This is a genomic window from Streptomyces sp. JLBJ103, assembly GCF_058215575.1.
Genome location: NZ_CM177089.1, coordinates 1,083,480 through 1,138,708, shown reverse-complemented (window position 1 = coordinate 1,138,708; position 55,229 = coordinate 1,083,480). Strand labels below are relative to the sequence as shown.

Annotated in this window: 52 protein-coding genes, 1 tRNA gene and 3 pseudogenes (2 of these 56 cut by a window edge); 22 read left to right on the top strand and 34 right to left on the bottom strand. The window is 69.9% G+C overall.

Annotated elements, in window-relative coordinates:
• The 4 genes and pseudogenes from AC4BEG_RS04695 to AC4BEG_RS04680 all read right to left on the bottom strand — a co-directional run.
• Positions 1–1,214, bottom strand: the 5' portion of a protein-coding gene (locus tag AC4BEG_RS04695) for a glycoside hydrolase family 2 TIM barrel-domain containing protein (protein WP_490704648.1). It extends 1,750 nt beyond the left edge of the window; only the first 1,214 of its 2,964 coding nucleotides appear in the window; its start codon is at positions 1,212–1,214; its stop codon lies off the left edge, out of view.
• 61 nt (positions 1,215–1,275) lie between these two features.
• Entirely contained in the window at positions 1,276–2,862 is a 1,587-nt protein-coding gene (locus AC4BEG_RS04690; RefSeq protein WP_490704647.1) for a glycoside hydrolase, read from the bottom strand.
• Between the two features lie 16 nt (positions 2,863–2,878).
• A complete protein-coding gene (locus tag AC4BEG_RS04685; RefSeq protein WP_490704646.1) occupies positions 2,879–4,141 on the bottom strand; it encodes an ROK family protein in 1,263 nt (420 codons plus the stop codon).
• 214 nt (positions 4,142–4,355) lie between these two features.
• Positions 4,356–4,775, bottom strand: a pseudogene (locus AC4BEG_RS04680) (penicillin-binding transpeptidase domain-containing protein); the annotation flags it as partial.
• On the opposite strand from AC4BEG_RS04680, the pseudogene AC4BEG_RS04675 reads away from it, so the two are divergent.
• Together AC4BEG_RS04675 and AC4BEG_RS04670 are read left to right on the top strand one after the other, a co-directional pair.
• Positions 4,768–5,083: pseudogene (locus AC4BEG_RS04675) on the top strand (pirin family protein); the annotation flags it as partial. The pseudogenes AC4BEG_RS04680 and AC4BEG_RS04675 sit on opposite strands and share 8 nt — an antisense overlap.
• 642 nt (positions 5,084–5,725) lie before the next feature.
• Positions 5,726–6,889 (top strand): hypothetical protein, encoded by a 1,164-nt coding sequence (locus AC4BEG_RS04670; protein WP_490704645.1) that lies wholly within the window; start codon positions 5,726–5,728, stop codon positions 6,887–6,889.
• Between the two features lie 2,181 nt (positions 6,890–9,070).
• Here the strand turns inward: AC4BEG_RS04670 and AC4BEG_RS04665 are convergent.
• From AC4BEG_RS04665 to AC4BEG_RS04655, 3 genes are all read right to left on the bottom strand, one after another.
• Positions 9,071–9,667 (bottom strand): hypothetical protein, encoded by a 597-nt coding sequence (locus AC4BEG_RS04665; RefSeq protein WP_490704644.1) that lies wholly within the window; start codon positions 9,665–9,667, stop codon positions 9,071–9,073.
• 47 nt (positions 9,668–9,714) lie between these two features.
• Positions 9,715–10,401 (bottom strand): hypothetical protein, encoded by a 687-nt coding sequence (locus tag AC4BEG_RS04660; RefSeq protein ID WP_490704643.1) that lies wholly within the window; start codon positions 10,399–10,401, stop codon positions 9,715–9,717.
• Between the two features lie 153 nt (positions 10,402–10,554).
• Entirely contained in the window at positions 10,555–11,307 is a 753-nt protein-coding gene (locus tag AC4BEG_RS04655; RefSeq protein WP_490704642.1) for a DUF2589 domain-containing protein, read from the bottom strand.
• A 674-nt stretch (positions 11,308–11,981) separates the two neighbouring features.
• Between AC4BEG_RS04655 and AC4BEG_RS04650 the strand changes: the two genes are divergently transcribed.
• Positions 11,982–12,209, top strand: a complete 228-nt coding sequence (locus AC4BEG_RS04650) for a hypothetical protein (RefSeq protein ID WP_490704641.1) — start codon at positions 11,982–11,984, stop codon at positions 12,207–12,209.
• A 523-nt stretch (positions 12,210–12,732) separates the two neighbouring features.
• Here AC4BEG_RS04650 and AC4BEG_RS04645 read toward each other — a convergent pair.
• The 3 genes from AC4BEG_RS04645 to AC4BEG_RS04635 form a co-directional block, all read right to left on the bottom strand.
• Positions 12,733–12,960 (bottom strand): hypothetical protein, encoded by a 228-nt coding sequence (locus tag AC4BEG_RS04645; RefSeq protein ID WP_490704640.1) that lies wholly within the window; start codon positions 12,958–12,960, stop codon positions 12,733–12,735.
• Between the two features lie 441 nt (positions 12,961–13,401).
• Positions 13,402–14,250, bottom strand: a complete 849-nt coding sequence (locus AC4BEG_RS04640; protein WP_490704639.1) for an NTF2-like N-terminal transpeptidase domain-containing protein — start codon at positions 14,248–14,250, stop codon at positions 13,402–13,404.
• A 581-nt stretch (positions 14,251–14,831) separates the two neighbouring features.
• Entirely contained in the window at positions 14,832–14,978 is a 147-nt protein-coding gene (locus AC4BEG_RS04635) for a hypothetical protein (protein WP_490704638.1), read from the bottom strand.
• Between the two features lie 247 nt (positions 14,979–15,225).
• Between AC4BEG_RS04635 and AC4BEG_RS04630 the strand changes: the two are divergent.
• Positions 15,226–15,552, top strand: a pseudogene (locus tag AC4BEG_RS04630) (RNA-guided endonuclease TnpB family protein); the annotation flags it as partial.
• 69 nt (positions 15,553–15,621) lie between these two features.
• Here AC4BEG_RS04630 and AC4BEG_RS04625 read toward each other — a convergent pair.
• The 7 genes from AC4BEG_RS04625 to AC4BEG_RS04595 all read right to left on the bottom strand — a co-directional run bounded on the left by AC4BEG_RS04625 (position 15,622) and on the right by AC4BEG_RS04595 (position 22,352).
• Positions 15,622–16,158, bottom strand: a complete 537-nt coding sequence (locus AC4BEG_RS04625; RefSeq protein WP_490704637.1) for a hypothetical protein — start codon at positions 16,156–16,158, stop codon at positions 15,622–15,624.
• A 151-nt stretch (positions 16,159–16,309) separates the two neighbouring features.
• Positions 16,310–17,302 carry a hypothetical protein gene (locus AC4BEG_RS04620; RefSeq protein WP_490704636.1) on the bottom strand — a complete coding sequence of 331 codons (993 nt, stop codon included), beginning with the start codon at positions 17,300–17,302 and terminating at the stop codon, positions 16,310–16,312.
• Positions 17,299–17,928, bottom strand: coding sequence for a hypothetical protein (locus AC4BEG_RS04615; RefSeq protein ID WP_490704635.1), 630 nt, complete (start codon positions 17,926–17,928; stop codon positions 17,299–17,301). The genes AC4BEG_RS04620 and AC4BEG_RS04615 overlap by 4 nt, the downstream gene beginning before the upstream one ends.
• A 183-nt stretch (positions 17,929–18,111) precedes the next feature.
• Positions 18,112–18,759, bottom strand: coding sequence for a LutC/YkgG family protein (locus AC4BEG_RS04610; RefSeq protein ID WP_490704634.1), 648 nt, complete (start codon positions 18,757–18,759; stop codon positions 18,112–18,114).
• Positions 18,756–20,216 carry a lactate utilization protein B gene (locus AC4BEG_RS04605; protein ID WP_490706980.1) on the bottom strand — a complete coding sequence of 487 codons (1,461 nt, stop codon included), beginning with the start codon at positions 20,214–20,216 and terminating at the stop codon, positions 18,756–18,758. Before AC4BEG_RS04605 ends, AC4BEG_RS04610 begins: the two co-directional genes overlap by 4 nt.
• A gap of 177 nt (positions 20,217–20,393) precedes the next feature.
• Positions 20,394–21,146 carry a (Fe-S)-binding protein gene (locus AC4BEG_RS04600; protein WP_490704633.1) on the bottom strand — a complete coding sequence of 251 codons (753 nt, stop codon included), beginning with the start codon at positions 21,144–21,146 and terminating at the stop codon, positions 20,394–20,396.
• 132 nt (positions 21,147–21,278) lie between these two features.
• Positions 21,279–22,352, bottom strand: coding sequence for an NAD(P)-binding domain-containing protein (locus tag AC4BEG_RS04595; protein WP_490704632.1), 1,074 nt, complete (start codon positions 22,350–22,352; stop codon positions 21,279–21,281).
• Between the two features lie 96 nt (positions 22,353–22,448).
• On the opposite strand from AC4BEG_RS04595, the gene AC4BEG_RS04590 reads away from it, so the two are divergent.
• On the top strand, positions 22,449–23,345 hold the full coding sequence (locus AC4BEG_RS04590; RefSeq protein ID WP_490704631.1) for a hypothetical protein: 897 nt from the start codon (positions 22,449–22,451) through the stop codon (positions 23,343–23,345).
• Positions 23,342–23,758 carry a YjbQ family protein gene (locus AC4BEG_RS04585; RefSeq protein WP_490704630.1) on the top strand — a complete coding sequence of 139 codons (417 nt, stop codon included), beginning with the start codon at positions 23,342–23,344 and terminating at the stop codon, positions 23,756–23,758. The genes AC4BEG_RS04590 and AC4BEG_RS04585 overlap by 4 nt, the downstream gene beginning before the upstream one ends.
• A 28-nt stretch (positions 23,759–23,786) precedes the next feature.
• Here AC4BEG_RS04585 and AC4BEG_RS04580 read toward each other — a convergent pair whose 3' ends face one another.
• On the bottom strand, positions 23,787–24,173 hold the full coding sequence (locus tag AC4BEG_RS04580) for a DUF5997 family protein (protein ID WP_201873322.1): 387 nt from the start codon (positions 24,171–24,173) through the stop codon (positions 23,787–23,789).
• 59 nt (positions 24,174–24,232) lie between these two features.
• On the opposite strand from AC4BEG_RS04580, the gene AC4BEG_RS04575 reads away from it, so the two are divergent.
• On the top strand, positions 24,233–25,012 hold the full coding sequence (locus tag AC4BEG_RS04575; RefSeq protein ID WP_490704629.1) for a LysR family substrate-binding domain-containing protein: 780 nt from the start codon (positions 24,233–24,235) through the stop codon (positions 25,010–25,012).
• A gap of 385 nt (positions 25,013–25,397) precedes the next feature.
• On the opposite strand, the gene AC4BEG_RS04570 is transcribed toward AC4BEG_RS04575, so the two are convergent.
• Positions 25,398–26,105, bottom strand: a complete 708-nt coding sequence (locus AC4BEG_RS04570; RefSeq protein ID WP_490704628.1) for a nitroreductase — start codon at positions 26,103–26,105, stop codon at positions 25,398–25,400.
• Positions 26,106–26,207: 102 nt separating this feature from the next.
• On the opposite strand from AC4BEG_RS04570, the gene AC4BEG_RS04565 reads away from it, so the two are divergent.
• Positions 26,208–26,810 carry a TetR/AcrR family transcriptional regulator gene (locus tag AC4BEG_RS04565; protein WP_490704627.1) on the top strand — a complete coding sequence of 201 codons (603 nt, stop codon included), beginning with the start codon at positions 26,208–26,210 and terminating at the stop codon, positions 26,808–26,810.
• Positions 26,811–26,872: 62 nt separating this feature from the next.
• Here the strand turns inward: AC4BEG_RS04565 and AC4BEG_RS04560 are convergent, their stop codons facing one another.
• Positions 26,873–27,586, bottom strand: coding sequence for an Lrp/AsnC family transcriptional regulator (locus AC4BEG_RS04560; protein ID WP_490704626.1), 714 nt, complete (start codon positions 27,584–27,586; stop codon positions 26,873–26,875).
• Positions 27,587–27,730: 144 nt separating this feature from the next.
• On the opposite strand from AC4BEG_RS04560, the gene AC4BEG_RS04555 reads away from it, so the two are divergent.
• A complete protein-coding gene (locus AC4BEG_RS04555; protein ID WP_490704625.1) occupies positions 27,731–28,273 on the top strand; it encodes an amidohydrolase family protein in 543 nt (180 codons plus the stop codon).
• On the opposite strand, the gene AC4BEG_RS04550 is transcribed toward AC4BEG_RS04555, so the two are convergent.
• Positions 28,257–31,058 carry a helix-turn-helix transcriptional regulator gene (locus AC4BEG_RS04550; RefSeq protein ID WP_490704624.1) on the bottom strand — a complete coding sequence of 934 codons (2,802 nt, stop codon included), beginning with the start codon at positions 31,056–31,058 and terminating at the stop codon, positions 28,257–28,259. The two genes, AC4BEG_RS04555 and AC4BEG_RS04550, sit on opposite strands and share 17 nt — an antisense overlap.
• A gap of 322 nt (positions 31,059–31,380) precedes the next feature.
• Here AC4BEG_RS04550 and AC4BEG_RS04545 point away from each other — a divergent pair, with 322 nt between their 5' ends.
• The 6 genes from AC4BEG_RS04545 to AC4BEG_RS04520 all read left to right on the top strand — a co-directional run bounded on the left by AC4BEG_RS04545 (position 31,381) and on the right by AC4BEG_RS04520 (position 34,608).
• Positions 31,381–32,070: a hypothetical protein gene (locus AC4BEG_RS04545; RefSeq protein ID WP_490704623.1), complete on the top strand. Its 690-nt coding sequence runs from the start codon at positions 31,381–31,383 to the stop codon at positions 32,068–32,070.
• A gap of 16 nt (positions 32,071–32,086) precedes the next feature.
• On the top strand, positions 32,087–32,602 hold the full coding sequence (locus tag AC4BEG_RS04540) for a hypothetical protein (protein ID WP_490704622.1): 516 nt from the start codon (positions 32,087–32,089) through the stop codon (positions 32,600–32,602).
• Positions 32,602–33,162 carry a hypothetical protein gene (locus AC4BEG_RS04535; protein WP_490704621.1) on the top strand — a complete coding sequence of 187 codons (561 nt, stop codon included), beginning with the start codon at positions 32,602–32,604 and terminating at the stop codon, positions 33,160–33,162. The genes AC4BEG_RS04540 and AC4BEG_RS04535 overlap by 1 nt, the downstream gene beginning before the upstream one ends.
• Complete coding sequence (locus AC4BEG_RS04530) at positions 33,159–33,335, top strand: hypothetical protein (protein ID WP_490704620.1); 177 nt, start codon at positions 33,159–33,161, stop codon at positions 33,333–33,335. The genes AC4BEG_RS04535 and AC4BEG_RS04530 overlap by 4 nt, the downstream gene beginning before the upstream one ends.
• Positions 33,336–33,443: 108 nt before the next feature.
• Positions 33,444–33,908: a hypothetical protein gene (locus AC4BEG_RS04525; RefSeq protein ID WP_490704619.1), complete on the top strand. Its 465-nt coding sequence runs from the start codon at positions 33,444–33,446 to the stop codon at positions 33,906–33,908.
• Positions 33,909–33,966: 58 nt separating this feature from the next.
• Positions 33,967–34,608 carry a MauE/DoxX family redox-associated membrane protein gene (locus tag AC4BEG_RS04520; protein WP_490704618.1) on the top strand — a complete coding sequence of 214 codons (642 nt, stop codon included), beginning with the start codon at positions 33,967–33,969 and terminating at the stop codon, positions 34,606–34,608.
• Here the strand turns inward: AC4BEG_RS04520 and selD are convergent.
• Complete coding sequence (gene selD / locus AC4BEG_RS04515) at positions 34,516–35,511, bottom strand: selenide, water dikinase SelD (RefSeq protein WP_490704617.1); 996 nt, start codon at positions 35,509–35,511, stop codon at positions 34,516–34,518. The genes AC4BEG_RS04520 and selD overlap by 93 nt on opposite strands.
• A 48-nt stretch (positions 35,512–35,559) precedes the next feature.
• On the opposite strand from selD, the gene AC4BEG_RS04510 reads away from it, so the two are divergent.
• The 3 genes from AC4BEG_RS04510 (at position 35,560) to selB (ending at position 38,721) form a co-directional block, all read left to right on the top strand.
• Positions 35,560–35,654 (top strand) — tRNA-Sec (locus tag AC4BEG_RS04510).
• Between the two features lie 23 nt (positions 35,655–35,677).
• The gene (selA, locus tag AC4BEG_RS04505) at positions 35,678–36,967 is read left to right on the top strand and encodes an L-seryl-tRNA(Sec) selenium transferase (protein WP_490704616.1); all 1,290 of its coding nucleotides are present in this window, start codon (positions 35,678–35,680) and stop codon (positions 36,965–36,967) included.
• Complete coding sequence (gene selB, locus AC4BEG_RS04500; protein WP_490704615.1) at positions 36,964–38,721, top strand: selenocysteine-specific translation elongation factor; 1,758 nt, start codon at positions 36,964–36,966, stop codon at positions 38,719–38,721. Before selA ends, selB begins: the two co-directional genes overlap by 4 nt.
• Here the strand turns inward: selB and thrS are convergent.
• From thrS to AC4BEG_RS04480, 4 genes are all read right to left on the bottom strand, one after another.
• The gene (thrS, locus tag AC4BEG_RS04495) at positions 38,690–40,009 is read right to left on the bottom strand and encodes a threonine--tRNA ligase (RefSeq protein ID WP_490704614.1); all 1,320 of its coding nucleotides are present in this window, start codon (positions 40,007–40,009) and stop codon (positions 38,690–38,692) included. The two genes, selB and thrS, sit on opposite strands and share 32 nt — an antisense overlap.
• A gap of 165 nt (positions 40,010–40,174) precedes the next feature.
• Complete coding sequence (locus tag AC4BEG_RS04490) at positions 40,175–41,122, bottom strand: D-alanyl-D-alanine carboxypeptidase family protein (RefSeq protein WP_490704613.1); 948 nt, start codon at positions 41,120–41,122, stop codon at positions 40,175–40,177.
• A 78-nt stretch (positions 41,123–41,200) separates the two neighbouring features.
• Entirely contained in the window at positions 41,201–41,923 is a 723-nt protein-coding gene (locus tag AC4BEG_RS04485) for an HAD family hydrolase (RefSeq protein WP_490704612.1), read from the bottom strand.
• Positions 41,924–41,948: 25 nt separating this feature from the next.
• Entirely contained in the window at positions 41,949–42,464 is a 516-nt protein-coding gene (locus tag AC4BEG_RS04480; RefSeq protein ID WP_490704611.1) for an Lrp/AsnC family transcriptional regulator, read from the bottom strand.
• An 89-nt stretch (positions 42,465–42,553) separates the two neighbouring features.
• Here AC4BEG_RS04480 and AC4BEG_RS04475 point away from each other — a divergent pair, with 89 nt between their 5' ends.
• The 3 genes from AC4BEG_RS04475 to AC4BEG_RS04465 all read left to right on the top strand — a co-directional run bounded on the left by AC4BEG_RS04475 (position 42,554) and on the right by AC4BEG_RS04465 (position 46,339).
• Positions 42,554–43,393 (top strand): undecaprenyl-diphosphate phosphatase, encoded by an 840-nt coding sequence (locus tag AC4BEG_RS04475; RefSeq protein WP_490704610.1) that lies wholly within the window; start codon positions 42,554–42,556, stop codon positions 43,391–43,393.
• A gap of 260 nt (positions 43,394–43,653) precedes the next feature.
• On the top strand, positions 43,654–45,159 hold the full coding sequence (locus AC4BEG_RS04470) for an FUSC family protein (protein WP_490706979.1): 1,506 nt from the start codon (positions 43,654–43,656) through the stop codon (positions 45,157–45,159).
• Between the two features lie 121 nt (positions 45,160–45,280).
• Complete coding sequence (locus tag AC4BEG_RS04465; protein WP_490704609.1) at positions 45,281–46,339, top strand: lactonase family protein; 1,059 nt, start codon at positions 45,281–45,283, stop codon at positions 46,337–46,339.
• A gap of 69 nt (positions 46,340–46,408) precedes the next feature.
• Here the strand turns inward: AC4BEG_RS04465 and AC4BEG_RS04460 are convergent, their stop codons facing one another.
• The 5 genes from AC4BEG_RS04460 to AC4BEG_RS04440 all read right to left on the bottom strand — a co-directional run bounded on the left by AC4BEG_RS04460 (position 46,409) and on the right by AC4BEG_RS04440 (position 51,440).
• Positions 46,409–47,401: a sirohydrochlorin chelatase family protein gene (locus tag AC4BEG_RS04460; protein ID WP_490704608.1), complete on the bottom strand. Its 993-nt coding sequence runs from the start codon at positions 47,399–47,401 to the stop codon at positions 46,409–46,411.
• Between the two features lie 252 nt (positions 47,402–47,653).
• The gene (locus AC4BEG_RS04455; RefSeq protein WP_490704607.1) at positions 47,654–48,679 is read right to left on the bottom strand and encodes an N-acetylglucosamine kinase; all 1,026 of its coding nucleotides are present in this window, start codon (positions 48,677–48,679) and stop codon (positions 47,654–47,656) included.
• Between the two features lie 4 nt (positions 48,680–48,683).
• Complete coding sequence (locus AC4BEG_RS04450) at positions 48,684–49,502, bottom strand: LURP-one-related family protein (protein ID WP_490704606.1); 819 nt, start codon at positions 49,500–49,502, stop codon at positions 48,684–48,686.
• Positions 49,503–49,541: 39 nt separating this feature from the next.
• Positions 49,542–50,219, bottom strand: a complete 678-nt coding sequence (locus AC4BEG_RS04445; RefSeq protein WP_490704605.1) for a uracil-DNA glycosylase — start codon at positions 50,217–50,219, stop codon at positions 49,542–49,544.
• 126 nt (positions 50,220–50,345) lie between these two features.
• Complete coding sequence (locus tag AC4BEG_RS04440) at positions 50,346–51,440, bottom strand: WD40/YVTN/BNR-like repeat-containing protein (protein WP_490704604.1); 1,095 nt, start codon at positions 51,438–51,440, stop codon at positions 50,346–50,348.
• A gap of 288 nt (positions 51,441–51,728) precedes the next feature.
• On the opposite strand from AC4BEG_RS04440, the gene AC4BEG_RS04435 reads away from it, so the two are divergent.
• Positions 51,729–52,808, top strand: coding sequence for an NADH:flavin oxidoreductase/NADH oxidase (locus tag AC4BEG_RS04435; RefSeq protein WP_490704603.1), 1,080 nt, complete (start codon positions 51,729–51,731; stop codon positions 52,806–52,808).
• Between the two features lie 23 nt (positions 52,809–52,831).
• On the opposite strand, the gene AC4BEG_RS04430 is transcribed toward AC4BEG_RS04435, so the two are convergent.
• The 3 genes in view from AC4BEG_RS04430 to AC4BEG_RS04420 are tightly spaced (at most 26 nt apart) and all read right to left on the bottom strand, a layout consistent with a single transcriptional unit that may run on beyond the window.
• Positions 52,832–53,359, bottom strand: coding sequence for a flavin reductase family protein (locus tag AC4BEG_RS04430; protein ID WP_490704602.1), 528 nt, complete (start codon positions 53,357–53,359; stop codon positions 52,832–52,834).
• Between the two features lie 26 nt (positions 53,360–53,385).
• Entirely contained in the window at positions 53,386–54,375 is a 990-nt protein-coding gene (locus AC4BEG_RS04425; protein WP_490704601.1) for an acyl carrier protein, read from the bottom strand.
• A protein-coding gene (locus tag AC4BEG_RS04420) for a condensation domain-containing protein (protein WP_490704600.1) crosses the window boundary here: on the bottom strand, positions 54,372–55,229 show its 3' portion. It continues 489 nt past the right edge of the window; 858 of the gene's 1,347 nt are visible here — the last part of the coding sequence; its start codon lies off the right edge, out of view — the gene reads right to left on this strand; the stop codon is at positions 54,372–54,374. Before AC4BEG_RS04420 ends, AC4BEG_RS04425 begins: the two co-directional genes overlap by 4 nt.

Here is a 55,229-nt window from a genome sequence, read left to right as displayed (position 1 = left end):
AGCGCCGGGGTCCAGCGGCTGTCGTCCACCGGATTGCCCCGCCAGTCCATCTCGACAAAGCCATGAGTCTCCAGATCGCATTCGTCGATCACCCACAGCCCCAGCTCGTCACAGAGCCCGAAGAAGGCCGGATGGGGTGGATAGTGGCTGGTGCGCACGGCGTTGATGTTGTGCTGCTTCATGAGCGTCAGATCGGCGCGCATGGTCTCCAGGTCCACCGCGCGGCCGGACTCCGGGTGGAACTCATGCCGGTTGACCCCGCGGAACAGCACCCGCCTGCCGTTGACCTTCAGTACCCCCTCCTCGACCACGACGGTGCGGAAGCCGATCCGCAGTGGAACACTCTCGCCCACCGTGGTCAGCCAAGCCTCGTACAGCCGCGGGGTCTCCGCCGTCCACGGCTCCACGGGCACGCTGACGCTCTCCCCGGTGGCCAGGTCCAGGCCCAGTTCGGGCACGGTCACCCGGCCACCGGGATCGGCGTCGATCCGGAGGGTGCCCGCACCGCGTACGTGGTCGTACGAGGCGTGGACGAAGTAGTCCTCGACACAGCCCTCGGGGCGGTGCTCCAGTGTGACCTCGCGGAAGATCCCCGGCAGCCACCACTGATCCTGGTCCTCCAGATAGCTGCCGGAGGACCACTGGTGCACCCGCACCGCCAGCACATTGCCGCGCGGGCGCAACAGCCCCCCGACGGCGAACTCGTGCGGCAGCCGGCTGCCCTTGAACGTGCCCAGCTCCTCCCCGTTGAGCCAGACCCGGGCACAGGACTCGACGCCCTCGAAACGCAGCACCGCGTCGCCGCCGTCCGGCCACCCCGGGGGCAGGTCGAAGCCGCGCAGATGGTCACCTGTGGGGTTCTCGGTGGGCACCCTCGGCGGGTCCACCGGGAACGGATAGAGGTGGTTGGTGTAGATCGGCGCGCCGTGGCCGTGCAGCACCCAGTGCGCGGGCACCGGGACCTCGTCCCACCCCGAGGCGTCGTAGCCGGGGCGGGCGAAGGAGTCGTCCTCGGCGGTGGCGGTCGGCGACAGCCGGAAGGCCCAGGTGCCGTTCAGGCTCAGCCGCGCCGCGTCGGTGTCGGCGGACCAGGCACGGGGCGGCAGCGCTCCGCTGCCGGGCGAGACGTCCTCGTAGTACGGAAGCGGCGGGTGCGGCGGGTGCGGTGGGTGCTGCGTGTGTGACGTATGCGGCGTGTGCTGCGTGGAGCTCATCGTTCTCCTCGGTCAGCCTTCGGTCAGCCTTCGATCAGCCTTCGATCAGCCTTTGGTCGGGTCAGTCGTGGCCACGCTGGTCGAGCACGTAGGTGGTGATGGAACGGCCCGGCAGCGAGGCCGAGACCGTGCCGCCGGACACGGCGGGCCGCTGAGCCCCGGCCCAGTTCTCGGTGGCCGAGGTCCGTACCGCGGAAACGGCGGACAGACGCTGTCCGGCCCCGAGGTCCAGCTTCAGCCCCGCGGTACCGTCGCGGTGGTTGTTGACCACCAGGATCCAGCGGCTCCGCTGCCGGAAGGCGGTGACCTCGACATCGCTCGGCGCGCCGGTCACCTCGTGCAGGACGGCACCGGGGCGTACGAACTTGCTGTACTGCCCGAGCGCGTAATAGCGCTTGGTGGGGTAGAGCTTCTGATTGCCGTTGGCGGCGTACTCCGGGTCGTAGTAGATCAGCCCGTCGTTCCAGCCCTGGTCGTTCTTGGCACCGGCACCGGTCTCCGGATCGGCGCCCATCTTGTTGGACAGCGCCGTCCACCACTGGAACGCCGCGTCATGGGCCACGGTGAAGTCCTTGTGGATGATCCGCGACATCGACAAGGCGTTGTCGATGGTGGGGTCGTACTCCTGGGCCCAGTCCGTACCGCCCTTGCCGAAGCAGCAGATCTCGGTGGACCAGGACGTCTTTCCCAGTGCCTTGGCCGTCCTTGCCACCTCGGCGCGGGCGGTGTCGCTCGGGTTGTTGTACGTGTGATGCGCCAGCTTGGCGACGTAGCGGGCGGTGCCCGGGGTGTTCAGCCACTGCGGGACCTGGGTGACGAAGTCCTCGGTACTGCTGGACTCGTCGGAGGTGATGCCGACGCGGGAGCGGCGCGCGTCCAGCGCGGCGCCGAGTGCCCGGACGATGTCGTCGCGCTGATCGACCCCGACCAGCATGCCTTCCTGGCCGCATTCGGCGAAGCTGTTCGTCGGCTCGTTGAAGGGGCTGATGTAGTCCAGGGCCATGCCCTTCTTCGCGAAGTGGTCCGTCACATCGGCGAGGTAGCGGGCGAATCTCTTCTCGTCGGCGGATTCGAGATACCCGCCGCAGCTCTTCCCATTCGTCTTCCAGCGGGCCGGGGCGCTGTTGACAAAGCCGATCAGATCCTTGACGCCATAGCGGGCGGCGTAGCGGAGGAAGGCACGGCCGCCGGGGTCCCTGGACCAGTCGTAGCCGCCGTCTGCCTTGCCGTCGCCTGCCTTGCCGCCGTCTGCCTTCAGGAAATCGTCGGGGGCGCGCTCGGGCGTGGTCACACCGGTGCCACCACCGCCGATGTTGTAGCGGTAGGCGGACAGGGCGAGCCCGTCGCGGCCGAACAGCATCCGGGCGGCCTCGGCCTTGCCGGAGGGGGAGAAAGCAGCCAGGTCATTGACCCACCAGGCGCCGGAGGCACCGATGTTGTCGATGGTCTGGGCGGGGGCGGAGGAGACGTGGGCGGTGGCTGCGTTCTCCGCGTTGGCGGGGGCGGCGGGGGAGAGGGAAGCGACGAGGGCGAGCGCGGTGGCTCCGCCCGAGAGGAGTGCGCGTTTCCGGGTGCGGCTGTGTGGGGTGCGGCCGTGTGGGGTGCGGCTGTGTGGGGTGCGGGTCGCTGGCGTGCGGGTCGATGGCATGGCAACCCTTCCGTCGTCACGAGGATGTGCTGCGGATCGTTGCTGCGGCAGTGGTGCTGGTGTTTGTGCGGCTCTTGCGCCCGGTCGACGCGAGCCAGCCCTCCAGAGCGAAGGTGGCCGCGCCGAGGCTCACGGGGTTGGTCGGTATCGGGGACAGAACGATCTCGGTGCCCACGAGTGGACGGCGCAGCGCACGCCCCGCCACGGCGGCGCGCACCTCGGTGAGCAGCGGTTCACCGAGTCCGGCCGCCACCCAGCTGCTGAGCACGAGCACTTCGGGGTTGAGCAGATTGACCAGGTCGGACAGGCCCGCGCCGAGATAGCGGGCGGTGTCCTGCACCGTCTTCACGGCCACCGGGTCGCCGTCGGCGAGCGCGCGGCCGAGCGCCTCGACGGTGGCTGTCTGGTCGTCGGGGTGCAGCAGCGGGCTGCCGGGGCTCAGCTCGCGCAGATTCTGCATGATGCCGGGGGCGCCGACGTAGGACTCCACACAGCCGTGGGCGCCGCAGTGGCACAGCCGTCCGTCCAGCACCAGGGTGGTGTGCCCCCATTCGCCCGCGCTGTTGCTCGCCCCGCGGTGCAGGGTGCCGCCGAGGGCGAGCCCGGCCCCCACGCCCGTACCGAGGTTGACCACCACCGCGTGCTCCCGCCCGCGGGCCGCCCCGAACCACAGCTCGGCCACAGTGCAGGCGCGTAGCGGATTGTCCAGGTGGAGGGGGTAGCGGAGATGTCCGGACAGCAGGTCCAGTACGGGGACGTCGTGCCAGTCCCAGTTGGGCGCGAAGACCGACACCCCGCCCTCGCGGTCCACCTGCCCCGGCATGCTGACGCCGACCCCCAGCACCTGGTCGTCGGGGATCGCCGCCGCCTCGACGACCGCCCGTACGGCGGCGGCGATCCGTGCGATCACCTGGCGCGGTTCGCGTTCCCCGGGGCGCTCGGGGCGCAACTCCTCGTCGGCGCGGGCCAGCACGGTGAGCGAGAGGTCGAACACCTCGACATGGATGTACGTTTCCGCGACATCCACCCCGATCAGCGCGCCGCCTCGGGCGTTGACGGCCACCAGTCCGCGCGGCCGTCCGCCGTCGGAGTCCTCGAAGCCGACCTCGGAGATCGCCCCCAGGTGCAGCAGCTCACCGACGAGCGTGGCGACGGTGGCCAGGCTGAGTCCGGTCGCCGAGGCCAGGTGCTGCCGGGACACGGCGGGGGACTCGGCGATGACATGGCGCAGCACTTCATAGCGGTTCACGGTACGGATGTCCCGGGAGGTGCGCTTCACTTCTTGATCGTCTCCGAAGGACGGGAGTTGGCCGGGGGTTGGCCGGGACCGGCCGGGTGGGCGTTGGCCGGTGACGCGTCAGCGTAGGGGCGCGGATCCGGCTTGAACAACCCCTTTGCACAACCCCTGTAGGAAGTCCGGGAGAGGAACCTCGCGGTGACGACCGACCGCGGTCGGTCGTGGCCGGTCGCGATCGGTCGCGGTCGGTCGCGGCTCAGCGAGCGGTGAGGACCTCACGGACGACGGGGCCCGCGGCGTCGCCGCCGTGGCCGCCCTGGGTGACCACGGCGGCCGCGGCCATGTCGTCGCGGTAGGCGGTGAACCAGGCGTTGGTCTTCGGTTGGCCGTCGATCTCGGCCGAGCCGGTCTTGGCACCGATGTCGCCGGTCAGCCCGGACATCGCCCGTGCGGCGGTGCCACTGGTCGCCGTCAGCCGCATCATGCCCTTCAGCTGCTGGACGACGGCCGGGCTCAGCGCTCGGTCGCTGGTGGCGAGCTGCTGGTGGCCCACCGAACGCGGCACCAGCACCGGCTGTTTGAACGCGCCCGTCCGGGCGGTGGCGGCCACGGAGGCCATGGTGAGCGGATTCATCTGCACCGTGCCCTGGCCGATGACGGCCGCGGCCAACCACGCGTTCGTACGGCCCGGCGAGCCGAACCTCATGACGGGCGGGTACGGCATCAGCCACTCGGAGGTCTCCACCCCGCGAACCACCGTCCTGCACGGCGTACAGCTGTGGGTGGCCCTGCCCGAAGCACACCACGACGCCGACCGCGACTTCCAGCACCACGTCCCCGGCCCGGTACGGCTCGACGGTGCCGAAGCGAGGGTTTTCCTGGGCTCTCTCGCCGGGGAGGTCTCCCCGGCGCGAACCTTCCGCTCCTCCTCGGGCCGAACTTGTCCTCGTACCCCCCACCACGGTCACCCTCGCCGTGGAGCCCGGCTGAGCCTCTGAGAGCTCTCGCGTGGCCGGTGATCCACGCGCCATGGTGATCGACCGAGCTGCCGCGACTGGCGCCGCCCGCATCGGGCGTGTCCCCCGCTGCTGACAGCCAAGATCTTCGTGCGGAGCGGGCAGTGCTCGCCGCCGTGGCAGGACGTGGGGTGCGCGGGCTGCCTTCGCCGCCGGGCTCTTCCTGCTTCCGCTTCGCTGCCTGGTGGAGAGACCCTCCTGGCCGGCCCCCCCGGCGGCCGACTCGTGGACGCCGCACGCAACCTGCGGAAGACGTACGGGATCGACGCCGCGGCCGGACAGCCGCATCAGGGCGTACCACCGAGCGTGGACGGTCCCCCTCGGTCGGCAACCGCGGAAAAATAAGGGCAGCTCATCAAAATAGCCGGAGAGTTCGGTCCCGCACGTTGAGACCACCTTTGATACTGATCGCGCATCATGTGCTTGCTGATATTCACTCCTCGTCAGGAAAATTGGCTCACCGTGATGTTGCATGGGCTTGTGGACATAAGCGGCGTGAGTTCTGTTCTCCTGCCGCGCTCAGAGCGGTTCGCCGAGCGAGGGCCTAGGAGTACGCACCGCCACGGCCCTGGCCACCGAAGAGACCAAGTTTTTCGAAGGGATAGGGCCGATGGGTAAGTTTGAGAAAGGGAAAGGGCTGTCCGGCAGCACCTTCAGTGGCCCCCAGCCCGAGCCATCGGAGGCGTGGACCGCGCCACCTGAGGGGGTGCCGGACGACCTCGTGCAGGCCCGTGCCGCCGTGGCGGAGGCGATCCGGAAAGCCCGTATCGAACACCCCGGAAGGTACGACAACCTCCGTGGCGTCGCTATTGGGGCCACGGACTCCGCCCGGCCACTCAGCGGCGATAACGCGTCGCTATGCCTGCTCGTAGCCGACTCGATGTCTGACGAGAAGGTGCGTTCCTGGCTGACGCGGCTTCTCGGCGATGCCCTGAACGGCATTCCGCTCAGCGTCCGGGTCGTGGGCGACCTCCACACCTTCCAGAACGCGCACCAGCAGCGCAGCAGGCCGGCGCCGCTCGGCGTCTCCGTGAGCCGGACCGGCCCCGCCGCGGTGCCCGTGGGCACCTTGGGCATGCTGGGCGTCGGCCGCGGCGGAGAGCGAGCAGAATGGCTGCTCATGGTCAGCTGCAACCACGTTCTGGCCAACTGCAATATGAGCCAGCAATGGGATCCCATTGTGCAGCCGGGAATGGGCGAGGACGGCCCCAGCGGCGACCCCATCGCCTTTCTGGAACAGGCTGTCCGCCTCGATTTCCGCCCGGGCAGCGTCAACTACGTTGATGCGGCCACTGCCCGGTGCCTTCCTGAGGACTGGGTCAGCTCCTGGGTACTGAACACCACGGTGAATCCGCCCAACCTTCTTCAGTTGGGGGACCGGGTGATCCCACCGGCCGCGATGCCAGGGCAGGTGGTCGCAAAGTCCGGCCGCACGACGGGCCTCAGCCGTGGGACGGTCACTGCCATCATGGCTCACGTCGAAGTGACAACGCCTGTGGGTAACGCATGGTTCGACCACCAGATCTTCGTCTCTTCCACCTTCGGCACGCTGTTTGCGGCGCCGGGTGACTCCGGGGCATGCGTGGTAACGGCCGAAGGGCTGTACCCCGTCGGCATGTGCATCTCCGGCAACGTCACTACCGGCGTCTGCGTTGTCACCCCCATGCAGGCGATCCAGGACAGCGTGCTCGATTTCTCCCTCGTTCGGGACTGGAACCCGCCCGTCTCGGACGCCTCCCTCGGCGCTGCGCAGCGGCAGGTACCACCCGCGTAGCCCTGGCGGCGGCATGGGTGATCGGCGAGGTTGGACATGGCCGTCGGGCCCATGGCCAGGTTGTGGACCGGGGGGCGAGGGCAGCCGTGGCGGCACGGCCGGTGACGTGCGCTTCATACGCAGTCATGCGGCGCATCAACGTCTGCCGGGCCTTCGCCGCTGAGGACTGAAGTTCCCTTCACTCGCGAACAATGCTGGCTTCGGAAAGCGAGAATCGAGATGAGTTCGCCGCGCGGCACCCGTCGAGTGAGTGGGGATGAGTGAGACGGCGTGCTGGGATCGACTGGCCGGTGCCCCCGCGCAGAACTGCTCAAGTCGAAGCGGCTGGCCGAGCTTACGCGTTGTTAAGTTGCGATGAGCCGCCACCAGAGTGCGTAGGGTGGTAGGCAGACCGATAGCTGGTGTTCTTCCGCGGTGATTTCGGCGACGGCCGCAGCCGGTGGTGACCCAGAGGCTGTCGGAAGGAGGACCGCTGCGCTTTCCCGTCGTCAGTCTCCGGCGGGTGCCGAGCCAGCGGGCGAGGACGCTGCTCGTGAATACGTCGAGGGGATACCACTCGCCACCGACGTGGACGCGTGGCAGTCTGTACTGCAAATCCACGTCCTTCAATCGCATGACGTGCAGGTCTGACAGGCCATGGCCCGTGCATACAGCAAGGGCGACGATGGCAACCGAACGTTCCCACGTAGCCGGGTTCATTCGCGACGGTGGGTTTTGGGCGAGCAGATGGGCAGTGCGGTGGGCTTCCACGGGTGTGAGACGTTGAGCCGAATTGAGCTTTGGGCGGGGCAGCTTCAATGGCCTTCCACAGAATCTGGAGAAAGTGTTGATGGTTGTGATACGGGCGGCCATTGAATTAGGGGCAGCCATAGCACGGGACCCCTGAGACCCGGTGCGGCGGCGGGTAGCGCCTTGACGGGCAGCGGTCAGCCAGGCTTCGACGTTCCTCTGGTCGAGGAAAGTGTTGGTGTCTAGTTCCCCGATGTCGCACGGGAGAGCGGATCCAAGGTAGTCGAGGTATTCATGAAGGTAAGTTCGACGCTGTGCACGTGTACTGCCGGAGAGCCCTCTGAGGAACACCTCAACTGCGGAGTGTGCGGAGCCTGAAGCAGCGGTCATGGTCCCGAGTATGGAATTCCCAAGACACCTGACTATGGTAAAGTTGCTGCCGTGTCAAAATAACAGCAGCTCGTTGCATTGGGCTGCTGAATAAGGGCCGAGGGAATAACGATCTTCATGACCGCAAATGACTTCCAATGCGGTTGCTGTTATTTCCTCCTGGCGATATCCGATTGCCGTAACGTACTGAAAACATTCTTCTTTGCATACCTGGATCCCAGCCGCGGGCGGACAATGGCTCGGCCGCCGTTTCGCGCCGAATCCGGTACGTGCGGACGAAGGCGCGGCCGAGGTTGGTCCCGACCCGGGTGGAGCAGGCGACGGCCATCACCGAGCCGATGCCGGGTGCTTCGCGGTACGGGTGGAGAGCCGCCGCACGCCCGCGCGGGCCCGACCTTCTGCTCAGCCGGTCTCGTCCACGGCCAGAATGCCACCGAGGATGCCGAGGTGGTCGGCGGCGTGACGCGGATGCCCTTACGGACGACATGGGCGTCCCAGCGGGCCGGAGGTACGGCCTGCTCGGCCCGTTGCGGGCGGTTCTTGCGTTCGACGTTCGGCAGCAGCCCGAGCAGACAGGCGGGCGGTGGCCCGGAACTCGAAACGGCCCGCGATCCAGGCCATGCTCAGGTCGGACCTCGGCTCGGACCTCGCTCACCGCCGGACAGGGGCTGCGCTATGGCCTGCGGCCCCGCACGTTGTTCAGGAGTCCACAACCTCCGGTGATCCCGTGGCGGCCGTACGCTTCCCACCCGGGGGCGCCGCACGATGCGAAAATCGCCTGGAGTATCAGCCTGTGAAATCATTTTGGTGGGTCTCCCACCAATCCTGAAGCCGCATGCTCGCTGCGGCTCTCCGCAGAGCTTCGTTCCCCTCGATGCCACGAGTGGAGAACTCATCTCGAGCCTCTAGGAGCAGCCAATGGCCGAACTGGTCCGGAATTTCTTCCCCATGGGGAGGCGGAAGAGCTCGGGGCGCCGTTTGGCTCCCGGTATCGATGATCTCTTGTCTGGCCCGCTCGTATCGATGGCGTTCCATCCTCGCTCCTTACAGAGCAAAAGCTGATCAGCTGATCGCTGATCTGCTGACGTGTCCTTCGGCCGCCGCCAGGAAGTTCTCCAGCACGTCCCCGAGAAGGGTGATCACATCGTCACGCGGAATGGCGGCATTGAGGTAGGCATACATACCGGCCGTTTCTTTCATCATGCCCATATCTGCCCAAAGGGAGCGCAGGCAATCATCGCGCGGGCGTCCATTACTCGCAGGAATCGGCTTTATACTCGAGGCGAGGGCGAGTAGCTGAGCCATCTTGTCCCTGAGCCCGTCGAGTTGTGTGTCGATGTCCACCACTACGCTCTGGAGAGTTTTCTCGATCCGGCTCACAACTATGGCGGCAGTCGCACGTTGAGCCTGGCGGCTGCTGGTTGACATCGAATCAGTCTCACGTTGACGATAGCCGTCTCTTGCGGCCAGCACTTCACTGCGGCAGGCCGCGACCATGCCGGTAAGCGGATGCCGGAGCCGGAGGAGTGTACGCTCCACCGATGTCATCCACGATAAACTGTCGTCAACGAATCCGGCATCGCGCGCGGCATATCGGTCGATGAGAGCCGGGAGCTCCATCAGATGCTGGTTGAGCATATGGCGGGTCAGGAACAGCATGACCGTTCTCCGTGCTTGGCATGATCGGGGGCCCGCTCGCCAGAGAGTCACTCGGGACCGAGCCGCCGTCTCATGGCTCCGTCTTCAGTCCGTGTGATTTCCCATTCGAGCCCTTCTTCCTTGATGGCCAGGCTCAGTCGTGCGACGACCGCGGGGGAAACGCGTTCCTTGACCTCGGCTGAGACCACGTTCACACGGATACCGGGCGGATGGCCGGGTGCCATTTCGGCTGTCTCGTCAACTCGGCGCCGCACCGTGTCCAGGATCCCTCGCATCCTGTCCGCGTCAAGGTGTTCCGCGAGAGGCGAGGCCTGGAGCATGTCGCGGCTTGTCGTCACCGTCTGACGGCTGACGGCTTCCGTTTGAAGGTGGCCGCCGGGCTTGGTCGTCACGCCGCGCAGGTCGGCACGCAAGCGGCTGAGCAGCCGTTTCCTGACCTCGGCCGGTAGCTCGATGCCCCAGGCGGCAAGTTTCTCGGTGATGGCTGACACTGCCTCATGGGCGATGACTTTCGGTTCCTGGAATTGGATGGGGCTCCCCGCGGCACCTCCTTCGATGATGACCGGTAGGTCGACCCGAAGTTCGGGAAGCCGTACACGCGGTACGCTCAGTCCCTCGAGCAGTGGGTTGGCCCGGTACTGCTCCGCGATAGTAGCCGTCTGAAGGTCTGTCATGTGCCGTGCTTTGGCCACGCTCGACAAGAGCGTGCCGAGCAGTTCCGAGAGTTCTGTCACGTCGTCCCCTACCCTCAACCCGAGGCGCTGTCATGGAATGGCCATGTGTACTGATATCCATGAAGGGGACGGTGTTCCCTGCCACATGGCACGGAACACCGTCACCGCTGGAGAGCGAGATCCAAGCGTGTTTACTCGTCACCGCTCCACGGTCTACTGCTTTGCCGGGACTGCCGGTTGACTTGTTTGGCCGGCAGGAGCTTCTTGGATACTGCGCTCGAGTATGCCCAGGAGTCGCTCGGTGCCGGCGGGAAGTTCATCCTGCACGGCCTTCACCGCGACTGCCATGGAGTAGGAGCGCTCGACCTTGGAGCCCGAAGTTGTCGACTGCTGATGAGCGTAGTTCACCTTCAGCTGGGCAGAGAACGGGCCCCAGCCCACTGAAGCATCGAGCGATGCGTGCAAGTCGTCGGACGAGGCCGTCGTCGACTCTTGGATCGAATTGATCTTGGCATTGAACTCGATGGTTGTCTCCGCGACCCTGATGAACGGAACTGGCAGCATCGTCAGGATCGGGACGGTCAGCTTGTACGGCTGGTGTTCGACGCCTGTGACCACACCGTGCTCATTCTTCCGCTCCACCGGCTTGTCGTACGAGAAGCTCACAAGGGTGGGACTGCCGTCCTGGCCGAACCCCACCGACTTGATGTAGTCGACCGACGACTGCGCCGACTGTGCCTGAGCTTTGACCACTGCCGACAGTGGTCCCCCGATCATCGCTGAGAAATCGAGGCTGGAGAGTTCGTCGCCAACGCTCATCACGATCACTCCTTCATCGCAAAAATTCGGGAACGACGGGACAACCGGTCGATTACTCGGAACAACCACCGAGTAACCTTGCGGCAATTCCCAGTCTGCCCCACCGCCAACTGGACCGAAAGTCGACAGAACAGTGGTGTGCTTCATAACAGCAAATCTTCATCCAGCGCACCCACTTCTGATGTACCCGCGCACGAGTCGGTTTCCGCGATGAGCCCGCATCAGGTACGTGCTGTTATTGGTCATAAATATCTCGTCATTCGGCCCCGTCAGGGCGTTCGTGCTGAGGAGAGCACTCGATGGCCAGGTAATCCCGGCGGAGTTGCTGATGCGGATCGGTCACCGCTTCGCGTGCCGGTCACCGCACCCCTGCGGGTTGCAACCTGCCCGGCCGGGGGCGCGCATGCCTTCTGCACCCTCCAGCGCATATCCCGGTCCCCGAAAGGGCAAGGGCGCGACGTCACGGGCGGCGGGAGTAGCCCCGGCGGTCCCGCCGTGCGGGGGGTGCTGGGCAAACGCTCGAACCAGTCACGGCCGCCGCCGGCTATCGATCCTGCTGACCGCCTTGGTCGCGGCCCCTGCGCCGTCATGCCGCATGCGGCTCTACCTGCTTTCGGACGGCCCGGTCGTTCGCGACGATGGGGTCGCGCGAGCGAGGCAGGGATGGATTTCACACTGGCTGCCGTCGATGGCTCAGATGACTGTTCCCCCTGCCCGGCCACCTTTTCCGCACTGCTGATCAGGCTCTGCGGACCATCGCTTGGTAGGGCGAGGACAGGCGGAAGAGGTCGCGCCGTACCGTGCACGGCAAGGGGAGCGTCATGTCCGCCCCCGCGGGAATCGACATCGCCGAGGAGTTCCACTGGCTGGCCGTCGTCGACGACCGAGGTCGGCCGCTGTTGCACCACCGCGTTGATAACGATCCCAATTGCGAACTGCGCACTGCCGCTTGCGAGGAACTGCTCGATAGTGGTGTGGGCCGCTCGTGCGGGTGTTGGCCATGGGTCGAGACGTGCCACATCAACATCGGCTATGCCGTATCGAAATAACAGCAAGTGCCAGGGGCTCTCTGGCCCTGGGACCATCGATCGTTATCGATTGCTGAGGCGGTCTCTGCGGCCAAGCCGCTTGGCTTGTCGCTTGCTTCTTATGTCCGAACCGTCAGGGGAGTCGGGCCTCGAACCATGGCCGACTCGCCGTCGAGGTTTCCGATTGGACGGATTTTGAGTCCGTCGAGGTGCGCTTCCTCAGCACACAGGGAACGATTGCAGTGAGTCATTCCTGAGTTTGCTGGGGAACGCGCTGAAAGCGTGACAGCGTCGACTCCGGCGACTCGAGCACGCAGGGGTTAACACCTCTCCTCATATGTGGAAGGAGGCACGTAGGGTCGTGAGGCCCGTTAAGGCTAACGGGTCTCACAGTTTGCCCGATTCTCGGGCTGTCTGCGGGGTGCGCAGTTCGGCCGGGCTGAAGCCCAACTGAACTGCGCATCTGCCCTCGAGAGGACGGCCTCATCAATGGGGGTAGGAAGAGAGCCCGAACCCAAGAGGCAGAACCCAGGGACAGTCGGACTCAACCGAACATGACCCGCCTTGCTTGCTCCACAACAGCGTTTTGCTGCTGCTGTGTCCAGCCCAGGGCCTGGAGTTCTCTGCGTGCCTCGCTCAGTAGCTGGTAGCCCCAGTGATCCGGGACTGCGTCGTCGTGCGACTGGATGACGTGCGACCGGCCGGCTTGAGTGCTGCCAGCCAGGGTCAGCAGCACCTTGGCCTGGTTGTACCTGCGAGGTGCGATCGGCATCGTTCACTCCTCTGAGAGGTGCCAGCCACGCGGGAGGTTTTGGCGTGGCATCTTTCACGTCAACGGTACGGCCTGACCAATTCGGTGACATGTAATGCCGAAATAAGAGCGAAACGTGACGCTTCCTGCCGGGCGAGTCTGTTCCGAATATATGCCGGACTTTGGGTGCAGCATCCGGGATTCGGCGCCTGCTCTTATTTTGCCTCGCGTACCACCGGTGACTTCCAGCCCGGCTGCTGGTTCAACCTTCGGCCCCAGCCCTAGTCGAACTCAGAGCCACCCGCCGGCGCTGTGCGAGGTGACCGGTGTCGCACTGGACCCGGATCACGACTGGGTCCTGAACCTTGACCAAATCAAGGCGGCAATGCGGCCGAACTCTCGCGTGATGTCGGTGAATTTACCCCAACAACCCCACCGGCACGGTCATCAGCGCCGCCGAGTTCACCGCTGCAACGCCGCGTTGAACTCGCCCTGGTCGGAGTTGGCCACCGCCAGGATCTCGCCGGTGCTGGGCTTGAGTGCCACCACGGACGCGCCGACCCGGTTGGCCACGGCCTTCTCGGCGCTCTTCTGTACGGTCGCGTCGAGGGTGGTGCGCAGGGTGCCCCGCTTGCCTTTCGTCACCACATGCAGGGTGTCCCCGGCCGACCCGTCGGACCGCACCACCCACACCTCGACCTGCGCCGTACCGCCCACATCGTCCCCGTACCGCGCCCGGAGCGAGGTCAGCAGCGGATCGAGCGAGGGATAGCGCCCCTGCCGCAGCTCCTTGCCCTGCCGGTCCAGCACCTGGATCGGCGGATTCTCCGCCAGGTCCGTGCGGATCGTCTGGCCCTTCGCCAGCTTGGGATGGATGACCGAGGGCGCCCAGTCGACCAGTGGCTTGTTGGTCGTCCGGCCGCGCACCACGGTCAGCCGCGAGTCATAGCTCCAGGTCGAACGGGTCTTGCCGTAATGGATCTCCGCCTTGACCCGGAACGGCACCGTGGTGCCCTTCGCCTCGCCCGGCGTCAGCGTCACCTTCTTCACCCGGGCTTCGTCCCGGAACCCGCCCAGCGCGCCGAGGGCTGACTCCGCGTCGTTAGTGAAGTCGGACGCCAGCATGTCGTTGCCGTCCGCCCACGCATCGAGGAAGTGGTCCGCGGTATCCCGGACCTCGGACGCGGTCACCGGTCCGTCATGCGTCGTCGTAGTGCTGCCGCCGGTCACCCCGTTGTAGAGGTTGTACGCCCCGAACCCGGCTCCGCCCACCAACGCGACCACGGCCGCCCCCACAACGACCTTTCCCACTGCGCGCACCGTTGCCGCCCCCGCCCCCCAGATCTGATGGGCGCCGGCCCCTCCGGCGCCCCTCACTCAGGCAGCCTTCTCCATCTCCCCACGCAACGCCCGCGTATACACACGCAACAACCGCCCGTACTCAGCCCGCTCCGCCGGACGCAACGCCCGCCCGGCACGCGCCCGCAGAAACACGCGGATGGCCTCGTTGGCCTGGTCAGTGGAGAGGGGCATGGACGTTAAGGCGGGCTGACGAGGAGTAGGAGTCGGACACATGACCCCCACAATAGAGGCAGCCACTGACACCGCGCACTGGGTCTAAACCTCTCCGCGGCTCTCAACTGGCCTGATGAGGCGGTGATGTGAGCAACACCGCACCCTCGGCAGGGGGGTTCAGATCTGGGGCCTGGTGGCATATGCCCTGCTGTCGCTGCCATGCAAGGGCTGGGACACGGCGTCGGACGCCCAGGCGATCTCCCGCAGCTTCCTGATCGCCGCGCGCAACCCTTGGTGATGTTCTCCAACGCGCCCTTGTCCAGCGCCAGATAGGGTTCTTGCCGCTTCCGCTCATCGGGCACCCTCCCCGCCCGGAGTCATCGCGGTCTCCTGCGTACGTCCACCACCACCGCGTCCGGCACGATCCCCCGCGCCGAGGGGAAGAGCATCGATGCCTCCCGGGCGGCCACAACCACCGCGCCCCCGGCCGGGCCCTCCAGCGCCGGGATCACCGCGTCCAGCAACCGCGCCCGAATACGCGCTCGTCGTCCACGGCTCGTCGGGAGCCGAGCCCCGCGCCAGCGAGGCTTCATCGGTGAACGTGGAGATCCAGCGGATCTCTTGGTAATGGGCCGACATCAACACATCGTCGCCAACGGGCACCATCACCGCCGTGCGCCGGAACTTCCCCAACAGCGCGAGGGGATCCCCCTCCGCTGCCCGTATTCGCTCGATCTCCTCCCACAGTCCCATGTCGGCGCACCGCACCCTGTGCGCTCGCCCCCAGGTCGTGGTGCCCGGTACGCCTACCGTGTGCGCCTGTCGTCTGTGGCCCGGTGCGCACTCAAGCCGAGGGGGACCGGTGTCGGGTGGGTCTGGAATGAGTGCGTGGCCCGCTCGAGAAGGCATACCGCGAGGGTGAGAAGGCCGGTCCGGCCGCGCTGGACAAGATGCTGACCGCGAGGTCGGCGGATGACGACCTGGCTGCGCGAGAGCTCCAGCGTTCCTCAGCAGCAGCTCATACGCGATTTCGGCAAGTCCCGCGCGAAGGCCCTGAAGGACATCAAGGAAGGCCTCCCTCAGCACCGTCGCGCGGGAAGAGGCGGCGTGAGTCCGGCGCCCTCCGGTGAAGTAGCGGTGGGCGGGCCCCGTATGTTGCGTTGTTGCTTACCGACGAAATTCCGTGACGCCACAGGAGCCGGATTCCGTCGCGGTGGAGAGTGACGGATTTTCTGGGCTGCCGCCGACCATCAGCGACTGGTCATCGGTGGGTTCATCGAATCCCAGCGAAATCTGCGGGAAACGTACGCCGTCCGCGTCCTCTTCGACCGAGTACACCCAGGTCCCGGGACCATTGATGAGACGCGCCTTCCCGGTGAAGTCGGGCTCGACTTCACCGTCGCTGTTGAGATCAGAGAGGTGGAGTGGCCAGTTCTCCACGCGCAGGCTGTTGTCTTGGGGCAGTGCGTCCGGCTTGGGTGGAGCCAGTTCGATCTTCATCCCGTGCGGGCCTTTGTAGGTGCCGTACAGATTCGACTCGGACACATCGAGGTTGTGATTCTCACATGTTGAAAACTGATGCAGGATCGCTGAACAGTCCACCGGAAGAAGGACGCACAGCGCCATGACGAAGGCGATTCTCCTCGGCCACGTACTGAGGAACAGACGAAGCAGGCGGAATCGCTTGGTTTTCGCCGTCATCATGATGGTCCCTGTGACCAGTCGTTCGGGTTGACGCGCTCGGTCCAGGTCATCGTCTCGTGGATGTCGCTCGTCGGCGTTCCGTCGTCGTGATTCAACCCTTTTTGCCACTTGCCGTAAGTAGGCGCGAAGGACTCCATGTCCGTGTCGTTCTTCAATGTGTATTGCACGATGAGCGCGCCATCAGGGTCCTCGCCCTTGACCTCGTAATGCACCACATAGGACCCCAGCATGGACTGCGCCTCGTTGGTTTTCCCGTCCACAGGTTGTCGATGGCGAACAGGCCCGCCATGTCCTTGGCGTAAATTCCTGCCTGCTCGATCAATGACTTACCGTCGATCTTGTGTCGGGCAACCCCCTGTGGCGATCCCTTATACCATCCGGTGACGACCTGATCGCGGATCGTCTTCATGCTCTCGCTCTCTCTGAGCTGCTCGATGAACTTGTCACCCTGCGACCATTCGCGATTCTCGGATCCTGTTCCAGCCAGCCAGTCGAGCACGACCTCACGAGGTGTTTCATTGTTTTTATCCGGATAGGGGTCCTTGCCCCGCATAGCCCGGTCAAGAGCATCGAAACGGTCGGTGCTAATGGTGCTGGTGCCGTTGATATCGGTCCGCAGATGCTTGGTGTTGAACCAATCAAGGCCGATGTTCTCCATCAGCGTGAACGACAGGTTCTGGTCGACCTGGAACGCCTCGCGGATGAGGTCGTTGAGCTCCCGCTGTGCTTCGGCCGCCTTGCGGTTCTCGTCTTTGGAGGGGTTGGTGTGGAGCATCGTCCAGGCCGTCACCTTGCCATCGGATTGCACGCTCAGGTTCTGTTCGCCGAACCTTCTCACCGCGTCGTCGAACTTCGTCTGGACGGCCTTGAGTTCACCGGCACCGTCCTCGATGGTCTTCTTCACAGCCTGTGCGACCTTGGCGGCCGCAGTTACCTGCCGCTGGATGTCATCGATCTGGGCCCATGCGTACGGAGCCGCCTGACCTTCCCAGTACCCATTGTCCTTGAGCGGCCTGAGCACCTCGTCGCGTATGTCGTCATCGAGATCCTTGATGGCGTCGTAGACGCTCTGCCACTTGGTGGCCAATGTCTCCAGGCCGCTGAAGTTCGCTTCCCTGAAGCGCTGGTAGAAGTAGAAGCTCACTGGACCCCCCACTTCTTGTACAGGTCGGACACCGACGGCTGGCCGGATGTCGCAGGGGCGTCCGTGGAGTCGGGGTAGTACTTGAGATACGGATTGTCGGTGTCTTTGTCCCAGGTGAAGGAATCCCGTACCCCTTGGTCGTTCTTCGTGTGCGTGTCGGCGGCCAGGCGCAGACTGTTGGAGATGTGGGCGAGCCAAGCGGCCACGACACCGGCTTGCCGCTCCCAGTTCTTGTGTGAAGCGGTCAGTGCGGACGGAGTCTGCGGGGAGTCCTCCTCTTTTGCCGGGCCCAGGCCCTTGGCGGCAGTTTCCGTGGACTCCTCCAATGAGGCTGCCGCCTTGTAGAACGCGTTGTACACGCGGTCCACCTTGCCGGCAGCCTTCTTCAGCACATGGGATGAGATCCGCAGGTTCGGTGCCACTGGCCCCTGGGTGCCCGGAGGAAAGTAAGGGCGCTCCGGGACCTGTGAACCGGGAGCGTAGATGTTGTCCTGGTTCGGGAGGGCGTTCAGTCCTGGCGGGACCTTTAACTCATTGATATTGAACGGGTGGTCGGGCGGAGTGGGTATCTCGCTGTTGTCGGGCTCAGGCAGTTTGTCGTGTGTCTCCGGCTTGTGCTGGCTCATTTCATCCCCCCTGAACGTACGACTCGTGTGCCCGGTAAATGGGCACTACAGTACGGTATGACGCTGCGCCACCTGAGGTGACTCTGGGTGAGGGGGTGTCGCTGTGGCGATGGTCACGTGTTCGGGTTGAGTGGTAGGAATCGGCCGTGGCCGGTGGTGAATGCCGCGCTTCGGACCGGAGCGTCAGTCCTCCGTGACGAGGACGACCTCCAGGGTGCGGGGGCCGTGGACGCCCTCGACTCGGTCGAGTTCGATGTCGCTGGTGGCGGAGGGGCCGGAGATCCAGGTTTGGGGGCGGGCGGGGTCGAGGCGTTCGAGGGCCTCGGGGACGGAGTCCACGACCTGGGTGGGGACGCGGATGACGCAGATGTGGTGGTCGGGGACCAGGGTGATACGGCGGCGGCCCTGGTCGGGGGAGGCGTCCAGGACGACCGTGCCGGTTTCGGCGATGGCCACCGCGCAGCCGGTGACCACGCTGGACACCGCGTCCAGGTCGTGCGGGGTCAGGTCGGCGGTGTCCGGGACCCGGTGGATGTCGGTGGCGGAGAGCCAGTCCACGGGGAGGCCCGGCGGGACGACCACCGTGGTGGCGTTGCGGGCCGTCAGCAGGCGGGCGATCAGGGCCGGGAGGGCGGCGGCGTGGGTGCGGTGGACGACGGCGCGGTAGTCGGCGAGGTTCTCGGCCAGGAGATCGGCGGTCTCGGCCGGGGTGCGGTCGCCGTGGCGGCGGGCATACGTACGCTCGACCGCCACCTCCGACGGGGTCTCGGCACGCGGGACATCGGCCAGCGCGCGGCGGACCCTCGCCATGACGAGGTCGCGTGAACTCATGGGGTGCTCCTGTCGTTCGTGGCGCGGGTCCGCTGCCACCAGTCGCGGAAGGACTCCGCGGGCACCGTGGGCAGTTCTCGGGTGTCGCTCCAGGCGCGCCCCGGGCCGGGCAGCCGGCGCGGGTGGAAACGGCGGGTGCGGGAGGCGAGGCGCTGCCCGGTGCGCAGCACCCCGGGGTGGTCCAGCGCCCAGCGCGCCGCCCGCATCGCGGCGCGCTCGGCGGCGTGGCCCTTGGCGGGTTTGATGACCGTACGGGTGCCGCGAACGGAGACCGGGCCGCCCTCGACGACGCGTTCGCGCAGATGGACCAGGACCTCGGGGATGTCGATGGCGACCGGACACACCTCGTAGCACGCCCCGCACAGCGACGACGCGTACGGCAGTGAGGCGTCCAACTCGCTCTGGGTGCCGCGTAGTTGTGGGGTGAGGATCGCGCCGATCGGGCCCGGGTAGGCCGAGCCGTACGCATGGCCGCCCGCGCGCTCGTACACCGGGCACACATTGAGACACGCCGAACAGCGAATACAGCGCAGCGCCTGGCGGCCCACGGTGTCGGCGAGGGTGTCGGTACGGCCGTTGTCGAGCAGGACGAGGTGGAAGGTGCGCGGGCCGTCGTCGCCCGTGGTGCCGGTCCAGGTCGAGGTGTACGGGTTCATCCGCTCGGCGGTCGAGGAGCGGGGGAGGAGCTGGAGGAACACCTCCAGGTCCTGGAACGTGGGCACCACCTTCTCGATGCCCACCACCGAGATCAGCGTCTCGGGGAGGGTCAGACACATCCGTCCGTTGCCCTCGGACTCGACCACCACCAGCGTGCCCGTCTCCGCCACCATGAAGTTCGCGCCCGAGACGCCCACCTTGGCGTTCAGGAACTTCTCGCGGAGGTGGCGACGGGCCGCCTCCGCCAGGTCGGCGGGCGCGTCGCTGAGGTTGTCCGGGGCGGGGCGGCCCCATCGCGCCATCTTCGTCGCGAAGATGTCCCGGATCTCGGCGCGGTTGCGGTGGATCGCAGGCACCAGGATGTGGGACGGCAGATCGTCGCCGAGTTGCACGATCAGCTCGGCGAGGTCCGTCTCGTACGCCGTGATGCCCGCCTCGGCGAGCGCGTGGTTCAGCCCGATCTCCTGCGTGGCCATCGACTTGACCTTGACGACCTCCCGTTCGCCCGTCGCCCGCACCAGCTCGGTGACGATCCGGTTCGCCTCGTCCGCGTCCGCCGCCCAGTGCACCTGGCCACCGGCCGCCGTGACGGAGCGCTCCAACTGCTCCAGGTAGTGGTCGAGATGGCGCAGCGTACGGTCCTTGATGGCCGCGCCAGCCGCGCGCAGCTTCCCCCAGTCGTCCAGTTCGGCCACCGCGGTGGCGCGCTTGGCGCGGATGGTGTGGGTGGCGTGGCGGAGGTTGGCACGCAGCTGGGTGTCACGGGTGGAGGTGTCGGCCGCCTTCGGGAACGCGGGCATCCCCAGGTAGGTGGCGTGGCCGGATCCGCTCACCGGGGGTCTCCTTTCACCGGAGTGGCCTTTCCTCGCGGGTTTCTCGCCGAGTGGCCTCTCGTATGGGGTGTTCTCTCGTGTCGGGCGCTCATGTGTGGTGTTCGTGTTGGGCGCTTGTGTGTGGTGTTCGTGTGTGGTGTTCGCTCACCACACATGTCCTTCCGTACTGGCCAGGATCTCCGCGATATGCACCGGGCGCACCGTCGAGCCCTGCCGGGCGAGCGTGCCGCCGATGTGCATCTGGCACGAGTTGTCCACCGTGCACACCGCCTCCGCGCCCGTCGCCGTGATGTTGCGCGCCTTGTCCGCGCCCATCGCCGCCGACACGGCCGCGTTCTTGACGGCGAACGTACCGCCGAAGCCACAGCACTCCTCCGCGCCCGGCAACTCCACCAGGTCCAGGCCCCGGACGGCGTCGAGCAGCGCCCGCGGGCGGTCGCCGAGGTGGAGCATCCGCAGCCCGTGGCAGGTGGGGTGGTACGTCACGGTGTGCGGGTAGTACGCGCCGACGTCGGTCACCTTCAGCACATCCGTCAGGAACTCCGTCAGCTCGTACGTCCTGGGGACAACGGCGGCCGCGGCCTCCGAGAGCTCCGGGCCACGGCCCTCCACGGCGGCCTTCGCACCGATGCGCGGGTAGTTGTCCCGCACCATCGCGGCACAGGAGCCGGACGGGGCCACGATGTAGTCGTAGTCCCGGAAGGCGGTGGCATAGCGGCGTACCAGCGGCTCGGTCTCATGGCGGTAGCCCGTGTTGAACTGCGGCTGGCCGCAGCAGCTCTGCTCGGTGGGGAAGCCGACCTCGACACCGAGCCGTTCGAGGAGCGTGACCACGGCCTGTCCGGTGCGCGGGTAGAGGGTGTCGTTGACGCATGTGATGAAGAGCCCTACGCGCACGTTTCCTCCTCCGGCCGGGCAGCGGCCCGGTCCCAGGCCGAATGATCACCTGGGGGCTCATACTGCCGCAGCGGCTGGGTGCTGTGAAGGAGCGCGCGTCCTCGGACGGTCGGCGTGCGGGCGAGGGCGCCTTCAGACGACGGCCGGGACCGTGTCCAGCAGCGCCTGGATCTCCCGTACCGCGGCCCGCCCCGCGCGGTTGGCGCCGACCGTGCTCGCCGAGGGCCCGTAGCCGACCAGATGGATCCGGGGGTCCCGGACGGCACGGGTGCCCTCCAGGGCGATACCACCGCCCGGCTCGCGCAGCCTCAGCGGTGCCAGATGGTCGATCGCGGCGCGGAAGCCGGTGGCCCAGAGGATGGTGTCCGCGTCCACGGCCCGGCCGTCGTCCCAGCTCACCCCGGTCGGGGTGATCCGGTCGAACATCGGCAGCCGGTCGAGGACACCCTTCTCCCGGGCCCGCAGCATCGCCTCCGTCATGGGCAGACCGGTCACCGACACCACGCTCTGCGGCGGCAGCCCGCGCCGCACCCGCTCCTCGACCATGGCGACGGCCGCACGTCCCCGGATCTCGTCGAACCGCCCCTCACGGAAGACCGGCGGCCGCCGGGTCACCCAGGTCGTCTCCGCCGCCACCTCGGCGATCTCCAGCAGATGCTGCACCCCGGAGGTGCCACCGCCCACGACGATCACCCGCTGCCCCGTGAACGCCTCGGGGCCGGGGTACTGCGCGGTGTGCAGCTGACGCCCCCGGAAGGTCTCCTGCCCGGGGTAGCGCGGCCAGAACGGCCGGTCCCAGGTGCCGGTGGCATTGATCAGGGCCCGCGTGGACCAGCTCCCGGCCGAGGTCTCCACCACCAGCCGTCCGCCGTCCCCCTCACGGACGGCGGTGACATGGACGGGCCGTACGATCCGGAGGCCGAAGGTGTGCTCGTAGCGGTCGAAGTACGCGGACACCACCTCGGACGACGGCCGCTCGGCGTCGGCGTCGTCGCTGGTCAGCCGCATACCCGGCAGGTCGTACATCCCGTGCACCTTGCCGTACGTCAGCGAGGGCCAACGGAACTGCCACGCGCCGCCCGGCCCGGGGGAGTGGTCGAGCACCACAAACCCGCTGCCCGGCTCGTACTCCGCCCGCCGCAGGTGGTACGCGGCGGACAGCCCCGCCTGCCCGGCACCCACGACCACCACATCCACGTTGTTCATGTTTCCACCAACCCGGATCGGCCGCGGGATCTTCCCGGCCGGGCGATAGGGTCCACTGGCCAGGGGCGGGGGACGCAGACGGGGAGGGCACCAACAGTGGCGAAGTGTGTACGCGGCACGGCGGTGGCACTGCTGATCGCGGCGGTGGCGGGCTGCGGGGCCGGAGGCGGCTCCACGGATCACACACCACCCCAGGGAGCCCTGGAGGCGCCCCCGCTGCCGCTCGACCGGTACCAGCGCGACGACGACTTCGAGCACTACGGCGACGCGCGCGACCTCTTGGTGCAACGCTGCATGGTGCGCCTGGGGTTCACCGGCTTCCCCCGCCATCCGCAGCCCGTGAGCATGGGTACGCGGTATTCCAGCGTGGTGGCGGTGTCGGACGCCAGCCCCTACGGCGAACTCGACCTCGACCACGCCCGCCGCTGGGGCTACGGCTGGGATCCCAAGAAGAAGAACCGCCTGCGACCGGAGGGCCGCCCCATGACGGAGCGGGAGTACGCCGCGGTGCAGGGCGAAGCGCCCCACAAGGGCCCCAAGGGCGGCTGCAACGGTGAGGCGGACCGCCGGCTGTACCGCGGTGTCGAGGACGAGCAGCGCATGTGGAGCTTTCTCATCGGGCGCGAGACGCGGGTGGAGAAGGCCGCACGGCGGGACCCGCGGGTGCGGCGGGCGCTGAAGACCTGGTCCCGGTGTGTCGAGGACAAGGGCTTCAAGCGGTACGCGTCTCCCCGAGCCGCCTTCTCCGACAAGAAGTGGGCCCGCGGCTCGGACGGCAACACCACCCACAGCAAGCGCGAAGTGGGCACGGCCGTGGCCGACATCGCGTGCAAGGGAGAACACCACACCGTGAAGGTGTGGTCGTCCGTACTCGCCGAGCGCCAGCGGGCCGATATCGCCCGCCACCGGGCCACGTACGAGGCGGTACGGCGCGATTTGAAGACGATGCGGTCCAACGCACGGTCGGCGCTGGGTACGAAGATGGGGGCATGACCTTCCGTACCCATGTCCTCGAGATCACCACCGGCTCCCGCGAGACCGTCGCCGACCTCACCGCCGACTGCGCGGCCTATCTGCGGGAAGTGGCGGACGGGCGCGACGGACTGCTCAATGTGTTTGTGCCGCATGCCACCGCCGGTGTGGCGATCCTGGAGACCGGCGCGGGCAGTGACACCGATCTGCTCGCCGCGCTCCACGATCTGCTGCCCGCCGACGACCGGTGGCGGCACCGCCACGGGAGCCCCGGCCACGGCCGGGACCATGTGCTGCCCGCCATCATCCCGCCGCATGCCACGCTGCCGGTCATCGGCGGACAACTCGCCCTCGGCACCTGGCAGTCGGTGTGCCTTGTCGACACCAATGTCGACAACCCCCGCCGTCAGGTGCGGCTGAGCTTCCTCGGCTGATGCGCGTGATGTGATGCGTATGACGTGATCAGCCGTCCTGCCGCGCCGCGTTCTTCTCCTTGATCCGCGCCGCTTCCTTGCGCACCTCGGCCTGGGTGGCGCGCTCCTTCTCCAGCCACTCGGGCCGGTCCTGCTTCAGGGCGTCGATCTGCTCGGTGGTGAGGGGTTCGGTGACTCCGCCGCGCGCGAGACCCGCGATGGAGATGCCCAGCTTCACCGCGACCACGGGGCGGGGGTGCGGGCCGTTGCGGCGCAGTTCCCGCAGCCACTCGGGCGGATCGGCCTGGAGCGCGTTCAGCTCGGCGCGCGAGACGACACCCTCCTGGAACTCGGAGGGGGTGGCCTGGAGGTACACGCCCAGCTTCTTCGCCGCCGTCGCGGGCTTCATCGTCTGGGAGGTCTGGTGCGACTTCATGGACTCCAGCGTATCGAGCGTGTGTGCGTGCCTCCGACCACGGCCGGTAGCCTGGCGGGGTGACCAGCTCGGATGTATCCCCGTCGTTCCGGCTCGCCTACGTCCCCGGGGTGACGCCTTCCAAGTGGGTGCGGATCTGGAACGAGCGGCTGCCCGACGTGCCACTGACCCTCGTCCCGGTGTCCACCGCCGAAGCGTCCGGTGTGTTGCGGGACGGCGCCGCCGACGCGGGCTTCGTGCGCTTGCCGGTCGACCGGACGGTGTTCAGCGCCATCCCCCTCTACACCGAGACGACGGTCGTGGTGGTGCCCAAGGACCACCTCATCGCCGCCGTCGACGAGGTGTCCGCCGGGGATCTGGCCGATGACATCGTGCTGCACCCTCTCGATGACGTGCTCGACTGGGAGCGTCCGCCTGGACGGCCCGCGATCGAGCGCCCCGCCACGACGGCGGACGCCATCGCGCTGGTGGCGGCCGGAGTGGGACTGCTGGTGGTGCCGCAGTCCCTCGCCCGCCTGCACCACCGCAGGGACCTCACCTACCGTCCGGTCACCGACGCCCCGGAGTCACGGGTCGCGCTGTCGTGGCCGGAGGACGCGACCACCGACCTGGTGGAGGACCTCATCGGGATCGTCCGCGGGCGGACCGTCAACAGCTCACGGGGCCGCAAGCCGGCCCCGGCCACCCCGGCGCAGCCGGGGCGCAAGCGCCCGGACACTGGTGGCGCACGGGGGAAGCCCACAGCGGGCAGGGCGACCCGCACCAGTTCGCGGAGTGGTTCCGGCGGCCCCAAGGGCGGCAAGGGCGGCAAGCGCGGCAAGCCGCGCCGCCGGTCGTAGCCCCCGCCGCCCGGTCGGCATGGCTCCGTCGACGGCGTTGCCGAGGCCCCCGTATCCGTCGTCCACCGTGAGCATCACCGGGCTGTCCGCGATCAGCCGTGACGCGACGGCCTCCACCTCCTCGACGGTGGTCTTGCGCCCGGCGCCGGGCACCGTGGCGACACAGGCACTTTCGGCGATCTCTCGGCTGCCTGGGGTTGTCTTCGCGGAGGTTGGCGGACACCAATGTCGACAACCCCCGCCGCCAGGTGCGGATGAGCTTCCTGGGCTGACCAAGATCGTCCTGGGGGTGGCCGCGAATTCTTCCGTCGATGGCGTCGAAGCTGGTCCACGATCGTTCGCAGCCACCCACATCTGGACCGCACGACGATCCGAAAGAGACGGCCTAGTCGTGGAAGGCCGTGGTCGCCTCGAGCGCGGCGCGCCCAGTCGTCACCCGGTTCACTGGCGCGGTCTCATCGGCATAGCCGAAGGAGATGCCCACGAGCAGCTTTCCTCCGGTGACGCCGAGCTCGCCTCGGACCGTGTCGGCGTAGAAGCTGAGCAGCCCCTGCGGGCAACTGTCCACGCCGTACGCGGTCATGGCCAGGAGAAGGGTCTGCATGTAGCCGCCGACGTCAGCGGCCAGCCGTGGCCCGCCGTCACCGTTGACGAACAGGAACGCCGCGTGTGGCGCGCCGTAGAAACGCAAGCTCTCCGCGTCGTAGGCCGCACGTGCCGCATGGTCGTCAGGGTCGATGCCCAGCGCTCCGTACAGCTCGGCTCCGAATGCGGCCCGGCGAACCTGCTGCGCCTGCGCGTACATGTCCTCGGAATACAGGAGCTCCGCCGAGGTGCGCTTCTCGGCGTGGGCCGCCTGTAAAGCGCGCGCCAGGCGCTCACGCGTCGCGCCGCTCACCACCTCCACCTGCCAGGGCTGCGCATTGGAGTTGGACGGCGCGGCGCCCGCCAGGGAGAAGATCGCGCGCATCGTGTCCGCCGGCACGACCTCCGGACGGAACGCACGCGTCGCGTGACGGTCGCGTATCAGCTTCTCCGCGCAGCCACTCAGCTCGGTGGGGTCGGCGGGACCGGTGGGGACTGGCCTGTTCATGGAACACTCCTCAGGGACAGCACATGTAAACGGAAGTGTTTACTTGGAGGCAACCCTACCGAGCCGACCCTGCCGAAGTAAACGCCTACGTATACTTGCCGCATGGGTACGACCACTACCGCACCTCGACGAGGGGGGCGTGGAGGCCGGGAGCGCATCTTGGCTGCCGCCGCCCAGCTGTTCGCGGCCCAGGGGATCAACGCGACCGGCATGGAACAGGTCGCGGAGGAAGCACCGGTGTCCAAGCGCACGCTCTACGCGCACTTTCGGACCAAGAGCGACCTGGTCATCGCCCACCTGAAGGACCTCGCGTCGTCGGGCGCGACCCTGGAGAGCGTGCTGACCCGCGAGGACATCCCCCCAAGGGAGCGGATCCTCGGGCTGTTCGACCAACCCGCGGCGGACGCGGCTCCGGTGCGCGGATGCCCGTTCATCGATGCCGCCGCGGAGTTCCCCGACCCGAAGAGTGCGGTCCATTCCCACGCCCGCGAACAGAAACTGCGGATGACCGAGCTGGTCACTTCCTTGGTGAGGGAGCTGGGCTGCCGGGAACCCGTCGCACTCGCCGAACAACTGGTCACCCTCGCGGACGGTGCGGCCAGTCGCGCCATGGTGCTGGGCGAAGCGGACTACGGCCGGCACGCGCGAGCAGCAGCCGAGGTCCTCCTCGAACGCGCTCTACCGGGCACGAACCGTGCCGTTTGATCTCGGCCGGGACCAACCCCGCGGGCGTGGGGACGACCCGGCGCACAACAACACCGCGGGTGTCAGCGGCGGCTGTGTTCGTTCGGCGGGTCGGTCAGGCGGTCACCGTCGACTCGGGTTCCGGCCTGCTTGATCTGGCGGAAGATGGGGCTGATCTCCATGCCTTCGACACCGGGCAGGGTTCCGACGCGGTCGGTGGTGAACTCGAAGAGCTCGTCGAGATCGTGGCACTGTACGACGGCATGGAGGTTGTACGGTCCGGATACCGCGGCCGCGAATCCCACCTCGGGCATCCGCGCCATGGCCCGCCCGACAGCCTTGATCTTGCCTGGTTGGGCTCGCAGCCACAGGTTCGCTCGGGCTCGGTATCCCAGGGCCATCGGTGCGATCTCCACATCGATGTGGACCACTCCGCCGGAAAGCAGCGCGTGCAGACGCCGTGACACTCGGCCCGGTGTGAGGTCGGCCGCGGCTGCGAGGTGGACGAGACTGGCCCGTCCGTCGGCGGCGAGGGCCGCGAGCAGCTTCTCGTCCTGGGGGCCGAGTTGCGATGGCTGACTCCGTACGACCGGCCGTTCGGTGAACGGGTTGTCGCCGGCCCCCAGGGCGGACTCCTGCTCGGGGGTCAGGGTTCCGGCGAGTGCGGCCCAGTAGTGCCCGCGTCCGCCGACGAACTGGCGGAGCAGCACCGACGCTTGTAGGTCGAGCACGGCGGCGGTGCGGGGGAGCCGGCGGCCGAGCAGATCGTCGCGTTGTTCCTGTGACCGCGAGCGCACGGCGCAGGTGACCTCGGAGCCGGCAGCGTTCAGGGCGACCCAGCTGACGTCGTCGCGTTGCGCGAGTGCCTCAGCGATGGCCGTGGCGCTGCCGGGCCGGCAGCCGCCGCACTTCGCGACGCGTCCTACCGAGGCTTCGACCCGATGACAGACCTCGCGCTGGCCACCTTCGGCTGGGGATGGCATCTCGACGCCGCGGCAGCCGCGCTGCGACTGATCCTGCGGGGAACCTTCGACCGGCACCCCGACCTACAGGTCGTACTCGGACACTGGGGCGAAATGCTGCTGTTCTGGCTGGACCGGGCCGACAGCCTTTCCCGCGTCTCCGGCTTGCAACGACCGGTGTCGGATTACATACGGTCGAACTTCTTCATCACCGCCTCCGGCATGCTCAATCCGGCGCTCGTTCACCACACCCTCTCGGTGACGACCGTGGACCGCTTGCTGTTCTCCACCGATTACCCCTTCCAGCGTCCGACCCGCGAGGACATCGCGACCTTCCTCGGCCATTTCGCATCCGATGCGGACCGCGAGAAGTTCTCGTCGGCCAACGCGGCAGCCTTGTACGGCCTCGGCACCGCTGGTTCGATGAAATCTCGCCACGAGGGTGCGAAATCCAGTCGCCGGGTGAAAAGTAAAACATCGGCCCGAGCTGGCCCGGACGGACGGCCTAAGCGTGATCGATGAGCGCCCCGGGCAATTCCACCCGTCCGCGGATACCGAGCTTGCGATAGGCGCTGCTCAAGTGCAGCTCCACTGTGCGCCGTACGACGAAGAGGCGTTCGGAGATCTCCCGGTTGCTCAGCCCCCCGGCCGCCAGGGACGCCACCCGGCGCTCGGTCGGGGTGAGGGAGGCGACCCCGCAGTGGGCCCCGCTCCGGGACCGGGCGCCGGCCGCGACGAGCTCGGCGCGGGCCAGGCGCATCAACGTCAACCCACCGCACTGCTCCGCCAACGTCGCGGCCTGACGCAGATGGTGACGAGCGTCCGCGAGCTGGTTGGTCTTGCGCAGCGCGGTGCCGAGGTCGGCGAGGGAACGCGCATGTTCCAGGGACGCACCGGAGCGTGCCAGCGTGTCGACGGCCTCGCGCAGCAACTCAACCCCGGCACTTCCCTTCGCCGCTCTGCCCGCCGCCCGTAATGCCGTGCCGATGGCCGGCTCGCTCCCCCACTGACGCGCCAGGGTCAGTTCCTGCTCGACGAGTTCACGGGCCGCCGCGTTCTTCCCCACGGCCGCGTACCCCATCCCGGCCAGGGACCGCCACGGAAGCATCGCGGGATTGGCCACGTGCAGGGACTCCAGCCGGCGCCCCGTTTCCAGCAGGTCGTCCATCCCCGCCCGGGTCTCGCCCTTGGCCAGGTGCAACCGCCCCCGGCTGGTGAGCAGCCACATGCCGAGCAGATTCGCGGGCACGGCTGCTCCCTCCAGCACGTCGCCGATCACCCGCCCGGCCCGGTCCAGGTCACCGCTGTCGGCCAGGGTGTCCGCCAGTCGCGCGGCCGCGGCCATGGCCAGCCCGTCCGCCCGCCGCGAGCCGAATCGGGCGAGCGTGTCCAGACAGGCACGAGCGTCGTTCTGGCAGTCGTGCAGCCGGCCCAGCCGGTAGTTGACCTCGCTGCGTACGGCGAGCGCACGGGCGCCACCCAGTGCGGAACGGGTACGGCGGGCATGCCCGACGGCCTGGTCGGCGTGGTGCAGGGCGAGGTGGAGTTCACCGGCCACCGCGAGCGTCAGTACGCTCACCGGGTGCTGGAGGGACGCCTCATCCATCTGCGCGAGGCCGTGGTCGAGGGCGCGTGAGGCCAGCCGGATCACATGCCGCCGCTCTCGGCCCGATGCCATGGCGCGGACCGACCGGAAGATGCCCAGCGCGTCGTTCTCCGGCGCCCCGTCGAGGCCGTCGAGGCCGTCGCGGTGGTCGATGTCGGCGAGGCCGGTGCGGCCCGCGCGGTCACAGAGCCGGGTCAACGCCGGGTCGGGGGAGGGCAGATGCAACATGCCCAGCAGCGCCTCCTCGACCTCCAGGCTCACCGCCATCTCGGGAGAGAGGTCATGCGCCGGCTCGGCCGCGTTCCGCAGCACCCGCATACCCTCCCGGTGCCGCTCGCTCACACACAGCAGACCGGCCAACCGCCGCGCCGCACCGGCCCGGACGGAGACGTCCGGGGCGATATCCAGGGCCCGGCGCAGATAGCCGACGGCCGAGGCGATATCGGCCGGTGGCTGCACCGACCCCATGTGCACCATCAGCTCCGAACGTCTCTGAGCGCTCATCGGCTCCCGCAGCGCCGACCGCAGATGGTCCAGGGCACGGTCGGTGTCGCCCTCCGCCGTGGCCTGCGCGGCCACCGTGCACAGCACATCGGCCGCCCATGGCTCGCCGAGCGGACCGGACCGCAGCAGATGCGCCGCGATATCGACGGCGGGCGCCCCTCGGGAGTGCAGCAGCCGTGCCGCCCTGGCACGCAGCGCCTGGCCGGCGCCCGGTGCGAGGCCGGCCAGCGCGGCCGCTCGGACCAGCGGCGGCCGCAGCGACACCCGGTCGCGGCACCGGCCCAGCAGCCGCGCGGCCACCAGCGCGTCGGTCAGCGGTGCCACCCGTACGGTGGCCAGTTCGGCGGTGGCGACCGCGAGGTCCAGTTCGACCGGTTCGCCGAGCGCCGTGAGCACCTCGACCAACGCGCGGGCACCGGAACCACACGTCGCCAGCGTTTCCCGTAGCCAGGTCAGCACCTCCGGTGGCGGGCTCGCCAGCACCTCACCCAGGACCGCACAACTCACCGGCCGCCCCGAGTCCCGCACCGCGCGCAGCACCGCGCGCACCAGCACCGGGGTGCCATCGGTGGCCTGTTGGCACGCCCTGCCGAATTCCTTCTCGACCGGGGCGTCCAGCACCTCCCCCGCGAGGTCGACGATGGCCTCGGCGCACAGTCCGTCCAGCATGATGTGGTGGTCGAAACGGCTCAGCAGACCGGCATCGATGATGTCCGCAGGCAGGCTCGTTGTCGCGAGGACGAGAACACGACGGTGACCGATCCTGCGCAGCAGATACGCGAGCCACCGTGCCGAGGCGTCGTCGATCCACCGCAGCTCGTCCACCGCGATGACCAGCGGTCGGCCCGCCTCGAGTGCCATCGTCCGGTCGTACAGCTCCTCCGGGCCGGACGCGGAGCCGAACGCGGAGCCGGACGCGGAACAGGTTTCCTCCAGACCCACGAACAACTGCCGGACGACGCCCAGCGGACAGTCGGCCTCCCAACGGTCCGCCTGGGCTTCGACGACGAGCGCTCCCGCGCTCCGGGCCCGCTCGCACGCCGCGCGAAGCAACGCCGTTTTGCCCACCCCCGCCGCGCCCTGAACGAGCACTCCCGTGCCGTGTCCGCCCAGAGCCGCACCGAGTAATGCGTCGATGGCGCCCAATTGGCCCTCGCGACCCGCGAGGTACCCGGTTTCCCCTGTGTGGCTACTCAATTAACTGGCCCTGCCCTGAAAGCAATTTCCGGAGGTTCCTATTTGGGATGGATGCGCCGGGAGAATGCTGCGTTGATCCAACTCGGCAGTAGCTATTGTGACCTATCTCACGGGGGCATTATGGAACCCTCGCGGCCTTTCGCTCCGAACGACTCGTGGCGGACAAATACTTCGGTACCCGCCGAGAGGCACCGAAGGTCCGCGGCGGCAACGCTGATGGTGCGGAGGTATTCCGCCTTTCCGGGCGGCGAATCACTTGTCGCCGCTTATCCGTTGCTTATCTCATCGAGGTGATCAGGTGGCAGGCTCGGCGTTGAAACTCATGGCCCCCAGTGGAGACAGACTGGCACTGCGTCTCGCCGACGACGCGCGTGTGCAGGCGGTCACGACCAACGTGCGGTTCGTCGGCGGCGCCTACAGCCGCGCGTTCCAGATCGGTTCTCGCGGCTATCACGACTTCGTGCGCACGCACATGATCAAAGCGGCTCCGACGGACCGGTTCGTCGTCAAGGGGCGGGAGACCGCGGTCGCCGCCACCGCGGACGGAAGCATGACGATCGTCACCCTGAAGGAGCGGTACCACGAGCTGATGACGTTCTTCACCGGCCCGCCACCGAGCCGGAAGAAGCTGATCGGCCTGTTCGACACCCTGGAGATCCAGGACCACCCGCGCGGCATGCGGGTGCGCCCGGAACGCTTCACCCAGGGGGACACCGCGACGGAGCAGGTGGCGGTCATGGTGGCCGACCGGGGCACGATCGTCGTTCCCGGGCAGAAGCAGGCCCGGAACCTCGTGCCCAAGCACCGCGGCAAGTCCACCCGGCGCGGGGGAGAGATGTGGCGGGTGCCGCTTCCCGGGCGCGCCGGCTCCACCAGCGAGCACGACTATCTGTACGTCGTGGCCGGAGCGAAGGGCGCCGCCGAGGTGCGGATCGCCCAGGGCGGCGGGCTCGACACCGGGGCCCTGCTGGACTGGGTGGACGGGATCGACGTCGCCTGGAACGAGGCCTGAGGCGAGCGCGCGATCCATGTCTGCCACCCTCGCCCTGGTGATCCTCAGCTGGATCGCCATCGTCATTCTCTATCTCGCCCTCGCCGCGGTGCTGCGGGAAGTGCGGATGCTGCGCAGACGGCTCGACGAGCGGGCCGCCACCGCGGCACCCCCCGCCGAACTGGTGCTTCCCCCGTCGTTCGTGCAACGCGTCGCGGAGCCGGGGCGGGAGCGAACCGTATTGGTCGCCGACGCGACCTGCCCGCTGTGCCGACACGCCGCCGCGGTCCTCGCGGAACGGGCCACATCGGACTTCCGGCCGGTGCTGCTCACCTATGAGCCGCCGGAGCGGTGGTCGTCGCTGCCCGACGGGGTGGAACTCGTCCAGGACAGCGACGCATGGTCGTCACTGGCCCATCTGACGCCGCCCGTCATCCTGACCGTCGGCGCCGACGGCACCGTCGGTTCACTGCACCTTCCGAGCAGCGAACGCGATGTCGCCGGCGCGCTCGCTGCCACCAACTCCGCCCCTCTGATGGAAAGGACGTCGTGATGACATCACAACTGGCCGACATCCCTTTGGTCAACCAGAGCCACGACGGTGAGCTGCGGCCCACCGCGGCGCTGCGCGCCCTGAAGAAGCCCGCCTCCCGCCGGAGTGTGCTGCGGGGTGTGGCCGCGTCCGCGCTCACCGTGGGGGCGCTCTCCCTCACCTGGGGCAACAGCGGACGGGCCTTCGCCGAGGAGAGCCCGAGCGGGCTCGCGGGGTGGGACCGGAATGACTGCAAGGACGCCTACCCGAGCGGTTATGAGGAGGAGAAGGACGTAGGCGGTCAGTTCAAGAACGCCGCCGGAGCGTGCTACGGCGGCCCGATCTCCAGCGACTACTGCGACGCCGACGGCTGGTTCCGCTCCGGCACCGGGAAGGAGAACGGCGTGGATTACACCTACGAGCCGACCTCCTCGGCGTGCGGTGAGGGCGAGCCCAAGAACGCGTGGCGGTGGACGACTCCGGACGGCAAGGTCTACCGCTGCTCCGACGGGTACCGGTGGGTGACCGCCGAAGGTCAGGGCGCGGGCGTCCTCAGCATGTGCCGGGCCCAGGTGTCATGAGACTGGCTCGTCGTCTGACGTGGCACCCGGCGACCGTCGCGGCCGTGATCGTGATCGCCGCGGTCGCCGGAGTGGCCATGTCGCTGCCGCTGTCCACCGGTGGGACGGACGCGGTCTGGCCCTGGGCGCTGATCGGCGCCGCGGCGGGGTTCGCGACCAGCGGCTCCACTTGAAGCCGCAACTCAGCCTCCGTGCTGGGCTCGTCGGTCTGGCGAGGTCTGCCCCCTTACGCGTTTTCGCTCGGCTTGGTGCTGGGCGGAGTGATCAGTGGCCTTGGTGTGATGCTGGTCGGTTCCGTGCTGCGCGCGGTGCTGCCGGTGACCGCCGTGGCCGTGGCCACCGTCGTGGTGCTGCTGGTACTGGCCGCCCGGGAGTTCGGGTGGCCGCGGTTCTCCCTGCCGCAGAACGCACGGCTGGTTCCGGAGACCGTGTTCCGGCACGGCCGCTTCTTCGGTCCGCTTCAGTTCGGGATCGAGATGGGCACCGGCATGCGTACCTACGTACCGTCCGGCCTTCCCTACGCGGCTCTGGTGCTTGTGGCGGGTCTCGCCGGGCCCCTCACGGCGCTTGCGGCAGGTGCCGCGTTCGGTCTCGGCCGGGCCGCGATGACCATCGGTTCGCAGTACTACGGCGCCGGCGGTGACTGGGATCTGGCCTGGGCCACCTGGGAGAAGTGGCTGAAGGGCACCCTGGTGCTGGCCTTCGCCGCAGGGCAGGCCGTGCTGGTGCTGCCACTGCTGGGCTGACCGTCACATTGACCGTCACATCCACCGTCACATTGACCGTCCAAGGAGATCACGGACGATGAACTGGACGCTGCTCGGCGCCGTCGGCGCCCTCGGCAGCGGGTTCGTCCTGCTGAACGCCGGGTGGTGGAAACTGCGCCACCGCCCGGCGTTCACGCTGGTGCTGAGCGAGCAGGGGCGCCCGGTGGCCGCCCATGCCGCCTGGCTGGCGTGGGCGTTGCCGGTGGCCGAACTCGCCGTGGCCCTGGGAGCGATGGCGTTTGTGCTGCCGCCGTCGGCTCGCGCCGGACTTGCGTTGCCACCGATGTGGCTGCCGATGCTCGGTATGACCCTGCTGGGTGGGATCTTCACCTGCTACGCGGGTGCGCAACTCACCCGCGGCAGGCGTCCGCGCTGCGGCTGCCTGAACAGCCATGACCGGTTCGGCGCGCACACCGTGGTGCGCGCGCTGGCGACCGGCCTCGGCGGGGTCGGCGGCTGGTGCACCGCCGCCACCGGCACCGACCCGCTGCCACCGCCCTTGTGGATGGCGGCCGTTGTGGCGGGCGGGCTGATGGTGGCCGTTGTCCTCCTGGTCGGACTGCCTCTGCTCGCCGACCTTGGAGGATCAGCGAACGGTGATCGGGACCGGCCCGGCGGGCACCAACTCGCCGATCACCGGCGCGCCCGGCACCTCCCCGGCGACCAGCAGCCCCCCTGATGTCTGCGCGTCGGCCAGCAGCAGCCGGTCGATCTCGCCCAGGGTCCCGAAGTCGACATGGGGCTCCACCCAGGCGAGGTTGCGCCGGGTGCCGCCGCTGACGAAGCCGTCCTTCGCCGCTTCCCGCGCCCCCTCCAGATACTCGACCGCGTCGGCGTGCAGCACCGCCGAAACCCCACTCGCCCGGACCAGTTTGTAGAGATGACCCAGCAGACCAAATCCCGTGACATCGGTGGCACACCGCACCTCTGCCGCAACGGCGGCCGCGCTCGCGCGGTCGTTCAGTTCCGTCATCGCCGCTATCGCCTGGGGAAAGACCTCTCCGGTGGCCTTGTGCCGGGAGTTGAGCACCCCGATGCCGAGCGGTTTGGTCAGCGAGAGCGGCAGACCGGGGCGGCCGGTGTCGTTGCGCAGCAAGCGGTCGAGGTCCACCACGCCGGTCACGGCCATGCCGTACTTGGGTTCCGGGTCGTCCACGCTGTGCCCGCCGCCGACCGGGCAGCCCGCGGCGCGAGCGGTGTCGGTCCCGCCGCGCAGCACTTCGGCGGCCAGCTCCATGGGAAGTGTCTCCCGGGGCCAGCACAGCAGGTTGACCGCCACCACCGGCCGGCCGCCCATGGCGTACACATCGGAGAGAGCGTTGGCCGCCGCGATCCGGCCCCAGGTGTAGGCATCGTCCACAACGGGCGTGAAGAAGTCGGTGGTTGCCACCACGCCGCGCGAGGAGTCGATGGCCACCACGGCCGCGTCGTCCCCGTGCTCCGCGCCGACCACCAACTGCTCCGAAGGCTGGTCGAGACCGGCGAGCACCTCTTCCAGTTCCCCCGGCGGGATCTTGCAGGCGCAGCCACCGCCGCGCGTGTACTGTGTGAGACGGTAGTTGGCGCTGTCCACGTGATCCATGGCTTCAGCCAACCACACGTTCTCCGCACCGAGGGCACACCTCGGCCTGGAGGCGTCCGGCGCCTGGTGGCGCCCGCGGTCTTCAAAACCGACGTGGCCGGGACTCCCGGCCAGGCGGGTTCGATTCCCGTCCGCCTCCGCCAGACTTCCATCCGGGGTGTGCACCATGGCTGATCCAAGGCGCCACGTTCCGCGCACCGATGTCCTGCTCGCGGCGCCCGAACTCCGTTCTGGTATCGCCCACTTGGGACGCACAGTGGTCAAGGGTGTCATCCGGGCCGCACAAGAGCGGGCCCGACGTGGCGAGATCGCCCCGGGGGAGGTGCTCGCCGAGGTCCGGCGGACCCTGCCGGGAACCGCGAGCAGCCTCCAGCCAGTGATCAACGCAACCGGCATCATCGTGCACACCAACCTCGGCCGTGCCCCGCTGTCGGCCGCGGCCGTCGACGCCGTCGTCACGGCCGCCGGAAACACCGACGTCGAGTTCGACCTCTCCTCCGGCACCCGGGCACACCGTGGCCGCGGGGCGCGAGAGGCGCTTCTGGCGGCCGTGCCCGAAGCCGGCGACGCTCATGTGGTGAACAACAACGCCGCGGCACTGGCGCTGGCGGCGCTCGCCCTCGCCCAGGGGCGGGAGATCGTGATCAGCAGGGGTGAGCTGGTGGCCATCGGCGACGGCTTCCGGCTGCCCGAGTTGATGGAGAGCACCGGCGCCCGGCTCCGCGAGGTCGGAACGACGAACCGGACCACGCTGGACGACTACGCCTCGGCGGTGGGTGAGGACACCGCGTTTGTGCTGAAGGTGCACCCGTCCAACTTCGCGGTGACCGGTTTTGTGCAGTCGGTCGACGCCGCCGCCCTGTCCGCGCTGGACGTTCCGCTCGTCGTCGACGTCGGCTCCGGGCTGCTGCGACACGACTCCGCACTGCCGAGGGAACCCGATGTACGCAGCACCCTGCGAGCCGGTGCGGCACTGGTGACCGCCAGCGGCGACAAGCTCCTGGGCGGCCCACAGGCCGGCCTGATCTTCGGCGACGCCGAACTGGTCCGGCGGCTGGCCCGGCACCCCCTGGCGCGCGCGCTCCGCACCGACAAGCTGACGCTGGCCGCGCTCGAAGCGACCGTATGCGGCCCCTGCCCACCCGTACCGCAGGCGCTGCACGTCCAGTTGGCCGACCTCCGGGCACGCGCCGACGACATGGCGGCTCAACTGCGCGAAGCGGAGCCGCATGTCGGTGTGGTGGACTCGACGGCCATGGTGGGGGGTGGCGGTGCGCCGGAGGAGGTGCTGCCCAGCCTGGCGCTCAGCCTGCCCGAACGGTACGGCCCGGCGCTGCGCCGGGGGACACCGCCGATCGTGGGCCGGGTGAGCGACGGCCGTTGTTTGCTCGACCTCCGTACGATCGACCCGCTCCGGGACCACCAAGTCGTCCACGCCGTACGGGGTGCGTCATGATCGTCGCAGCCACCGCGGGCCATGTCGACCACGGCAAGACATCCCTGATCCATGCGCTGACCGGCCGCGACCCGGACCGGCTCGCCGAGGAGCGCCGCCGCGGCCTCACCCTGGACCTCGGGTTCGCCTGGTGCGATCTGCCGAGCGGGCGGCGGGCCGCCTTCGTCGACGTACCCGGACATGAGCGCTATCTGCACACCATGCTGGCCGGTCTCGGCCCCGTCCGTACGGCGCTTCTGGTGGTGGCGGCGGATCAGGGCTGGTCCGCACAGAGTGCCGAACACGCCGACGCACTGGCGGCCTTCGCCGTGCCGGAGATCCTCCTCGTGATCACTCGCTGCGACCTGGCCGATCCGGAACCCGCGGCGGCCACCGCCCGGCGCGAACTGCTCGCGCGCGGTCTGCGGACCCCTGCCCCGGTCGCGGTGAGCGCGCACACCGGCCAGGGTCTCGACGCCCTGCGCACCGCGCTCGACCAGCTCGCGCCGGACCGCTCACCCGGTACGGAGCCGGTCCGGCTGTGGGCCGACCGGGCCTTCACCGTCTCCGGCGCGGGCACCGTGGTGACCGGCACCCTGCTCGGCGGAACGCTGCGCGTCGGGGACCGGGTCGAGCTGTGCGCCTCCGGCGTACCGGGATCCGCCGCCACCGTCCGCGGGCTTCAGGTGTGCGAGCGCGACGTGCCCTCGGCTTCGGGGCCCACCCGCCTCGCGGTCAACCTGCGGCGCATCCCGGTCGACGCGGTGCCCCGCGGCACCGCCCTGCTCACTCCGGACGCATGGGTCATCGGCACGCTGGTCGATCTCCGGCTGCACACCGGTGATGCGGGTCCGGCGCCGCTGCCCGGCGAGGTCATGTGCCATCTCGGCACCGCCCGTCGCCCGGCGCGGCTGCGAAGGCTCTCCGACCACCTCGCCCAGCTCCGGCTGTCCGCACCGCTGCCGCTGCACGTGGGCGACCGGCTCGTGCTGCGCGACCCCGGAACGCGCCGGTTGCTCGGCGCGACCGTGCTGGACCCGATGGCCGAGCGCATCACCGGCCGGGGCGCCGCCGGGCGGCGCGGGGCCGCCCTGGCGTCCGCGACCGGGAGGCCGCACCTGGCCGCCGAGCTCGCCCGCCGCGGGCTGGTCCGCACGGCGGATCTGCGCCGTCTCGGCGTGCCCGTGCCCGCCGCCCGTGCCGAGCACGGCTGGCTGATCGACCCCGAACACCACCGGCATCTCGCGGAACGCTTGCTGCACCTGGTACGGACCCACCAGGAACGGTTCCCCACCGCACCGGAACTCACCAGGGACCGGATACGCGACGCACTCGGCCTCCCCGACACCCGGGTGGTCGACCTCATCATCCCGCCCGAGCTGAGGGAACGGCAGGGGCGTATCGGCATGGCCGCCGCCGCGCTGCCGGACGCACTGCGCCCGGCAGCCGACATCGCCCAGCGGGAACTGGCCTCGGCGCGCTGGCGAGCACCGACCGCCCAGCGATGGCGCGAACTCGGGGTCGGCCCGGCCCAACTCCAGGCGCTCACCCGGCACGGTGTGCTCGTACGCCTCGCGTCGGACGTCTACCTCACCCCCTCGGCCGTCGTGGAAGCCACCGTCGTACTCGAGAGCCTGCGCGCGCCCTTCCCCGTCAGCCACGCACGCACCGCCCTGTCCGCGCCGAGACGCGTCGTGGTTCCTCTGCTGGAACACCTCGACCGTCAGGGCATCACCGAGAAGGTCACCGACGACGGCCACCGGCGACTGCGTTGACGGACAGGCCGCTGCCGTCCCACAGGATGGGGCTGTGGGAGCCGACGAGGGCGCCGATCTTGGCCAGGACCTCGTCGGCGGGGTGCGGGTCGAGGCGGCGGCCGTCCCGCAGACGCAGGCTGATGTGCTTGTCGGCGGCTTCCTTGGCACCGATGACGGCCTGGTAGGGGACGAGGCGGCCGGCCCGGATCCGGGCGCCGAGACTGCCGCGCTCCGGCCCCGCCACCTCGGCGCGCAGCCCGAGTCCGGCGCACCGCAGGGCGAACTCCTCGGCGTACCGCAGTTGGTCCTCGTGTACCGGCAGAACGGCCAGCTGGGTGGGGGCCAGCCAGGCGGGGAACGCACCGCCGTAGGTCTCGATGAGATGGGCCACCGCGCGTTCCACACTGCCGATGATGCTGCGGTGGACCATGACCGGCCGGTGCTTCGCCCCGTCCGCGCCGATGTAGTGCAGATCGAACCGCTCGGGCTGGTGGAAGTCGATCTGCACGGTGGACAGGGTGAACTCCCGTCCGGCGCCGTCGGCCAGCTGGACATCGATCTTGGGCCCGTAGAACGCGGCCTCGCCCTCGGCCGCCTCGTAGGGCAGCCCGCATCGCTCCAGGACCTCGGTCAGCAGCGCGGTCGCGCGCTGCCACATCTCCGGGGCGGCCACGTACTTCCCGCCGGGGCCGGGAAGGGAGAGCCGGTAGCGGACCGGGCTGATGCCGAGTGCCGCGTAGGCCTCCTGGATCAGCTCCAGCGCGGCCCGCGCCTCGTCGGCCACCTGGTCCAGGGTGCAGAAGACATGTGCGTCGTTGAGCTGGATCGCCCGGACCCGGGTCAGTCCGCCGAGCACACCCGAGAGTTCGGAGCGATGCATGCCCCCCAACTCGGCCATGCGCAGGGGAAGTTCGCGGTAGCTGTGGGAACGGGAGCGGTAGATCAGCGCATGGTGGGGACACAGGCTCGGCCGCAGCACCACCTGCTCACCGCCCATGTCCATCGGGGGGTACATGTCGTCGCTGTAGTGCGCCCAGTGCCCCGAGATCTCGTACAACTCCCGTTTGCCGAGCACCGGGGAGTACACATGGCGGTAGCCCGCCCGCCGCTCGACGGCGCGGATGTACTCCTCCAGGGAGTGCCGCACCGCGGCCCCGTCGGGCAGCCAGTACGGCAGCCCCGCGCCGATCAGCGGGTCGGTGTCGAACAGGTCGAGTTCACGGCCGAGTCTGCGGTGGTCGGGTGCACCGTGGTGCTGCACACTGCGGTCGTTCAGGGGGGCGTCGTTCAGAGGGCGGTCGTTCATGGTGGTCTCCTCGCGGACGGCGGGCGAGTGACCACAGCGCGAAGCCCCGGGGCACTCGCCCCGGGGCTTCGGATCAGGACATCGATCAGCGCGCCGGGACTTGGTCCGGCGTCGTCGTCATCGCGATCGCGGCACGCTGCATAGTGGCAAGCGTATCAGCGCCGGTCAGTCCTGCGGGGTGCCCGCGGGCAGCTTGCGCCAGGTCACCTGGGTGCGGGTGTGGTACGCCCAGTCGAGCATCTTCGTGGCGTCCGGGTACCGCTTGGCGTCGTTCAGCACCACACCGATGACCGTGCGGCCGCCGCGCTTCGCCGCGAAGACGACGCACTTGCCCGCCTGGCTGCCGGTGCCGGTCTTGATGCCGATCGCGCCGTTGTACGAGCCCAGCAGCTTGTTGGTGCTGGACCAGTAGTAGGTGCGGGTGCGGCCGTTGGCCGCCGGGGCCTTCTGCTCGGTGTCCTTCGACTTCACCACCGTGCGGAAGGTGGCGTTGCCGAGCGCGTGATGTGCCAGCTTCGCCAGGTCCCGGGCGGTGGTGTAGTTGGCGTTGTGGTCCGAGATGCCGTCGAACGAGTCGTAGTGGGTCTTCGACATCCCCAGCGCGTCGGCCTTCTTGTTCATCTTGGCGATGAACGACGCGGTGCGCTTGGCGGTGGTGTTCCCGGTGCCGAAGGTGTCGGCCAGGGCCATCGCCGCGTCGCATCCCGACGGCAGGAGCATCCCGTAGAGGAGCTGGCGGACCGTGAGCTTGTCGCCCTTCTTCAGATCGGCCGCGCTGCCGCCACTGCGCTCGAGGTAGTCCAGGTACGCCTGCCGGACGGTGACCTTCTTGTCGAGGTTCACCCCGCGGGTGTCCAGCACCACCACGGCCGTCATCATCTTGGTGATGCTGGCCATCTGGCGCTTGGTGTCGGCGCCCTTGGCCCACAGCTGCCGGTTGGGCCCGTTGTCCAGCAGATACGCGCTCTTGGCCTGGATCCCCGACGGTCCGGCCGCGGCCGTCCGCGTGGTGGCCTGTGCGGTGGCCGTCGGTACCGCGACCGACAGCGCCGCCGTGGACGCGATGACCGCCGCTCCCCAGCGGCGCACCGCCTTACCCCCAAGTCGTCCCATACGCCCTCCATCTCCTCAGGTGACTGTTCGGGCGCGCGTATCCTCTCACCAAGGGTCAGGTGAGGACATGTCGGGGTGTCAGCCGCCGCCGACGGTCCACGCGTAGGCGGTCTCCGCGTCGAACTCGCCCTGGCCGCCGAGGAAGACAAGCCCCGCGGAGGCGAACGCCGACGGGTCCGGACCGCCCCGTCCGGTGTCCGCGGCGTACGGGACGGCGATACAGCGCATCCCCGCCCGCCGAGCCGCCTCCACGCCGGGGGCGGCGTCCTCGACCACCACACAGTCGGCCGGATCGGTGTCCAGCAGCCGCGCGGCGGCCAGGAACACATCCGGCTCGGGCTTGCCGCGGCCGACCTCCTCCGCGGACACGGCGACGGGCAGCAGCGCGTTCAGCCCGCTGGCGGTGAGCGCGGCCTCGATCGCGGTGCGGGAGGAGCCGGAGGCGACGGCCAGCCGGTGTCCGGCCGCATGCAGCCGCTCGACGAAGGAGCGCATTCCGGGGAAGACATAGGTGGCGGTGCCGGCCAGTTCCCGATAGTGCCGGTTCTTGACGGCCAGCAGCTCGTCCACGGACGCTTCGATGGCGTAGCGGTCGCGCAGGGTCCGGAGCGTCTCGCGGGTGCCCGTGCCGATGAACTGGGAGTGCTCCTCCCAGGTGAACCCGGTGACGCCGTAGGCCTCGAGGGTGCGCTTCCCGGCCTCGTAGTAGTGCGGCTCGCTGTCCACGAGGGTGCCGTCCAGATCGAAGATCACAGCGGGGGTGCGCGGCGGGGCCGGGGGCGGCGTCGGGCTGCTGCTCATGGCCATCAGCTTGCCAAGCGGGTGTTCAGGGCCGGCGCCGGGGCGGCTCCTGGACGCGGGCCGCCGGTGCCGCCCGGCCCACCGCCTCCACCAGCGGCAGCGTCCGATAGCGCACCCGCTCGCGGAGGGCCATCTCGGTACGCGTCCGGACCACGCCGGGCATCCGGATCAGCTGCTGGACGACGTCCTCCAGATGCGCGTTGTCCCGCGCCACCACCCGGGTGAACAGATCCCCGCCACCGGTGATGGAGAACGCCTCGATGATCTCCGGCAGCGCGGCCAGCGCGTCGCCGACCTCGTCCAGATGGCCCTGGGTGACCTCGATGTGGACGAACGCCAGGACGGGGTGGCCGAGCGCGGCGGGCGACAGCGAAGGACCGTAGGCCGTGATGACCCCGTCCCGCTCCAGCCGGTCCAGCCGCGCCTGCACCGTGCCCCGGGCGACGCCCAGCATCCGCGCGTACTCCCGGACGCTGGTGCGCGGCTGCTCCAGCAGCAGTCGCAGGATCTTCGCGTCGAGCGCGTCCACCGCTGTTGCCATCGGCCGCCGGCTCCTCATGTGCTGTGTCGTACCCGGGGTGCCTGTGTCGCTCTGCGGCGCAGCCCCGTCGCTCCACGATACTCACGGCTGTGAGCGGCGCTATCAGCATCGGACAGGCCACGGTTCTCGGCGTGGTGGAAGGGGTGACCGAGTTCCTCCCGGTCTCCTCCACCGGACATCTGAAGATCACCGAAGGACTGATGGGCATCCCGGTGGACCACCGGTCCGTCGTCGCCTTCACCGCGGTGATCCAGGTCGGGGCCATCGCGGCGGCCCTGGTCTACTTCTCCCAGGACATCATGCGCATCGCCGGGGCCTGGGCCCGCGGTCTGGTCCGCCCGGAGGAGCGCTACCGCCACGACTACCGGTTCGGCTGGTGGGCCATCGTCGCCACTCTCCCCGTCGTGGCCGTCGGGCTGGCGGCGAAACCGCTGATCGAGGGCCCGCTCGCCTCGCTGTGGGTGGTGGCCGGGTCGCTGATCGCGGGCAGCGGCGTGATGTGGGCCGCGGACCGCTGGGGCCGCCACAAGCGGGGCGAGGACGACACCGGATTCCGGGACGCCCTGCTCGTCGGCAGCTCACAGATCCTGGCGCTGCTCTTCCCCGGCTTCTCCCGCTCCGGCGCGACCATGTCCACCGCGCTGCTGCTGGGCCTGGACCGGGTGGCGGCCACCCGGCTGTCGTTCTTCCTGGGGATCCCGGCCCTGACCGGCGCGGGTCTGTACGAGCTGAAGGACGCGGTGGGCGCCGGGGCGGCCGTGGCCCCCCTCGCCGTCGGCACCGTGGTGTCGTTCGCGGTCGCCTACGCCTCGATCGCCTGGCTGCTGAAGTATGTCGCCCAGCACTCCTTCAACGCCTTCGTGGTCTACCGGATCGTCGTAGGCGTGCTGCTGTTCGGGCTGCTGGGCGGCGGTGTGCTGCACGCATGAGCCGCGGTCGGCAGCCGGTCCCCGGACAGGTGTGTCGTGCGGACGTGGTCCAATGGCCCGCCCCGGCCGTCCCGATCCGCCGGTGGCTGGGCCAATGGCCCAGTGAATCCGGGCTCTGTTGAGCCAGGGGCCCTCCGGGTGCTGTGATGGATCCGTCGATGGCGCTGCGGACCCCCGCGGCGCCTTTTTCATGCGGTTTTCACGCGGTGACAGTGCGCCGCGGCGCGAGGGCAGGGGAAGGGGACGCAGTGCTGAAGAGGATGTTCATGGCGCCCGATCCGGGGCTCTCGCGGCTGCGTGTCTCGACCCGGGCCGTCCTCGGTGTCGGGCTCGCCGCCGCGGCCACCGCGGTGGCCGGGCTTCCGCTGCCCGCCGTGATCGCGGCCGGGCTCGCCGCGCTGCTCGCGCTCTTCACCGTGGCCGATCCGACCGTGCGGCGGCAGGCCGTCACCACTGCCGCGCTCCCGGCCGTCGGTCTGCCGGTGCTCGCCCTCGCCGCCGAGCTGCACGGGCGGCCGGGGCCACGGGACGCGGCCTTCCTCGCCGTCGTCTTCTGCGGGGTGGCCGCCCGGCGCTGGGGAGCGCGAGGCAACGCCCTGGGGATCTTCGCGTTCATGATGTTCTTCGCGGCGCAGTTCCTGCACGCGCTGCCCGCTGAACTGCCGGTGCTGACCGCGGCGGTGCTGACCGGTGTGCTGGCGGCGGCCCTCGTACGGTTCGCCGTATGGCCGCTGGAGCGGCGCGATCCGCCGCCCGCGGCCCCCGCGCCGCCGGGCGGACGCCGCCTGGCCCGGCCCGCCACCCGGCAGGCGTTCCAGGCGGTCGTCGCCTGCGGCTTCGCGCTCGCCGTTGGCCAGGCCGTCTCCGGCGAGCGCTGGTACTGGGCCGTCGGCACCGCCTGGTGGATCTTCGTCAACACCGCCTCGCGCGGCGAGACGCTGGTCCGCGGCTTCCGCCGGGTGCTGGGCACCGGCTGCGGGATCGCGGCCGGACTGGTGGTGGCCGTACCGCTGCACGGCGCTCCCGCGCCCACCGCCGCCCTCGTCGCCGTCTGCGTCTTCGGCATCTTCTACACCGGCCCGCTGTCCTACAGCTGGATGATGGTGTGCGTGACCCTCATGGCCGGGCTGCTGTACGGGCTGCTCGGTGTGCTCCACCCCGGGCTGCTCACCCTGCGGCTGGAGCAGACCGCCGTGGGCGCGATGGGCGCGGCGCTCGCCGTCGCCGTTGTCCTCCCGGTCACCACCCACGCCGCCAGCGACACCTGGGTGCGCGGCGCCCTGGAGTGCGTACGGCAGTGTGCCGCCGCGTCCGCGCGGCGGCTCGCGGGGGACCCGGCCGCGGACCCCGCACCGCATGTGGCCGAGCTGGAGGTGGTGCTCGGGCGGCTGCGGATGTCGGTCGCCCCGCTGCTGCATCCCCTCAGCCCGCTGCGCGCCCGCCGGGCTCGCGCCCGGCAGATCATGGTCGGGCTCGACGACTGCGCACGACAGGTCCGCGGACTCGCCGAGCTGGCCGCCGACCCGGACGCGTCCCACGACGCGCGGCTGATCGCCGCCTGCCGCCGGGTGGAGACCGCGGTGGGACGGCTGATGAGCACCGGCCCCGCCGCCGAGCCGACCGCCGAGCCCGCCGCCGTCACGGCCCACCCCGCCCCGCAGCCGGGCGTGGACCGGGCCCTGGCCCATCTGCACGACCTCGAGCGGTCGTTGGCCACGCTCGCGGCGCCGCTGCGCGGTCAGACCCCGGCGCCCGCCCGGGTCTGACCGCGCAGCGGCGCCGGGGGCCGGTGCGGCGAGGTGTCCGGACACGACCCACCGGACTGGTCTGGTCTAGACCTTGCTGCTACCGTCGGCCCGGCAGCACAGTCGGCGGAAGGGCGGCGCGATGGCCGGAACGGACATGGGGCAGCGGGCGTACATCGGGTCGTTCACCTCGGCGGGCGGTGCCGGGATCACCGTGGCCTCGCTCGACGCGGAGTCGGGGGCGCTGCGCCCCCGGCACACCACGGACGCGGTCGCCAACCCCTCGTATCTCGCCCTCGCGCCCGGCGGGGACCTCCTCTACGCGGTGCGCGAGACCGACGACGGCGCCGTCGCGGCCCTCACGGTCGCCGACCCCGGCAGACCGCCCGCGCTGCTGGCCGGGCCGGTGTCCGTACGCGGCGCCGGGCCCACCCATCTCGTGGTCGCGGCCGGGCAGTTGTTCACCGCCAACTATGTGTCCGGCAGCGTCACCGCGCTCCCGGTGCTCGACGGCGGTGTGCTCGGGGAACCCACGGCTGTGTTCCAGGGCGAGGGCGGCGGGCCCCACCCGGAGCGGCAGCGCGGCCCGCATGCGCACGCCGTACGGCCCGATCCCTCGGGGCGCTGGCTGCTCAGCGTCGACCTGGGCACCGACAGCGTACGGATCCATCGCCTGTCCGGACTCCGGCCGCACGGCGCGGTCCGTATGCGGCCCGGCAGCGGTCCGCGCCATCTCACCTTCCATCCGCGCGGTGAACGCGCGTATGTGATCAACGAGTTGAGGCCGACGATCACCACCTGCCGATGGGACGCGGCGAGCGGCACGCTCGAACCGCTCGGTGAGACGCCGGTGCTCCCGGAGGGCGGGGCGGGCGGAGAGGGCTTTGCGGGGGAGAGCCTCCCCTCTGAGGTGGTGGTCTCGGGGGACGGCCGGTTCATCTGGGCCGCGGCCCGCGGCGCCGACACCATCACCACTTTCGAGCTCGACGCCTCAGGTGACCGTCCGGAGCCGGTCACCACGACCCCCTGCGGCGGCAGTTGGCCCCGGGACCTCGTACTCGGTCCCTCGGGACGGCATCTGTACGTGGCCAACGAACGCTCGGGCGACGTCACCTGGTTCACCGTCGACCCCGCGACGGGCGTGCCCAGCCGGGCCGGGTCCATCGAGGCGCCCGCGGCCTCCTGTGTGGTGTTCGGCTGACGTGGACGCGGTGGGGCGGCGGCCCGGTTTCCTCCGGACCGCCGCCCTAGCGTGTGTGATCGGGTCGCGTCAGCGCACCGAGGCGCCCGGGAGCGTGATGCCCAGCGACGCCGCGTACTTCGCCAGCACCAGCTTGCCGACGGCCGGGTAGGCGCCGAGCGCCTCGGCCGCGGCGCAGCCCGCCTCCTCGGCCGCCGCGCCGATCAGCCCGGCGGAGATCTCCGGGCCGACGAGGTACGGCGCGAGCGCGAGCCGGGCGGAACCGGCCGAGCGCAGCTGCTCGGCGACGCGGACGACCGCGCCGTCCTCGTCCAGTGCCGCGGCCATCACCGGTACGGCGAGGCGCGCGGAGAGCAGCATGCCGGTGATGCCACCGGCCTGGGCCGCCTCCTCACCGCCGACCGTGGCCAGGATGATGCCGTCCGCCGCGGTCGCGACCGTGAACAGCCGGGCGCGGTCGGCGCGGGCCAGCCCCGCTTCCGACAGCCGTACGTGCAGACCCTCGGCGAGCAGCGGGTGCGGGCCGAGGACATCGGTGAGTTCGGCGGCGGAGCCGCTGCCCATGACGGCCTGGCGTATCCGGCGCAGCAGCGCGTTGTCCGGGCCCGCGAGCAGCGGGACCACGACGGCGGCGGGGCCGTCGGTGGGGATGGCGGGCTCCGGCGGCTGCGGCGGGATCTCCTCGCCCGCGGCCTCGGCGGCGGCGATGGCCTCCGCGGTGGCGGCAGCGGCGGCCTTGGCGGCCTCGGTCGCCTGGCGGACGCGCTCGGCGCGGTCCTGGGCGGCCAGTGTCAGCACGCTCTCGAGCTGCGGGAACTCCTCGCCGTCACCGTCCAGGTAACCGATGTGGGCGTCGAGGCCGGGCAGTTCGGAGCGCGCTATGCTCACGACCTCCTCGGCCAGGCTCCGGGTGGCCGCCTCCGGGGTGCCCGGGACGGCCAGCACCAGCGGAGGCGCGCCGAGGGGTGCGGCGGCGGGCTCCGGTCGGCGGTGCCGTCCGGGCTGGCGGGGACGCGGCATTCGTACTGGCAGGCCGGACGCGGGCCCAGTGGGGGAGCTCATGGCGCCGCATGTTAGTCGCTTCATGGGCTCGGCTGTTCGGGAGGGGTGCTACCAGGCGTTATCTGTCCCCTTTTGCCGAGCAGCTTTGTTCATTGATGTGCGCTGAGCGGTCGGAGATGTACGGAGAACGGCGCTGATGTCCGGAATGTGGAGCGGTAGCCCCGGATGCCGGACGGATCGTACTGTGCGGCAGCCCGTTGCGAAGGGCCTTCCGGCCGCCGCGCGGGATGCCATGACCGAACCGCCGCGTGCTCAGCCGAGGTCGACGATATGCAGCAGTGCCGCGTCCCGCGGCAGCCGCAGGTCGTTCCTCGCCAGCGCCGACGCCACGCACAGGGCGCCGTCCAGCGGGTCTCCGGTCGCCTCCGACACCCGGGCCTCCGGCAGCCGGGTCGTCAACTCCTCGTACAGGGGGGTCAGCAGGGGAGCGCCCATACGGAACAAGCCGCCGGTGAGAGCCACTTCGGTGGCTTCCTCGGTGGCTGCCACCGGCGGGCACACCGCCTCCGCCGCCTGTGCGATATGACAGGCCGCGTCCCGCAGGATTGCGTTCGCGACCGGGTCGGCGTCGGCCAGCCGGCCGACCTCGGGGGCGAAGGAGGCCAGGACAGCGGGGCGGTCCGGTCGCGGATACAGCTGCCCCGGCAGCTGTGCCGCGGGCCCGAGTACCGCCTCCGCCCGCTCCAGCAGGGGCCGCGATCCGCCCTCGCGGCCGTCGTACGCGCGCATCGCCGCCTCCAGGCCCGCGCGGCCGATCCACGCCCCGCCGCCGCAGTCGCCCAGCAGATGGCCCCAGCCGTCGGCCCGCCGCCAGCCGCCAGGGTGCCCGTCCGTGCCCCGGCCCTCCGGCAGCGCGCCGAGCGCGATCATGCCGGTGCCCGCGGCTACCACCGCGCCTGGCCGCTGGTCCAGAGCCCCGGCGTACGCGGTCACCGCGTCGGCCGCCAGGGCCAGTTGGCGGGCGCCGAACGCGTCGGCGAGCGCGTCCGGCAGGGTGGCGCGCAGATCGTCACCCAGCGAGGCCATGCCAGCCGCGCCGACACACACCGCGTCCACCCGCGCCACCCCGGCCCCGCGCAGCAGCTCCCGGGCAGCGGGCAGTACGCGGGACAGCAGTCCGGCCGCGTCGATCCCGTGTTCGCCCACGGCGGCCGGAGTGGGCGAGGACCAGGTCAGCGGCTTCTCCGCGGAGCCATCGGACACCGGGGCGACGCACGCCACACCCACGCGTACGCCGGACCCTCCGGAGTCGATGCCGAGCACATACGCGTCGGCCACCGGCTCAGCCGAACCCTCGGGCGTCCTGCTTGAGCGCGGTGTCCACGGTCAGCGCGGTGGCCACCACCAGGCTCAGCAGCGGGTCGGGGAGCTGGCGGTGGATCTGGAGGACGTAGTTGTCCGCCGTGGTGAACATGGTCTTCGCCAGGCCCTCCCAGGTCTTGGTGATCCTGGCGATCTCGGCGTCCGTGTGGTCGACGATGGCGAAGTTCCAGGCCCGCCAGTTCTCGGCCTTGATGGCGCCGATCTGCTGGCCGTTGGCATGGATGCCAAAGTTGATCTTGCCGATGGCGTTCTGCTGGACGATCTCGCCGACCGGCTGACCGTCCGGGCGGGTCACCAGCACCTTGGACTTGATGAACTTCGCGGGGCGGGTGAGCACCAGGTGCGGCTGCCCGTTCGCGTCCCGGATCTCCAGCGTGTGGGTCATGAACTGGTCGAAGCTGGAGACGAACCGCGCGACCTTCTTCAGCGTGCTCTGGCCGACCTGCACCACCGAGCCGATGGTGCGGCCGTGCTGGTCGAAGACGCTGTACTCATTGGTGAGCTCGATCAGCTTGGCCTTCTGGTTGACCACGAGCACCGGCTCGGTGAACAGTGTGCCGCTGCCGCCCGCGGTCGGGGCGACATGCGCCTGGTGCTGCACCTGGTGCTGGACCTTGGCCGGATTGGGGTGGGGCTGCGCCTGCTGCGTCGGTACCTGGCCGGGCTGCCCGGTGTGGGTGTGCTCGGTCCACTGTGCGCCGTCCCACCAGCGCAGCTGGTTGGGAGTGCCCTGCGGGTCGGCGTACCAGCCCGCAGGGGTGTTCGGATATGTCGTCATGGCGGGCAGACTACCTTTCGGCCACTATGACCGAAGTCATCAGGGAAGGCGCCAGTCCACGGGTTGCGCTCCCTGCTGTGCCAGGAGGTCATTGGCGCGGCTGAACGGCCGCGAACCGAAGAAGCCCCGGTCGGCCGACATGGGGGAGGGGTGGGCGGACTCGACCGCCGGAAGGCTGCCCAGCAGCGGGCGCACCGCGCGGGCGTCCCGGCCCCACAGGATGGACACCAGGGGACGGCCGCGCGTGGCGAGTGCCCGGATGGCCTGCTCGGTGACCTCCTCCCAGCCCTTGCCGCGATGGGCGGCGGGACGGCGCGGCGCCGTGGTGAGCGCCTTGTTGAGCAGCAGTACGCCCTGCTGCGTCCAGGGCGTCAGATCGCCGTTGGACGGACGGGCCATCCCGAGGTCGGTGTGCAGCTCCCGGAAGATGTTCTCCAGACTGCCGGGCAGCGGCCGGACCTCCGGTGCCACGGAGAAGCTGAGCCCCACCGCGTGACCGGGGGTCGGATACGGGTCCTGACCGACGATCAGCACCTTCACCTCGTCGAAGGGCTGCTGGAACGCGCGCAGGACGTTGGCTCCGGCGGGGAGATAGGTGCGGCCCGCCGCGATCTCGGCCCGCAGGAAGTCGCCCATCGCCGCGATGCGCTCTTCGACGGGCTCAAGTGCCTTGGCCCAGCCCGCTTCGACAATTTCATTCAAGGGTCGCGCTGCCACACCGCGTCACTCTAGTGGCTCAGCGCGTGGTCGTGTGCCGCTCTGTGGATCACTGCCGGGCGGGCGCGCGGCCGGTCCCGCGCGACCGGTGCCGCTGATGGCTCCCCGCGCCCGTCCCGGTCCCGCTCAGCCGATGACGGCGGCCCGGACGCACAGCACATCCGGCAGATGGCGGGCGATCTGCCGCCAGCTCTCGCCTTCGTCGGCGCTGGCGTACACCTCGCCGTTGCGATTGCCGAAGTAGACCCCGGCCGGGTCGGCGTCATCGGTGCGCAGCGCGTCCCGCAGCACCACTCCGTAGTGGTGTTCGCCGGGCAGCCCGGTGGACCGCTCGGTCCAGGACGCGCCCGCGTCGTCGGTGCGGTACACCCGGCAGCGGTAGTCGGGCGGATAGCGGTCCCCGCCGTCGATGACCGGGAAGACATAGGCGACCCCGCCGCGCCGCGGATGGGCGGCGATCGCGAAGCCGAAGTCGGCCGGGAGCCCCTTGCCGATCTCGGTCCAGTGTGCCCCGCCGTCGTCGCTGCGGTAGACCCCGCCGTGGTTCTGGAGATAGAGCCGGTCCGGGTCGACCGCGTCCTGGGCGATCTTGTGCACACACTGACCGAACTCCGGATAGGGGTCGGGCAGGAACTCCGCCTTGAGCCCGTTGTTGGACGGCGCCCAGCTCGCCCCGCCGTCCGTGGTGCGGTACACCCCGCCCGAGGAGACCGCGACCACCACCGCGTCCGCGTCGCGCGGATCGGTGACCACGGTGTGCACCGCCTGGCCGCCGAACCCCGCACCCCACTGCGGCCGCTGCGGGTGGTCCCACAGCGCGCGGACGAAGTCGAAGCTCTCCCCGCCGTCCGCGGAGCGGAACAGCGCGCCCGGCTCGGTGCCCGCCCACACCACCTCGGGCGCCGCGGGGCCCGCCGGATGCAGCTGCCACACCCGCTCCAGCGAGGTGTCGGTGCCCTCGGGGAACCGCACCGCGGGCCGGGCCGGCTCGTGCCAGCTCTGCCCGAGGTCGTCGGAGCGGAAGACCGAGGGGCCCCAGTGGGAGCTGTCGGCGCCGACCAGCAGCCGGGGGCGGTCGCGGCGGGTGTCGATACCGACGGAGTACACCGCCTGCATCGGGAAGTGCGGGCCGGTGAACTCCCAGTCCCCGCCGGAGGATCCGGTCCGGCGGGCGAGAAAGAGGCCCTTGCGGGTGCCGATGGCGAGCAGGACGTCGTCCATGACGGCTCACTCCTTGCGGTGCGAGAGGTGCGGAGAGGTGCGGGTGAAGGGACGAGGCGGATGTGTCCGTCACCACAGAGTCTGCACCCCGCCACCGCCATCGGCGCCCCGGAGGGAGCCATGAATCGACGGTGTCGGGCGCCCGGAAGCGCGGTACGAGGGGCCTCGTTGTACGACAGGCGTCGTTATACGAGGAGCTTCGTAATTTGATGGATGTCGTAATACGATGAGTCTCGTACTAGCGTGGTCGGTCCGGTCCGGCCGTGCGAGGTCGATTGGAGACGTTGTATGAGTGCCCTCTTCGAGCCCGTCACCCTGCGGTCGCTGACCATCCCCAACCGCGTCTGGATGGCACCGATGTGCCAGTACAGCGCGGACAGCGGCGAGTGCGCGGGAATCCCGAACGACTGGCACTTCGCGCACTACGCCGCCCGCGCCACCGGCGGCACCGGACTGATCCTCGTCGAGGCCACCGCGGTCTCGCCCGAGGGCCGGATCACCCCCGGCGACCTCGGCCTCTGGAACGACCAGCAGGTCGGGGCCTTCCGCCGGATCACCGGATTCCTCAAGCGCCACGGCACCGTCCCGGGCATCCAGCTCGCCCACGCCGGGCGCAAGGCCGGCACCGACGCCCCCTGGCGGGGCGGCGCCCCGCTCGGCCCGGAGGAGCAGGGCTGGCAGCCGCTCGGCCCGAGCCCGATCGCCTACGACGAGCGCCACCCGGTGCCCGACGAACTCACCGAGGAGCAGATCGGCGAGGTCGTCGAGCAGTTCGCGGCCGCCGCCCGGCGCGCCCTCGCCGCCGGGTTCGAGGTCGCCGAGATCCACGGCGCCCACGGCTATCTGATCGGCGAGTTCCTCTCCCCGCACAGCAACCACCGCACCGACCGCTACGGCGGCTCCCTGGAGAACCGCGTCCGCTTCGCCCTCGAGGTCGTCGATGCCGTCCGCGCGGTGTGGCCGGAGGAGCTTCCGCTGTTCTTCCGCGTCTCGGCCACCGACTGGCTGGAGCGCGACGGCTGGACGCCGGACGACACCGTGGCGCTCACCGCGCGGCTCAAGGACCACGGCGTGGATCTGCTCGACGTCTCCACCGGCGGCAACGCGGCCGGGGTGCGCATCCCCGTCGAGCCCGGCTACCAGGTGCCGTTCGCCGCCCGGGTGCGCCGGGAGACCGGGCTGCCGGTCGCCGCCGTCGGGCTGATCACCGAGGTCGGACAGGCCGAGAAGATCGTCGCCAACGGCGAGGCGGACGCCGTGCTGCTCGGCCGCGAGCTGCTGCGCAACCCGTCCTTCGCCCGCCACGCCGCACAGGAGCTCGGCGGCCGGGTGCACGCGCCCGAGCCGTACGGGTACGCGATCGGCTGATCCGCGGGTCGCGGCGGTACGGCTCAGCCCGCCGCGCCGGGTCCCGGGGAGCCTTCGCCGGCCGGGCGGCCGGGGAGGGAGCGGAACTCCCCGTCCACGAAGAGCAGCGGCTCCGCCGCCGACGGTGCCTCGCACTCCGCCACCGAACCGATGACGATCGTGTGGTCACCCGCCTCGACCAGCCGCACCATGCGGCAGACGAAGTGCCCGACCGCGCCCACGATCCGCACCCCGCCCGCCGCCGGGGCCCCGGCCGTCTCGACGGCGAGGAAGCTGTCCGCCCCGGTGGGCCGGTCACGGTCGGCGAACCGCCCGGCGAGCCCGGCCTGTTCGGCGGCCAGCACATTGACCGTGAATCCGCCGGTGCGCTCGATGAGCCCCCTGATGCGGGCGGTGTGCCGCACCGAGAACGACACCAGGGGCGGCGTCAGCGACAGCGTGGTGAAGGAGTTCACCGTCATCCCGTGGGTCTCACCGCCCCGTCCGCTGGTGACCACGGTGACCCCCGTCGGCAGTCGGCGGGCCACGGCCCGCAGCTCCGAGGGGGTCACCTGGCGGGCGTCCGTGGCGTGGCCGGTCAGGGTGCTCCCCCCTCGAGCCGGGGGAGCGGGCGGGCGTCCAGCAGCACCGCCGCCAGGTGGGAGATTCCGGCGCCCAGCAGCACCAGCCGCTCCGGATCGGCCGCCTGCCCCGTGGCCGCCCATTCCCTGCCGGAGGGTTCTGGCCCGTCCGGCAGATCGGCCAGGGCGATCAGCGGATCGCTGCCCTGACAGTGCGCCAGCCGCCCCACCCCCTCCAGCGCGATCCGGTCCGCCGGGAACCCGACCTCCGCGAGATACATCCGCATCACATGGCGGGCGAAGTGGCTGGGCAGCACCAACGAGGCGGCAGGGCGTACCGGATGGCGCGCCGCCAGCCGGTCGAACAGTTCGCGATGGGCCCGGATCCGGGACGCCAGCGCCTGCGAGGGCGCGCCGCCGCCCCACTCCTGCTCCGGATCGGCGTGGTGGGCCCAGGCCAGCACCGGACGACCCGGTGCGTCCGCCGACACCAGGGCGGAGGCCGCCCCGTCGCTGGCGATCGCCGCGCCGCCCGCCACCACCCGCTGCCCCCCGGTGGACAGATCGGCCAGATCCCCGCTGACCACCATGACCTGGCGGGCGGTGCCGTCCCGGACCAGCGAGGCCGCCGTGCCCACCGCGGCCATCGCGGTGGCGCAGTCCATCAGACCGAGCGTGGCCACCGTGGCCCGGGACATCCCGGTCTCCTGGAGGAGTTCGGCGACGTCGCGATGGGCGGCACGCCCGGCGGGCAGCGAGTCGGTGGCCAGCAGCACCATGTCGATCTCGGCGCCCGGCACCCCGGTCGCCGCCAGGGTGCGCTGGACCGCGGCGGTCATCAGCTCGGTCACCGCTGCCTCGGACCACCGGTAGCTGACGAACCCCGCGGCGGGGGAGGTCAGATCGGCCGCGATCCGCGGTGCCGCCTGGAGCTCGGGCAGTTCGCTCACGGGGTCGCCGTACTCACCCAGTTCGTAGGCGGGACCGCAGAGCCGTGGGGTGATCACCGCGGGGCCTCCCGGGACATCCGATCGGCCGCGGCGGTGAACCGCTCGGCCAGCCCGCGCGCCGTGGCCCCGTCGTACAGACCGGTGTCGTACTCCAGCCAGCCGGACACCCCGTCCGCTCCCGGATAGACCGCGAGCGTCAGGTCGTAGCGGGCCACGCCCTTGTCCAGGTCGGCCGTGGACACCTCGGCGCCCTGCACCGTACGGGCGCTCTCGCCCAGGTTGTCGAAGACGAACACCGCGTCGAGCAGCGGATGGGTGCCCGCCACCCGGCGCGGGGCGTCGATCAGCTCGCCCGGATACGCGGCGTGCCGCAGCCCGGCCCGAGAGACCTCACGTGCGGCCCGGATCCGCGCGGCGGGGCTGCCGTCGCCCGGGTCGCGCAACCGCACCGGCAGCACATTGAGCAGATAGCCCACGGCCGCCTCGGCACCCGGCCGGTCCCGCCCCGCCGTGAACGTGCCCAGCAGCACATCGGACGAGCCGCCGAACTCCTCGAACGCGGCCCACGCCACGGCCAGCCAGCCCGCGTAGGCGGTGGCCGCCTCGTGCTGGGCCGCCGCCGTGATGCCCTTGGCCACCGCGGCGGGCAGGGTGAACTCCACCCGGCCACCCTCGCGCCGGGTCGCCCCGTCCCGCGGCCGGTCGGTGGGCAGCGGCGGGGGCGGATCCGCGACCTCGGCCGCCCAGTACGCCGCCGCCGCGCGCCCGGCCTCGCTCTCCACCCACGCGGCCTGCTCATGCGCCGGCCGGCTGAAGGGCACCGCCTCGGGCTCCGCGTCCCCCGGCGCACGGCCGAGTTCGTCCAGCAGCAGCTCGAACGACCAGGCGTCGAAGACCAGATTGTGGACGAC

What these genes read in the sequence shown, in the direction of transcription:
- AC4BEG_RS04650 (WP_490704641.1), top strand. Translation starts at nt 11,982, where the DNA reads ATGTCCGCCCCCGCGGGAATCGACATCGCCGAGGAGTTCCACTGGCTG.
- AC4BEG_RS04480 (WP_490704611.1), bottom strand. Translation starts at nt 42,464, where the DNA reads ATGGCAACAGCGGTGGACGCGCTCGACGCGAAGATCCTGCGACTGCTG.
- AC4BEG_RS04490 (WP_490704613.1), bottom strand. Translation starts at nt 41,122, where the DNA reads ATGGGACGACTTGGGGGTAAGGCGGTGCGCCGCTGGGGAGCGGCGGTC.
- AC4BEG_RS04605 (WP_490706980.1), bottom strand. Translation starts at nt 20,216, where the DNA reads ATGCCCGCGTTCCCGAAGGCGGCCGACACCTCCACCCGTGACACCCAG.
- AC4BEG_RS04530 (WP_490704620.1), top strand. Translation starts at nt 33,159, where the DNA reads ATGAGACTGGCTCGTCGTCTGACGTGGCACCCGGCGACCGTCGCGGCC.
- AC4BEG_RS04460 (WP_490704608.1), bottom strand. Translation starts at nt 47,401, where the DNA reads ATGAGCTCCCCCACTGGGCCCGCGTCCGGCCTGCCAGTACGAATGCCG.
- AC4BEG_RS04690 (WP_490704647.1), bottom strand. Translation starts at nt 2,862, where the DNA reads ATGCCATCGACCCGCACGCCAGCGACCCGCACCCCACACAGCCGCACC.
- AC4BEG_RS04625 (WP_490704637.1), bottom strand. Translation starts at nt 16,158, where the DNA reads ATGATGACGGCGAAAACCAAGCGATTCCGCCTGCTTCGTCTGTTCCTC.
- AC4BEG_RS04555 (WP_490704625.1), top strand. Translation starts at nt 27,731, where the DNA reads ATGACAGACCTCGCGCTGGCCACCTTCGGCTGGGGATGGCATCTCGAC.
- AC4BEG_RS04645 (WP_490704640.1), bottom strand. Translation starts at nt 12,960, where the DNA reads ATGCCGATCGCACCTCGCAGGTACAACCAGGCCAAGGTGCTGCTGACC.
- AC4BEG_RS04615 (WP_490704635.1), bottom strand. Translation starts at nt 17,928, where the DNA reads ATGAGCCAGCACAAGCCGGAGACACACGACAAACTGCCTGAGCCCGAC.
- AC4BEG_RS04570 (WP_490704628.1), bottom strand. Translation starts at nt 26,105, where the DNA reads ATGAACAGGCCAGTCCCCACCGGTCCCGCCGACCCCACCGAGCTGAGT.
- AC4BEG_RS04585 (WP_490704630.1), top strand. Translation starts at nt 23,342, where the DNA reads ATGACCTTCCGTACCCATGTCCTCGAGATCACCACCGGCTCCCGCGAG.
- selD (WP_490704617.1), bottom strand. Translation starts at nt 35,511, where the DNA reads ATGGATCACGTGGACAGCGCCAACTACCGTCTCACACAGTACACGCGC.
- AC4BEG_RS04540 (WP_490704622.1), top strand. Translation starts at nt 32,087, where the DNA reads ATGTCTGCCACCCTCGCCCTGGTGATCCTCAGCTGGATCGCCATCGTC.
- AC4BEG_RS04655 (WP_490704642.1), bottom strand. Translation starts at nt 11,307, where the DNA reads ATGAAGCACACCACTGTTCTGTCGACTTTCGGTCCAGTTGGCGGTGGG.
- AC4BEG_RS04435 (WP_490704603.1), top strand. Translation starts at nt 51,729, where the DNA reads ATGAGTGCCCTCTTCGAGCCCGTCACCCTGCGGTCGCTGACCATCCCC.
- AC4BEG_RS04610 (WP_490704634.1), bottom strand. Translation starts at nt 18,759, where the DNA reads ATGAGTTCACGCGACCTCGTCATGGCGAGGGTCCGCCGCGCGCTGGCC.
- selB (WP_490704615.1), top strand. Translation starts at nt 36,964, where the DNA reads ATGATCGTCGCAGCCACCGCGGGCCATGTCGACCACGGCAAGACATCC.
- AC4BEG_RS04580 (WP_201873322.1), bottom strand. Translation starts at nt 24,173, where the DNA reads ATGAAGTCGCACCAGACCTCCCAGACGATGAAGCCCGCGACGGCGGCG.
- AC4BEG_RS04525 (WP_490704619.1), top strand. Translation starts at nt 33,444, where the DNA reads ATGCTGGTCGGTTCCGTGCTGCGCGCGGTGCTGCCGGTGACCGCCGTG.
- AC4BEG_RS04665 (WP_490704644.1), bottom strand. Translation starts at nt 9,667, where the DNA reads ATGCTGTTCCTGACCCGCCATATGCTCAACCAGCATCTGATGGAGCTC.
- AC4BEG_RS04440 (WP_490704604.1), bottom strand. Translation starts at nt 51,440, where the DNA reads ATGGACGACGTCCTGCTCGCCATCGGCACCCGCAAGGGCCTCTTTCTC.
- AC4BEG_RS04465 (WP_490704609.1), top strand. Translation starts at nt 45,281, where the DNA reads ATGGCCGGAACGGACATGGGGCAGCGGGCGTACATCGGGTCGTTCACC.
- selA (WP_490704616.1), top strand. Translation starts at nt 35,678, where the DNA reads ATGGCTGATCCAAGGCGCCACGTTCCGCGCACCGATGTCCTGCTCGCG.
- AC4BEG_RS04470 (WP_490706979.1), top strand. Translation starts at nt 43,654, where the DNA reads ATGTTCATGGCGCCCGATCCGGGGCTCTCGCGGCTGCGTGTCTCGACC.
- AC4BEG_RS04485 (WP_490704612.1), bottom strand. Translation starts at nt 41,923, where the DNA reads ATGAGCAGCAGCCCGACGCCGCCCCCGGCCCCGCCGCGCACCCCCGCT.
- AC4BEG_RS04545 (WP_490704623.1), top strand. Translation starts at nt 31,381, where the DNA reads ATGGCCCCCAGTGGAGACAGACTGGCACTGCGTCTCGCCGACGACGCG.
- AC4BEG_RS04450 (WP_490704606.1), bottom strand. Translation starts at nt 49,502, where the DNA reads ATGACGACATATCCGAACACCCCTGCGGGCTGGTACGCCGACCCGCAG.
- AC4BEG_RS04670 (WP_490704645.1), top strand. Translation starts at nt 5,726, where the DNA reads ATGGGTAAGTTTGAGAAAGGGAAAGGGCTGTCCGGCAGCACCTTCAGT.
- AC4BEG_RS04535 (WP_490704621.1), top strand. Translation starts at nt 32,602, where the DNA reads ATGACATCACAACTGGCCGACATCCCTTTGGTCAACCAGAGCCACGAC.
- AC4BEG_RS04595 (WP_490704632.1), bottom strand. Translation starts at nt 22,352, where the DNA reads ATGAACAACGTGGATGTGGTGGTCGTGGGTGCCGGGCAGGCGGGGCTG.
- thrS (WP_490704614.1), bottom strand. Translation starts at nt 40,009, where the DNA reads ATGAACGACCGCCCTCTGAACGACGCCCCCCTGAACGACCGCAGTGTG.
- AC4BEG_RS04565 (WP_490704627.1), top strand. Translation starts at nt 26,208, where the DNA reads ATGGGTACGACCACTACCGCACCTCGACGAGGGGGGCGTGGAGGCCGG.
- AC4BEG_RS04520 (WP_490704618.1), top strand. Translation starts at nt 33,967, where the DNA reads ATGAACTGGACGCTGCTCGGCGCCGTCGGCGCCCTCGGCAGCGGGTTC.